Here is a 49,648-nt window from a genome sequence, read left to right on the forward strand (position 1 = left end):
CGACGCCGAGCGCGTCGACGTTCGTGAAATCGCGATGCATGCAGACCACCCCGGCGACCGGGGCGTGGAAGAACTCCCAGTTCCGCCGCTGGGCCGCCCAGCGGCCCTCGGCGTCGTCGCGGGCGATCCCCATGGCTCCGTAGACCAGTGCGCCGCTCTCCCTGCGCCGGTGCGCGAACTGAGGCGGCAGGCCCGCGGAGCCGATCGCCGGCGGAGCCGCATCGACCGCGGTGAGCAGCGCGTCGACCAATCGGACGCGCTGCTCACCGGTGGCGAAGAAGACGTGCCAGGGCTGCGTGTTGGAGTTCGACGGTGCCCGCATCGCCAGCGCGAGTGCCTCGTCGAGCAGTTCTCGCGGAACGGGCTTGTCCGGCAAGAACATCCGTGACGACCGCCGCGACCGGACGACGTCTCCGAACTCGGCCATCAGCGCACTCGCCGGTCCTTGCGGGCCTCGAGTTCGTCGTCCTCGACGATGACGAGCATCGGTTCGCCGGGCACACACAGCATGTTGACGAGGAACCGCAGTGGAACGTCGTCGCGATTGTTGGCATCCGAGTAGTGGATGACGTCACCGCCGGGCTCCCAGAAGGCCTCCCCCGCCTTGACCACGCGCGGTGCCTCACCCTCCAACTCGAACAGCATCTCGCCCTCGAGGACGTAGCCGAAGGCAGGTCCGGCTGGGTGCCGGTGCGGCGGTGCGCCGGGTGAACCCGCCGGCCACTCGATGATCGTCGTCATCACTTCGGCGTTCGGCGGGATGAACGGTGGTGTCACGCTGGCGATCACGGTCATCGCATCGTGCAGGGCCTTTTCCTGCTCCGCGGTCACAGGCATGTCAGTGAGCCCCGCTCCATGCGGCCCAACGGGTTTCACCGAGAATCCCGTCGTCACCGGTGACCAGGCTGTTGTCGTCGACCGCGGTACCGAAGTACTTTGCCTGCGGATCGACCACGACCGGCTTGTCGTCGCCCTGCTTGGCAAGCACCGCACGCGCCATGTCGGCGAACGAGAATTTGTCGGGCCCACCGATGTTGACGATCCCGTTGAGCGGAGCGCCCTGAGCGACTTTCGCGACCTCACCGGCGACGTCGTCGACCGAGATCAGCTGGATCCGCGCATCGGGGACCCGCACCTCGTCACCCACCACCAGCGATCCCGTGATGGCCTCGGCGAACTCCTGGAACTGCGTGGCCCGCACGATCGAGTACGGCAGTCCGGATTCGGTGATGTTCTTCTCCTGGGCCACCTTGGCCCGCATGTAGCCGCTGTCCGGGAGTCCGTCGGTCCCCACGATCGACAACGCCACGTAGTGCCCGACACCGGTCTCCTTCGCGGCGGTCACCAGGTTGCGCGAGGACGTCGTGAAGAAGTCCAGCACCGGGCCGTCCTCGAACGAGGGTGAGTTGACCACGTCGACGAGTGCGTCGGCGCCGCTGAGAGCCTCAGCGAGGCCCTCGCCGGTGAGGACATTGGCGCCCGACGAAAGGGAGGCCGCGACCACGTCGTGTCCGGCTTCGGTGAGCAACCGCACCACCCGCGAGCCGATCTGCCCGCTGGCACCTATGACTGTGATTTTCATTGTGCGAATCCTTTTCTCTGGCGTGCTGACAGAACCAACACTGGCACCGCATGCCGAGATCCAAACCCTGGAAAGTCCGTAGTCGGTCGCCTGGCCCACCGCCGCCTTGTCACGCGAGAGTGGCTCTCGGGCTCGAGCGCCACTCCAGCGTGACACTCGGCACGCGTTGTGGGCGCCGATTGCGCCACACCGTTTCGCCAGACCGTTTCGCCACATCATTGCCCCCACACAGCACAGAACCCCGGCGCACCAGGTGCACCGGGGTTCTGCGTTGACAGCTTGGGGGAACTAGCCCTTACGCGCCTTGACCGCCTCGGTCAGCTGCGGGCTGACCTTGAACAGGTCACCGACGATGCCGAGGTCGGCGATCTCGAAGATCGGAGCTTCCTCGTCCTTGTTCACCGCGATGATCGTCTTCGACGTCTGCATGCCGGCACGGTGCTGGATCGCACCGGAGATGCCCAGCGCGATGTACAGCTGCGGCGACACGGTCTTACCGGTCTGGCCGACCTGGAACTGACCCGGGTAGTAACCCGAGTCGACCGCGGCACGGGAGGCACCCACGGCACCGCCCAGCGAGTCGGCCAGCTCCTCGACGACCGAGAAGCTCTCGGCGCTGCCGACACCACGGCCACCGGCGACCACAACGCTGGCCTCGGTGAGCTCGGGGCGGTCGCCGGCGACGGCGGGCTCGCGCTTGGTGATCTTGGTCGCGTTCTCGGCCTGGGCCGGGACCTCGACGTTGACGACCTCGCCGGCACCGTCGGCCGGGGCGGCCTCGACGGCACCCGGGCGCACCGTGATCACCGGGGTGTCACTGGTGACCTGGGCCTCGACGGTGAAGGCACCACCGAAGATGCTGTGGACGCCCACTGCACCTTCGCGGACCTCGACGACGTCGACGAGCAGGCCCGAGCCGATACGCGCGGCCAGGCGGGCGGCAATTTCCTTGCCGTCTGCGGTGGCGGCGACGATCACGCCGGCAGGGGCGGCCGACTCGGCCAGCCCGGCGAGCACGTCGACGACGGGGGTGACCAGGTAGCTCTCCGCGTCGTCAGACTCGGCGACGTAGATCTTGGCCGCGCCGGCGGCCTTCAGGCCGTCGACCAGCGGAGCAGCGGTGCCGGGCTTGCCCACCACGACGGCGGCAGGCTCACCCAGCGCGCGGGCGGCGGTGATGAGCTCGGCGCTGACCTTCTTCAATGCACCTTCGGAGTGCTCAGCGAGCACAAGTACTTCAGCCATGAGTTCTCGTTATGTCTTTCTGCTAGATCAGCTTTTGCGCGACCAGGTACTCGGCGATCTTGGTGCCGCCTTCGCCTTCGTCGGTCACCTTTTCACCGGCGGTCTTCGGCGGCTTCGGGGTCGAAGACAGCACCTTGGAACCGGCATTGGCAACGCCGACCTCATCGGCTTCCACGCCGATCTCGGCGAGGGTGAGCACGGTGACTTCCTTCTTCTTCGCGGCCATGATGCCCTTGAAGGAGGGGAAGCGGGGCTCGTTGATCTTCTCGTTGACGCTGACCACGGCCGGCAGCGAGGCCTCGAGGCTGAAGACGCCCTCGTCGGTCTCACGCTCGGCGGTGACCTTGCCGCCCTCGACGGTCAGCTTGCGCACGTGGGTGAGCTGCGGCAGACCGAGGTACTCGGCGATCACGGCCGGAACCGCTCCGCCGACACCGTCGGTGGCCTCGTTACCGGCGATGACCAGCTCGGTGCCTTCGATGGTGCCCAGCGCGCGGGCCAGGGCCCAGCCCGTCTGGATCACGTCCGAGCCGTGCAGGCCGTCGTCCTTGAGGTGCACAGCCTTGTCGGCACCCATCGACAGCGCCTTGCGGATCGCCTCGGTGGCGCGCTCCGGACCGGCGGTCAGCACGGTGACGGTGCTGTCTCCACCCTCACGCTCCTTGATCAACAGCGCCTCTTCCACGGCGCGCTCGTTGATCTCGTCGAGCACGGCGTCGGCAGCCTCGCGGTCGAGGGTGAAATCGCCGTCGGACAGCTTGCGCTCCGACCAAGTGTCTGGGACCTGTTTGATCAGGACCACGATGTTCGTCATGACTCTGGTTCGTCCTCCTCGATGAGACCGGTGGCCCGGGCTCATATCACGTTCTGAGCAACTAGCACCATGTTACCGGTCGGTAACTTTTAGTGGTTCGCAGGAACACCATAGCTGGTCGGAGTTTGTATTCCGGCCTCCCCTACCACACCTCCGGGGTGAGGGAACCGTTGGTCGAATCGCTACCGACCCTTCAACCTGGGTAAGCCTGGGTTAGCCTGCCTTCCAATGAGCGCATTCGTTGGCGATCCGGATCACGCCCTACCCCTGACCGGCGAGCGGACCATCCCCGGCCTGGCCGAGGAGAACTACTGGTTTCGCCGACATGAGGTGGTGTATCAGCGATTGGCCGGGCGGTGCGTCGATCGCGAGGTCCTCGAGGCCGGCTGCGGCGAGGGCTACGGAGCCGATCTGATCGCCGATGTGGCCCGCCGAGTCGTGGCACTGGATTACGACGAGGCGACCGTGGCACACGTGCGGGCCCGCTACCCCCGGGTCGACATCCGGCACGGCAACCTCGCCGAGCTGCCGCTGGCCGACGAGTCGGTGGACGTCGTGGTGAACTTCCAGGTGATCGAGCACCTCTGGGACCAGGGTCAATTCGTCTCCGAATGCTTCCGAGTGCTGCGGCCCGGCGGCGTGTTCCTGGTCTCCACCCCCAACCGCATCACCTTCTCCCCCGGACGCGACACCCCGCTCAACCCGTTCCACACCCGCGAACTCAACGGCGCCGAGTTGACCGAGCTACTACAGGACGCCGGATTCACGGTCGAGTCGATGCTCGGGGTCTTTCACGGCGCCGGACTCGCCGAGCTCGACGCCCGGCACGGTGGCTCGATCATCGAGGCGCAGGTACAGCGCGCGGTGGCCGACGCGGAGTGGCCCGAGCAACTGCTCGCCGACGTCGCGGCGGTGAGCATCGACGATTTCGACCTGACCTCCGCCGACGAGCGCAACATTGACGACAGCCTCGATCTGGTGGCGATCGCGGTGCGGCCGTGACGTCGAATCCCGAATCCGAGCCGGTACCCCGGCCCAATGTCGCCGGCGACCCGGCTCCCCGATCCAATGTCGCCGGCGACCCGGCTCCCCGATCCAATGTCGCCGGCGACCCGGCTCCGGGCCTATTCACGCTCGTCCTCCACACCCACCTCCCCTGGCTGGCCCATCACGGACGGTGGCCGGTCGGCGAGGAGTGGCTCTACCAGTCCTGGGCGGCGGCATACCTGCCGTTGATGCGGGTGCTGCGCGGCCTGGCCGCCGAGGACCGCAGCCACCTGCTCACCCTCGGTATGACGCCGGTGGTCACCGCCCAGCTCGATGACCCTTACTGCCTCACCGGGATGCATCACTGGCTGTCCAACTGGCAGCTGCGCGCCCAGGAGGCGACGACGCTGCGCGAACCAGAGGGTTTGCGGCAGTTCGGGATTCGCGAGTACGCCGAGGCCGGCGCGGCCATCGAGGAATTCACCACCCATTGGCGGCACGGCGCCAGCGGACTGTTGCGCCAACTGATCGACGCCGAGACCATCGAACTGCTCGGCGGCCCGCTCTCGCACCCGTTCCAGCCGCTGCTCAACCCGCGGCTGCGCGAGTTCGCGCTACGCGAAGGCCTGGCCGACGCGCAGCAGCGCTTCGGGCACACCCCCGCCGGCATCTGGGCTCCGGAGTGTGCGTACGCGCCCGGCATGGAAACCGGTTACGCCGCAGCCGGTGTCGGCCATTTCATGGTGGACGGTCCGTCCCTGCACGGCGACACCGCGTTGGGCCGGCCCGTCGGCGAGTCCGACGTGGTGGCGTTCGGCCGCGACCTGCAGGTCAGCTACCGGGTGTGGTCGCCCAAGTCGGGGTATCCCGGTCACGCCGCCTACCGCGATTTCCACACCTACGACCACACCACGGGCCTCAAGCCCTCCCGGGTGACCGGTCGCAACGTCCCGTCCGAGGAGAAGGCGCCCTACGATCCGCAGCGCGCCGACCGGGCGATCGACGAGCACGTCGCCGACTTCGTCGGGGTGGTCCGCCGCCGCCTGATCAGCGAGAGCGAACGGCTCGGCCAGCCGACACACGTGGTGGCCGCGTTCGACACAGAGTTGTTCGGACACTGGTGGTACGAGGGTCCGGAGTGGCTGGGCCGGGTACTGCGGGCCCTGCCCGAGGCCGGCGTCCGGGTGGGCACCCTCGCCGACGCCAAGGCCCAGGGTTTCGTCGGCGCTCCGGTCGAATTGCCGCCCAGCTCTTGGGGTTCGGGCAAGAACTGGCAGGTCTGGAACGGCGAGAAGGTGGCCGATCTGGTGCGACTAAACAGCGAGGTGGTCGACGGCGCCCTGAGCACCGTCGACAAGGCGCTCACCCAGCACGCCGCGGTCGGTGCACCCACCGCGCGTGACCGGGTGGCCGATCAGATCCTGCGGGAGACCCTGTTGACGGTCTCCAGCGACTGGCCGTTCATGGTGAGCAAGGATTCAGCGGCCGAGTACGCGCGCTACCGCGCTCACCTGCACGCCCACGCGACCCGCGAGATCTCGGACGCTCTGGCCTCGGGTCGTCGCGACCATGCCGAGCGCCTCGCCGACGGCTGGAACAAGGCCGACGGCCTGTTCGGCGCCCTCGACGCCCGGCGTCTGCCAAAATGACCACCAGCTCGAGCGTGCGTGTCTGCCGCTCGACACCCCGCCAAACCTCAGCATTGTGCGCACGCTCGCACCGGCACGAAGGCACGCAGTCATGAAGATCCTGATGGTGTCATGGGAATACCCGCCCGTCGTCGTCGGCGGTCTGGGCCGGCATGTGCACCACCTGGCCACCGCGCTGGCCGAAGCCGGTCACGAGGTCGTGGTGCTCAGCCGCAGGCCCACCGACACCGACCCGAGCACCCACCCGTCGACCGACGAGCTCAGTGAGGGCGTGCGGGTGGTCGCCGCCGCACAGGACCCGCACGAGTTCGAGTTCGGTACGGACATGATGGCCTGGACCCTCGCCATGGGGCATGCGATGGTGCGCACCGGCCTTGCCGTCAAAGACTATTCGGGCGACCGCTGGGTACCCGACCTCGTGCACGCCCACGACTGGCTGGTCGCCCATCCCGCCATCGCTCTGGCCGAATATTTCGATGTACCACTGGTTTCCACGATCCACGCCACCGAGGCCGGCCGGCACTCCGGGTGGGTATCCGGGCCGATCAGCCGCCAGGTGCACGCGGTGGAATCCTGGCTCGTGCGCGAATCCGATTCGCTGATCACATGTTCGGCGTCGATGAGCGACGAGATCTCCGAGCTGTTCGGACCCGAGCTGTCCGAGATCCGGGTTATCCGCAACGGGATCGACGCCGACCTCTGGCCGTTTGCGCCCCGCCGCCCCCGTCAGGGTCCACCCGAGCTGCTCTACCTCGGCCGCCTGGAATACGAGAAGGGTGTGCACGACGCGATTGCCGCCCTCCCCCGCATCCGCCGCGCACATCCGGGCACCACACTGACCATCGCCGGTGACGGCACCCAGCAGCAGTGGCTCGTGGAGCAGGCCCGAAAGCACAAGGTGCTCAAGGCGACCCGCTTCGTCGGACGGCTCGGCCACGAGGAATTGCTGCAGGCCCTGCAGGCGGCCGACGCCGCCGTGCTGCCCAGCCACTACGAGCCGTTCGGCATCGTGGCGCTGGAGGCCGCGGCCACCGGCACCCCGCTGGTGACCTCCAACGTCGGCGGGCTGGGCGAAGCGGTGATCGACGGCCAGACCGGAATGTCCTTCGCGCCACGGGATGTGGTGGGGTTGGCCGCAGCGGTCCGCGCGGTACTCGACGATCCCGAGGCCGCGCAGCACCGGGCGATAGCCGCACGCGAGCGGCTCAGCGCCGACTTCGACTGGCACACCGTGGCCGCCGAGACCAGCCAGGTCTATCTGGCCGCCAAACGCGCCGAACGCGAACCGCATCCGCGTCGGCCGATCGTCGAGCACGCGCTCCCCGACCGCTGATTCGACCGGCATCGAATCAATCCGCACCTAGCGTGCGGATATGGCACCACAAAGATCTGCCGTCCCCACGCTGATCGCGGCGTATCTCGGGCTGTTCATCGGCCTGGTCGACGCCAACGCAGTCAACCTGGCGCTGCCCGCCATCGGCGGTGACCTGGGCGGCGGGATGACCGGCGCGCAATGGACCATCGACGCCTACAACGTGACATTCGCGGCGTTCCTGCTCACCGCGGGCTCCCTCGGTGACCGGTTCAGCCGGCGCCGCATGCTCCGCATCGGACTGATCACCTTCGCCACAGCCTCGGCGGCCTGCGCGCTGGCTCCGTCACTGACCTGGCTCGTGGTGGCGCGGGCGGCACAGGGAGCCGGTGCGGCCATGATGCTGCCGCAGGGCCTGGCCATCGCCGCCGCGGCGTTTCCGGACTCACGCGGCCGGGCCCGCGCCACCGCGGCGTGGGCGATGGCCGCGGCGAGCAGCACCGCGCTGGGTCCACTGCTGGGCGGAGCACTGGCCGAAACCGTAGGTTGGCGCTGGATCTTCTGGGTCAACGTGCCGGTCTGTGCGCTGGCGTTGGCCGCCAGTGTCACGCATCTGCCCGATTCCCATGATCCGAACGCCGCGCGCATCGATCTGTCGGGCCAGCTCCTGGCCGTGGTGGCGCTCGGGGCGGCAACTCTGGTCCTGGTCGAGGGGCATGACTGGCGCTGGCCGCAGACGGTCGCGGTCGCCGCGATCGCCCTGGCCGCGGTCGGCGGGTTCCTGGCCACCCAGCGGCGCAACCCACACCCGATGCTCCCGCTGGATCTGTTCGCCGGCCGCCGACTGGTGGGCGCCCTGCTGGCGACCTTCACCATGACGTTCGGCATCTACGGGCTGCTGCTGGTAAACAGCTTTGCCTTCCAACAACTCTGCGGCTTCAGTGCGTTGGAGACCGCAGCGTGGTTCCTGCCGATGGCGCTCGTCTACCTGGCGCTGATACCCGCGGTCAACGCACTGGTCCGCCGCACCGGCCCACGTCTTCCGATGGCGGCCGGACTGGTGTTGATGGCGACGGGTTCACTGCTGTACGCCGCAGCGGGGCCGCACGCCGCGATCGGATGGCTGGAACTGTCCTTCGTGCTGGCCGGTGCCGGGCTGGCCCTCAACACCGGCCCGGCGGTGACACTGGCCATGGCCGCGATCCCGGTGCGGCGGGCAGGTCTGGCCGCGGGCGTGGTGAATCTGTCCCGGCTGCTGGGTATCACTGTCGGTGTCGCGGTGTTGGGTAGTGCCATGACCGTCGTCGGCGGCGCCGCGGGTGTGCGCACCGCGCTGTTGCTCGGTGCGCTGTTCCAGTTGGTCGGTGCGGTGCTGGCCCTGCGGCTGACGCGGCACACACCGGCGCCCACGGTCGCCATCGGGAAGGAGTCCTGCCATGCGTGAGGCGCAGGAGTTGGCCGGAGCAACCGAGGTGGACATCGCCGCGGTGGCCGCGCTACTGGCCGACCCGGCCCGCTGCAAGGTGCTGCTCGCGCTCGACGACGGCCGTGCCCTTCCGGCCGGTGTGCTGGCCGAGGAAGCCGGCATCAGCCGTCCCACGGCCAGCAGTCATCTCGCGAAGTTGACCGACGCCGGCCTGCTTACCGTTCGCACCCAGGGGCGGCATCGGTATTACCGGTTGGCCGGTCCCGAGGTCGGCGCGCTCATCGAGCAGCTCGGCCGGCTGGCGCCGGCCCGTCCGGTCACCTCGCTGCGGGAAGGGACCCGCGCGGCCCGGCTACGCTCGGCCCGCACCTGTTACGACCACATCGCCGGCCGGCTCGGTGTGCAACTCATGGGCAGTCTGTTGGAGCGGGGCGTGCTCACCGGAGGGGACGGGTGGTTTCACCCCGGTGGCACCGACCGGTTGAGCAGTCCCGGCCACGACGTGGATTACCAGCTCACCGATGGCGGCCGTGACCTGTTGCGGCAGATGGGCGTCGAAATTCCTACCGGCCCAAGGCCATTGGTGCGTTATTGCGTCGATTGGACTGAACAACGTCACCATGTCGCCGGCGGGCTGGGCTGCGCGCTTCTGGATCATTTCCTGGCCGCGGACTGGCTGCGTCGCACACCGCGTCACCGCGCACTCACCGTGACCGGTCCCGGCCGCGCTGCCCTGAGCAAACAATTCGACATCGACTGGACGGGTTGACGCACGCGTTCGAGAATCGCGGAACCCCTGTCGGTCGCGGTGTCCACCAAGCACAATCGAGCCGTGACCCCCACCCGGAGACACCTACGCAAGGCTTGCGCTGCACTCGTCGGTGCAGCTCTCTCACTCGGTCTGGCGGCGCCGGCAGCCGGCGAACCCAGCGGCGCCACCCCCAGCCTGCCCGCCTTCGCGCCCCATCCCTCGGACTGGGCGCCGAACTACACGGTGTTCCCGTACAACCTGTGGCAGGTCCGCGTCACTCCCGAGCAGATCGACGCCCAGCGCGAGTCCTGCCAGTGGTTCAACGCCCAGTACGGCACTTTGATGACGCAGATCGTGGGTTTCCAGAATTTCCTGGGCGGGCAGCACGATTATTGGACCGCGCCCGGTGTGCAGGCTGCCGGCGACGCCGTGAGGGCCAACGTCGACCAGTCGGCGGCTTTCCTGGATCCCCGCGCCCACACCCTGTACATCACCAATTACCCAGACCAGAGCCAGTATTCACCGCTGTACAACGGTGACTCGATCTATCACCTGTGGTACCAGCTGACCCAGATCAGCGACAAGATCGCCAAGCAGCAGCCGTCCGGCGTCATCAACGCCAACGTCGCCACGGCCAATGTCTACGGGAACGTGATCCGCGACTCCGGGGTGTGCAACGGGGCGTGAGCCGCCTCAGTTGCTGTTGGCGGCCTTCTTACGCTCGATGTCGGCCAGTGCGGCGGCGAGTTCGGCACGCTCGGCGGCCGACGTCTCCCAGTCCAGCTTGCGGTTCTTGACCACCTTGGCCGGGGCACCCACCGCAATCGAGTAATCCGGGATCTCACCCTTGACCACCGCGTGGGCACCCAGCACGCATCCGCGACCCACCGAGGTGTTGCGCAGGATGGTGACCTTGGCGGCGATCCAGGTGTCCGGTCCGATGCGCACCGGGCCCTTGATGATGCCCTGGTCCTTGATCGGCATGTCGATGTTGTCCATCTTGTGGTCGAAGTCGCACACGTAGCACCAGTCGGCCATCAGCGCGGAGTCGCCGAGCTCGATGTCGAGGTAGGTGTTGATCACGTTGTCGCGGCCCAGCACGACTTTGTCGCCGATACGCAGCGAACCTTCGTGGCAGCGGATCGTGTTCTTGTCGCCGATGTGGACCCAGCGACCGATCTCCATCTGCGCGAGTTCGGGGGTGCACTGGATCTCCACACCCTTGCCGAGGAACACCATGCCGCGGGTGATGATGTGCGGGTTGGCCAGCTTGAACTTCAGCAGCCGCCAGTACCGCACCAGGTACCACGGCGTGTAAGCGCGGTTGTCGATGACCCATTTCAGCGACGCTTTCGTCAGGAAATCGGCCTGGCGCGGATCACGTAGCCGGGAGCCCCGCCAGCGTTTGTGAATTGGGGCGCCCCACATCGTCGTCATGGCCGGACAGCCTACTTGAGCACTTCCGACGGCTTCCGGGTCCTGCGCCGCTACGCAGTCGCGTTACCCTCACCTGGGTCACAATTACGAGCGCCCTGCGTGTTCGGCGACGAAAGGACATCGTGTTCCGGCGATACCTTGCACTGGCGGTCGCGGTGCTGCTCACGGGCCTGCTCGCCGGTTGCGAGAACACCGATTCATGGGTGGACGCAAAGGCCGCACAGGGGTGGTCAGCGCAGTACGGAGACGCCGCCAACAGCAGCTACATCCGATCTCGTGGTCCCGAAGCGCTCCGGCTCGAGTGGAGCCGGTCCGTCAAGGGTGAGCTGGCGGCCCAGGTGGCGCTGAGTTCGGATGGCCGCCTGGCCGTGAACGCGCAGACCGCCGGTGGTTGTTCGTTGATGGTGTGGGAGGCCGACAACAACGCCCGCCAGCGCTGGTGTACGCGACTGGTCCTCGGCGGTGGCTGGTCCAGTCCCCTGTTCGACGGGTTCGACAACGTCTACGTCGGCCAGCCCGGCACCATCTTGTCCTTCCCTCCTACCCAGTGGATCCGCTGGCGCCAGCCGGTGATCGGCATGCCGACCACGCCCAGGCTTCTCGATGACGGCCAGCTGCTGGTGGTCACCCATCTGGGTCAGGTGCTGGTGTTCGACGGGCATCGCGGCACGGTCGAGGGCACGCCGCTGGACCTGGTCTCCGGGGTGGACCCGACTGATTCGCAGCGCGGTCTCGGCGATTGCCAACCGGCCCGGTCCCGCTGCCCGGTGGCGGCCGCACCGGCGTTCTCGCATGAGGCCGGCCTCGTGGTGCTCAGTGTGTGGCAGCCCGGCGCCGAGGCGCCCGTACTGATGGGTTTGCGCTACCACCCCGGCGAGAAGACATTGCTGACGCAGGAATGGACGAGCACCGCCGTGGACCGCGGGCCGCTGGCCAGCCCGGTGCTGTCGGCCGACGGCTCGACGGTGTACGTCAACGGCCGTGACCAGAAGCTGTGGGCGCTCAACTCCGCCGACGGCTCCGCCAAATGGTCGGTGCCGCTGAGCTATCTGGCGCAGACCCCGCCTTCGGTGTCACCGGACGGACTGATCGTTGCCGGCGGCGGGCCGGAGGCCAAGCTGACCGCGGTGCGCGACGCCGGCGATCACGGCGAGGTGGCCTGGATCCGTGACGACGTCGTTCCGCTGACCACGTCGAGCCGCGCGGACGGGGTGGGTTACACGGTCGCCCGGGAGGGCGGACACGGCCAGACGCTGTTGGTCTTCGATACCGGCGACGGGCACACCCTCAACAGTTATCCCGTGCCCGAGGCCACGGGCTGGCCGGTCGGCGTGTCGATCGGGCATGACCACCGGATCGTCACCGCCACCAGTGATGGTCAGGTGTACGGGTTCGCGCCGGCCTGATCGGCGCTCAGGCCAGCAGCGCCGCCACCGCTGAGCGCGGGACGTTGGCCTGGCTGGCGCCGGCGGCCTCGGGCAGCAGTTCGCCCTGGCCGAAGAAGAAGATCACCGAGTCATCGGTGATCGCGAAGTTCTGATAGTGCGCGGGGTCCAGGCCGACGGCCGGCGTGATGGCCTGTTCGACGCCGGACTGCTTCTGCAGTTCGCGCTGCACGATCGGGAAGATGACGTCCAGCGGTTTGGATCCCGGCTTGAACAAGGTGTCGAAGGTGATCGGCGCCCGAGTGGCCACGTTGTAGTTGAACGTCTTGTACCAGGTCTGTGGGTGGGCGCCGCCGACATTCTGATAGACCTCGAACACCAGGCTCTGGGTGTGCGGTGGGGTCCCCGAGCTGTACGCGGTGCCCTTGGCGTCCAGGACGTAGGGCTGATCGCGTGAGCCGGGCATGCCCGAGACGTTGACGAAACCGTCACGGGTCTGGATCAGGTATCCGGCGACGGCCTGTTGATCGGGATAGTCGACCGGGAACGTGTAATCCAGTGTGTAGGTGGCGTTGGCGGTGTGCACCTGACAGGTCTGGTCACCGTCGACGGTGCCGCCGAGGTCGGCACAGGCCGACTGCGCAGCCGCCACGGGCATGCCGAGCCAGCCGAGCAGCGCACCGGCCGCCAGCAGCGCTGTCACATGGGAAATTCGCATCGTCAGTCGTCCTCGCAGGCGATCAACTCACACCGGTGGATCCACCGGCGTGTTTCGTTCAGGGTACGTGCCAGTTATCGAGACGGGCGACAAATGAATGCCGTTGCCCGACTGGCCGCTCCGGAGCCGAGGCGGGCGATCACCACCGCCAGGCGCTCGGTGCCACGCAACCGCATCCGCTTCCGGAGCACGTCGGGGTCGATGTCCACCCCGCGGATCAGGATTTCCAGCGCTCCTACCGACCGTGCCGCCAGTGCGGACCGGAGCCGACGTTCCTGGAATTGCAGCTGTTCCAGGACCTCGAAACCTCGTACCCCGGCGGGCAACTCGTCACCGGACAGGTAGGCGATGTCGGGGTCGAGCTGCCACAGGCCGTGCCGGGCCGCGTAGTGGCGCACCAACCCCGCGCGCACGACCGCACCGTCGGGGTCGACGATCCAGCGGCCCGCCTCGGCGACGGGACAGTCGTCCGGTTGGGCGTCGGTGAGTTCCTCACCGGTCTCGAGCATGCTGGCCCGCCTCCGCACCCCGGGCGCGGTCAGCCCGGGTGACCACAGGCAGGCCTCCCGTACGCTGCCGCCCACCGAGGTCACCTCGATCTCCCCGGTGAAGCCCATCTTGGTGAGCTCGTCGAAATCAATTCCCGGAGCGCACTTCACCACCAGGTCCCGGCCGGCGTAAACGTCCAGGACCGCATCGAGCGCCGGGGTGTAGGCCCGCGGGTCGAAACGGCGCCGTCCGCCGGCGCGGCGGGCCGGGTCGATGATCACCACCGTGTCGTGGGTGACGGGCACCAGCGCGTCGGCGCGGCAGAGGTCGACGCCTTCGGCGTTGTGCGCGGCCATCGCCAACCGCACCGGATCGAGGTCGCTTCCGAGCAGCTGCGCTGCGCAATCACGCAGTGCCACAAGCTCACTGCCGATCGAACAGGTGGCGTCATGAACCCGGGCACCGGTCAGCCTTCGGGCCCGGTGGACGGCCACGGGTGCGGCCGTGGCCTGTTGCAGTGCTTCGTCGGTGAACAACCACCGGTCCGGGTCGGTGAACTTGACCTGCGCACGCCTGCGCAGCTGCACGGTTTCCACGAGCACCGCCGCGTGGTCACCGAACTGCGCTCGGACAGAGGCGATGTCACTGACCAGGCTGGCTCCGGTGAGGCGGCGCTCGGCCACCTCACCCAGGGCCTGCTCCCCCGCCTCCGAGCGCAGATATGCGACGGCTCCGATATCAAACAGCGGGCGGCCTCAATCTACTGTCGGCTTAACCCCGGTGACCATCACGTTGTAGAACCAGCCCTTGGGCACCACGCGGCGCCAGATGTTGGAGTCGACCCAGCTCAGCGTGGTCCAGCTGTTGAACGCGAACTTGGCCCAGCCCCAGCCCAGACGCCCCGGCGGCACCGCGGCCTCGAAGGTGCGGACCGGCCAGCCGAGCATCGCCGCGGTGAATTCCTCGCTGGCGGTACGAACTTCGACAGCGCCGGCGTTCGAGGCCATCCGCTCCAGATCGGCCGGGTCGAACGTGTGCAGGTCGACGACTGCTTCCAACGCCGCGGCGCGGGAGGAGTCGTCAAGTTCGGCCTGCGGGCGCCGCCATTCGCTCAGCCACGGCAGCTTGGTCAGGTTGGTGGTGGCGTGCCAGGTCAAGGTCGACAGCTCACGCGCGTACTTGTTGCCGACCGTGGTGGGCTCACCGGCGAACACGAAACGGCCGCCGGGCTTGAGCACCCGGACCACCTCGCGCAGCGAGAGTTCGACATCAGGGATGTGATGCAGCACGGCGTGCCCGACCACCAGGTCGAAGGTGTTGTCCTCGTACGGGATGCCCTCGGCGTCGGCGACGCGCCCGTCGATGTCCAGGCCGAGTGACTGACCGTTGCGGGTCGCGACCTTGACCATGCCCGGGGACAGGTCGGTGACCGAACCGCGGCGCGCCACCCCGGACTGGACCAGGTTGAGCAGGAAGAACCCGGTACCGCAGCCGAGCTCGAGGGCCCGGTCATACGGCAGCTCACGCTGCTCGGCCTCGGGCACGATGGCATCGAAACGGCCGCGGGCATAGTCGATACACCGCTGGTCGTAGGAGATCGACCACTTCTCGTCGTAGGTTTCGGCTTCCCAGTCGTGGTAGAGCACCTGCGCGAGCTTGCTGTCGTGCATCGCGGCTTCGACCTGCTCGGCCGTGGCGTGCGGGTTAGGAGTCGGCATGCCGGCAATATCGGCGTCGGTGCCGGAATCCTTGATGTCAGTCATGCAGGGCAGCCTAACTGCCCGGGTCGAGTCGGCGTCAGGGCCGGTCCACCACTTTGTCGACGGCGGCCTTGGCCGCAGCCAACACGTCCACGGGATGGTCCACGAATCGCCGCGCCCAGGCCAACGCCTCGTCATAGACGTGGTCGGGTGCCACCATCTGGTCGATCAACCCGAGCTCCAGCGCCTCCTCGGCACCGACGAAACGTCCGCTGAAAACCAGCTCTTTGGCCTTGCTGGCGCCGATCGTCTGGGCCAGCCGTGCCCCGCCCCCGGCGCGGGGCGCCAGTCCGGCCAGGATCTCGGTCGCTCCGAACTTGACGTTGTCGCCGCTCACGCGCCAGTCCGCAGCCATCGCCAGGGTCATCCCGCTGCCCAATGCATAACCGGTGATCGCTGCCACGGTGGGTTTGGGGATGGCGGCCACAGCCTCGACGCACTGGCGCAGCGCCGTGTCCGCGGCAGCCGCCTCGGCCGCGTTCAGCGTGCGCAGCTCGGGTACGTCGTCGCCGGCGCAGAAGATCTCGTGACCGCCGAACAGGATCACCACGGAGATGTCGGTGCGCTCACCCAGCTCGTGGGCGGCCGCAACGATCTCGCGGTACATCTGCCGGGTCAGGGCGTTGGTCGGGGGCCGCGACAACATCAGGGTTCCGACGCCGTCCTGCTCCGGCGTCACCCCGGCGATCACGCTGACGAACTCGTTCACCGACTTGCGTCTCCGGCAGTCGCCCCGCCCCGGCCGAGCGGCGCCCGGTGGTTCCTGGCGGCGTTGTAGCGACCGCTGTCGAAGAACTCGATCTGCCAGCTGCCCTCACCGAGGGACAGGTTGGGTTCGATGGGGGCGATCTTGCGCTCACTGGCCAGCACGTCGGCGACGGACCGGCCGGCCAGCGAATTCAGCTGGGTCCAGGTCGGTGGCAGCAGGAACGAGTTGCCCTGCTCGAAGTCGTCGAGGCCGGCCTGCGGAGTGCTCCAGAAGGCCCGGTCGGTTTCGGTGTTCTCCCCGTCGGCCCGCTGCCCCTCGGGCAGTGCACCGACGAAGAAGAAGGTGTCGTAGCGGCGGGTGCGCTCCTCTTTCGGGGTGACCCAGTTGTCCCACGGCCGCAGCAGGTCGGCTCGCAGCACGAGCTTCTCGTCGCGCAGGAAGTCGGCGAAGGACAGCGAGTGGTTGGCCAGGGCGGCGCGTGCATCGCCGTAGACGGAGGCATCGCTGACGATCCCGTCCGGGTCGTTGGAGGGCCCGGCGAACAGGACCCCGGACTCCTCGAAGGTCTCGCGGGCCGCGGCGCACACCAGTGCCTCGGCCAGCCCGGTGTCAACCCCGAGCCGTTGTGCCCACCAGTCCGGTTCGGGTCCGAACCAGGCGATGTCGGCATTGCGGTCGCGGTCGTCGACTCCCCCGCCGGGGAACACCATCACGCCGGCCACGAACTCCATCGCCGCGTGCCTGCGCATCATGAAGACTTCGATCGATTCGGCGGCGTCGCGGACCAGCATCACCGTGGCCGCCGGACGCGGCACCAGTGGGTCGGTCGTTGTGCTCATTCTCGCCTCCTATGAGCCGCCCGGCTCCTGGTTCGCCGGGCGAAGTAACGCCCGTCGATCACGTCCAGTGCGATCGACTGGCCGAACGCCTTGGACAGGTTCTCAGCAGTCAACACCTCGGTCAGCAGACCCGAGGCAACCGCCTTGCCTTCCGAGAGGATCAGCGCGTGGCTGAAACCGACCGGAATCTCCTCGACATGATGGGTGACCAGCACCATGGCCGGCGCATCGGGGTCGGCGGCCAGGTCGGTCAACCGGGCTACCAGCTCTTCACGGCCGCCGAGATCGAGGCCGGCCGCGGGCTCGTCGAGGAGCAGTAGTTCGGGGTCGGTCATCAGCGACCGGGCGATCAGGACCCGTTTGCGTTCGCCTTCGGACAGCGTTCCGTAGGTCCGCTCGGCGAGGTGTTCGGCACCGACGCTTTCCAGCATGTCGACGGCCTGGGCATAGTCGATGTCCTCGTAGTTCTCGCGCCAGCGGCCCAGCACGGCGTAGCCGGCCGACACCACCAGGTCACGCACGACCTCGTCGTCGGGGATCCGCTGGGACAACGCCGAGCTGCTGAGTCCGACGCGAGCGCGCAGATCGGACATGTCGGTTCGGCCAAGGCGTTCCCCGAGCACGTACGCGGTGCCCGACGAGGGGTATTCGGTGGCTGCCGCGATTCGCAGCAGCGAGGTCTTGCCTGCACCGTTGGGGCCGATCACCACCCAGCGTTCGTCGAGTTCGACGGTCCACGTGATCGGCCCGACGAGCGTGTTGCCGCCTCGCCGCAGGCTCACCCTGGCGAAGTCGATCAACAGGTCGGGGTCGGTTCCGTCTCCGTCATCGGTGATTGTCGAGTCGGTGCGTTCCCCTGCGGCCACTCGCTCATCGTAGTGACCGGCTCCCGATCCGCTCGGGCACGTCCGCCGCTGAAATCGTGGAACAACAGTGACCGTGGTGTCAGCCGCAGGAACAGCTGTACGAGCGGCCCGATCCCGAAGGCATAGACGAGGGTGCCGATCCCGACGGTGCCGCCCATCAGCGCGCCCACGGCCAGTACGGTCGCCTCAATCCCGGTGCGCACCAGCCGCACCGACAATCCGGTGCGGGCGACCAGCCCGGTCATCAGACCGTCTCGGGGTCCGGGGCCGAGGCCGGCGCCGATATAGAGCACGGTGCTGATGGCGTTGAGCACCACGGCACCGATCATCATGGCGATGCGCACCGGCAACGCCGACGGTGCCGGAAGTACCGCGAGGGCGGCATCGACGGTGAGCGCGATGACGATGACGTTGGCGACGGTCCCGATTCCGGGCCGGTTGCGCAGCGGGATCCAGGCCAGCAGGACCACCACACCGACGACGGCGGAGGCCATGCCGAGCGACAGTGGCGTGTGCCGGGTGATTCCCTGGTGGAAGACGTCCCACGGATCGAGTCCGAGCCCGGCGCGCACCATCACGGCCATCGACACGCCGTAGCCGCACAGTCCGATCAGGAGCAGCGCACCGCGGGTGAACGCCGTCCTCATGCGTGGTCAGGGAATCGGACGCGGATCGCGTCGAGCTCACTACGCACCCGGCGGGCGTCCACATCGCGGTCCCCGGCGTAGTTGTCGGGATCGTGCAGACGGCGCAGATTCTCTGCCAATCGGGAAATCCAGTTCCGTGCCATGCAGCCATGATCTCGGCGATGTGGCTTGTCCATCAATAGCCAGTTAGACCATACTGGCCTCATTATGTCAGCAGATATGGCAACCAGAGCCCTTGATGTGGACCTCTTGGCCCGCGAACTAGGCAACTGGCGTACCTCCAGCCAAAGTGGACCCGCCTACCTCGGCCTGGCCGATGCGATCCGGCTGCTGATCGTGGACGGCCGCGTTCCGGTCGGGTCACGCATTCCCTCCGAGCGGGCACTCGCCGAGACCCTGCGGGTGTCACGCACCACGGTCACCGCGGCCTTCGCCCAGCTGCGTGACGACGGTTATCTGCACGCCCGCCGCGGAGCCCGCAGCGTCACCGCGCTGCCCACCGCAGGTCACATCCAGACCGAGGCCACCACGCCGACGGTCAGCCTGGCCGCCGCCGCGCTCTCCGCGCCGGGCACCGCCGTGTTGGAAGCCTTCGCCGACGCCGCCCGCGACATCGCGCCGTATCTGCGCGAGCCCGGTCACGAACTTATGGGCGTCGGCCCCCTGCGTGCGGCCATCGCCGAAAGGTATTGCAGCAGAGGGCTACCCACCGAACCGAACCAGATCATGGTGACCAGCGGCGCCCAGCACGCCATCGGTCTGATCCTGGCCAGCCACACTCAGCCCGGGGACCGGGTACTCGTCGAGCAGCCGACGTATCACGGTGCGCTGTCGGCGATCTCGACTGCCGGGGCGCGGGCGGTTCCGGTCGCGCTCACCGAGGACGGCTGGGAACTCGACGCCGTACAGGCCGCGTTGCGTCAGCTTGCGCCCAGCCTGGCCTACCTGGTTCCCGACAGCCACAACCCCACCGGGTTCACCATGCCCGCCGCTGAGCGAAAGCGGTTGGGACAGATCATTTCCGATACGCGCACCCGCACCATCGTCGATGAATCGATCGCCGACATGTGGATCGACGAGGCGCCGCCCGAGCCGCTGGCCGCCTCGGTGCCCCGTAATGATCTGGTGCTGACCATCGGCTCGATGTCGAAATCGTTCTGGGGTGGCCTGCGGGTCGGCTGGATCCGCGCCGAGCGAGGAACTCTGGCCACCATCGCGGCGATCCGGCCTTCGGTGGACCTGGGTACCCCGATCCTCGAACAACTCGCCGCGGCCAAACTACTCGCGATGCGTGCCGAGGTACTTCCGGAACGCCGCGAGATCATCCGCGCTCGTCGGGAATTCCTGGTGGCCCTGTTGGCCCGAGAGCTGCCGGACTGGCAGCCGGGGCACGGCCGTGGGGGGATGTCGCTGTGGGTGAAGCTGCCCGCGCCGATGAGCACCGCGTTGTCGGCCGCCGCGATGCGGCTGGGTCTGGATGTGCCCGCAGGCCCGCGGTTCGGCGTGGACGGCACGTTGGAGCGGTTCGTCCGGCTGCCCTATGCGCTGCCGGAACCTGAACTCGAAGAGGCCGTGCACCTGCTGGTGCGCGCCTGGCACAGCATCACCGGCACGCTCGGCGCGCAACCTCAGACGTTGGTGGTCTAGTCAGGCGATTCAGGGCTGCTGCGACATTGCGTAGCAGGTGCTGTAGTGCTCGATGGTGCAGGGAATCCCGTTCACCGTCGGCAGCTCGCCGGGCCGGTTCGTGATGTTGGTTCCCCCGGCGCTGGGCGCCATCACCGGCGGTGCCACCGCGCCCATCCCGCCGCCGGACGAACCGGCCACGCACACGCCCTCGAACTTTGTCTGCACCGTTCCCGACGGGCATCGCTTGGCCTCGGCCGGGGCCGCAACCGCCAACTGACCCAGGACCGCCGCAACGGCGAACACGCCAACCACAACCGTGTGCTTCAAGTTCGCCATGCCCCACACCCTACTTCAGGGGTGAGCCGGCGGTCAGTCCTCGGGGATCTCGACGCGACGCAACACGCCGTCCTGGGCATCGGCAGCTTCGATCTCGCCGCGGGTGACGCCGAGGATGAACAGCACGGTGTCCAGATAGGGATGGCTCAGCGACGCGTCGGCAACCTCACGCAGTGCCGGTTTGGCGTTGAAGGCGACACCGAGGCCGGCAGCCGCCAGCATGTCGATGTCGTTGGCCCCGTCGCCCACAGCCACGGTCTGCTCCATGGGGACGCCGACCTGCTGCGCGAAATCGCGCAGCGCCTTGGCTTTTCCTGGCCGGTCGATGACCTGACCGATGACCCGCCCGGTCAGCTTGCCGTCGACGACCTCCAGTTCATTGGCGGCCACGTAGTCGAGCATGAGTTCATGCGCGAGCGGTTCGATGACCTGGCGGAAGCCGCCCGACACGACGCCGCAGTGGAAACCGAGTCGCCGCAGGGTCCGGATGGTGGTCCGGGCGCCGGGCGTCAGCTCGACCTGCTCGGCGACATCGTCGAGGACCGACGCGGGCAGGCCCGCCAACGTCGCCACCCGGCGATGCAGTGATTCGGCGAAATCGAGCTCGCCGCGCATCGCAGCTTCGGTGACGGCGGCCACCTGGGCTTCCATCCCGGCCCGGGCGGCCAGCATCTCGATGACCTCACCCTGGATCAAGGTGGAGTCCACGTCGAAGACGATGAGCCGCTTGGCCCGACGGGCCAGGCTGTAATCCTCCAGCGCGATGTCGACGCCTTCGTCGACGGCCACCTGGGCCAGTGCGGTTTGCAGCTGGCTGTACGCCGCCCCCGCCGGCACCGAGACGCGAAGCTCCAGACCGGTCACCGGGTAGTCGGACACCCCACGGATCGTGTCGATGTTGACGCCCAGACCCGCCACGGCGCGGGCCACCACGCTGAACGCCTCAGCTGTGATCGGACGCCCCAGCACCACGATCGTGTGTGTGGACGGTTCGCGCATGACGGGCATGTCGTCGCTGCGCTCGATCGTCACGTCCAGACCGAGGCCGTGGATGGCCGTCTCGACATCGTCGCGCAGCGACTCCCCGGCAACCGTCTCGATCGGCGCCGCGACCAGCACACCGAGGGTGAGCCGGCCGCGGACCACGACCTGTTCGACGTTGCGCAGTTCCACCTGATGGCGGGCGAGCACCTCGAACAGTGCCGAGGTGACGCCGGGCTGATCGACTCCCGTGACGGTGATCAATACCGACGAGCGCTCGCGTGGAGCACCGTTCATCGAGTCACCTTCGACGTGCTCTCCCCCGGATGCCGCCACCCGTCAGCTGGAGCGGTCCGCAGACTCGAGCTCTGGGTGATGCGCACGGCCCACGTGAGCCTCGGCGCGCATCCGCTCGACCATGTGCGGGTAGTGCAGCTCGAACGCCGGGCGCTCCGAACGGATCCGGGGCAGCTCGGTGAAGTTGTGCCGCGGCGGCGGGCACGAGGTAGCCCACTCCAGCGAGTTGCCGTAACCCCACGGGTCGTCGACCGTCACCGGCTCGCCGTAGCGCCAGCTCTTGAACACGTTCCACACGAACGGCAACGTCGAGATGCCCAGGATGAAGGCACCGATCGTGGAGATCACGTTGAGCGTGGTGAAACCGTCGGACGGCAGGTAGTCGGCGTAGCGACGCGGCATGCCCTCGTCACCGACCCAGTGCTGCACCAGGAAGGTGGTGTGGAAGCCGATGAAGGTCAGCCAGAAGTGCAGCTTGCCCAGGCGTTCGTCGAGCAGCCGGCCGGTCATCTTCGGGAACCAGAAGTAAATGCCCGCGTAGGTGGCGAACACGATGGTGCCGAACAGCACGTAGTGGAAGTGCGCGATGACGAAGTAGCTGTCGGTGACGTGGAAGTCGATCGGCGGGCTGGCCAGCAGCACGCCGGACAGGCCACCGAGCAGGAAGGTGATCAGGAAGCCGACCGAGAACAGCATCGGCGTCTCGAACGTCAGCTGGCCCTTCCACATCGTGCCGATCCAGTTGAAGAACTTGATGCCGGTCGGGACGGCGATCAGGAACGTCATGAAGGAGAAGAACGGCAGCAGGACGGCGCCGGTGGCGTACATGTGGTGTGCCCACACGGCCACGGACAGGGCGGCGATGCTGATGGTGGCGTAGATCAGCGTGGTGTAACCGAAGATCGGCTTGCGGCTGAACACCGGGAAGATCTCGGACACGATGCCGAAGAACGGCAGCGCGATGATGTACACCTCGGGGTGGCCGAAGAACCAGAACAGGTGCTGCCACAACAGGACGCCGCCGTTGGCCGGGTCGTAGATGTGGGCGCCCAGGTGGCGGTCGGCGGCCAGGCCGAACAGCGCGGCGGTCAGGATCGGGAAGGCGATCAGGACCAGGATCGAGGTCACCAGGATGTTCCAGGTGAACACCGGCATCCGGAACATCGTCATACCGGGCGCACGCATGCAGACCACGGTCGTGACCATGTTGACGCCACCGAGGATGGTGCCAAGACCACCGACGGCGAGACCCAGGATCCAGAGGTCACCACCGGCACCCGGCGAGTGAATGGCATCGGTCAGCGGCGAGTAGGCCGTCCAACCGAAGTCCGCGGCACCGCCGGGGGTGATGAAGCCGCCCATGGCGATCAGCGCACCGAACAGGAACAGCCAGAACGACAGGGCGTTCAGCCGCGGGAACGCCACGTCGGGCGCACCGATCTGCAGCGGGAGCACCAGGTTGGCGAACCCGAACACGATCGGGGTGGCGTAGAACAGCAGCATCACCGTGCCGTGCATGGTGAACAGCTGGTTGAACTGCTCATTGCTCAGGAACTGCAACCCGGGCATCGCCAGCTCCGTACGCATGAACAGAGCCATCAGACCGCCGATGAAGAAGAAGGCGAAGCAGACGACGCAGTACATGATGCCGATCAGCTTGTGATCGGTCGTCGTGATGAGCTTGTAGATCAGGTTGCCCTTGGGGCCCATCCGTTCCGGAAAAGGACGACGTGCCTCGAGTTCTCCGATTGGGGGCGCTTCGGCTACCAAGAGATCCTCCAAAGATTCGTCGGGAAATCCCGCATATCGACCTGAATCCTAACGCTCCCGAAGGCTTGAGCGCCCCTGGGTCCTACAAACTGTCGTACTGAGTCGCCCCGCTGAGTCACGACTTTCGACGGCGAGGCCCTGACCAGCGGCAAAGCTGTGAATGTTACGGTCGGCCGGTGCTGATGAACCGACCCCGCGCCGCAGTCGCGGTGATCGCTGCGGCCGCGACACTCGCCAGTGGATGCGGTTCGGCGGAGCAGACGTCGCAGTCGCAGACGTCGATCTCTACCAGCGTCACCAAGATCGCCGATTCCGGCGTGCTGGGGAATCAGCGCAAGCCCGACGAGTCCTGCGCAGCCGAGCCCGCCGCCGCCGATCAACCGGCGCGGGAGGTCCGCAACGCGCGCGCCGAGGGCGGTGACATCCCGGAGTCCACCGAGGTACGCGGCGACCCCCAGCGCATCGTCGCGCTGTCCGGCGACCAACTGGACGCGTTGTGCGCACTGGGCCTGCAGTCCCGGATCGTCGCCGCTGCCCTCCCGGAGGGTTCGTCCGAGCAACCCTCTTACCTGGGTGGCGTGGTCCACGGGGTGGCGCCGGCCGGTTCCCGGAACGCGCCGGACCTGGATGCCGTCAAGGCGGCCGACCCGGATCTGATCCTGGGCTCGGCGGCGCTCACGCCGGCGTCCTTCGGCGCGCTGTCGGCCATCGCCCCGACGGTGTTCACGGGTGCCCCGGGCGCCGCCTGGCGGGACACGTTGCGCGCGGTGGGTGCGGCAACGGGTCGCGCTGACGCCGCTGCTGACCTGATCGGGAAGTTCGACGACGCCGCCCGCGACACCGGCGCGAAGAACGACGCCGCACACTTCCAAGCTTCGGTGGTGCAGCTGACCGAGAACAGCGTCCGGGTGTACGGGGCCGACACCTTCCCCGGCAGCGTGCTCGCCGCGGTGGGATTGGATCGCCCTGCCGCGCAACGATTCACCGACAAGCCCTACGAGGAGCTCGGTACCACCGACCCCGATTACCGCAGCGCCGACGCCGACATCGTCTACGTCTCGTTCACCTCCGCGGCCGCTCGGGAGAACGCGCCCAAGATTCTCCAGAGCACGGCGTGGCGCGACTTGTCTGCGGCCAAGGACAACCGGGTGTTCGTGGTGAACAACGAGGTCTGGCAGACCGGGCAGAACATCGTTGCCGCCCGCGGCATCCTCGACGACCTGCGCTGGGTCAACGCACCGATCAACTAATCTCACCAACGTGTTCCACGTCCTCACCACCACGTACACCCAACCCGCCGACGGCGTCGACCAGACCCGTCCCGCCCACCTCGCGTGGCTCGAGGAGGAGGTCGCCGCAGGTCGCGTCGTGCTGGCGGGGCGTCTGGAATCGGCGACCGGCGCCGTGCTGATCACCGGAGACCTCAGCGAAGAAGAGGTCGAGGACGTGATCGCGCGCGATCCGTACACCCTGGCCGGCCTGATCCGCTGCGAGCGGGTCTCCTTCAACGGGTCCTTCCGCGCACCCGGGCTGTGATCCCTTCCGGTGGTGAGCCGGGAGATATGTCACAGGCGATAGCGGGATTACCGCTGCCGCCCGCGTCGTTGCATGCTGCGGACTGCCGTCACAGGCAGTGATCAGTTAACCGGACTAATCTTTCCGGGATACGTACAGACGACGAGCAAAGAGGGCTTTGATGAGCACTGTTTACGCCTATGCCGCCAACTCGGCGACCGAACCGCTGGCCAAGACCACCATCACCCGCCGCGAGGTAGGGCCGCACGACGTGGCCTTCGACATCCACTTCGCCGGCATCTGTCACTCCGACATCCACACGGTGAAGGGCGAATGGGGCACTCCGAATTACCCCGTGGTCGCCGGGCACGAGATCGCCGGTGTGGTCACCGAGGTTGGTTCCGACGTCACCAAGTACAAGGTCGGCGACCATGTCGGCGTCGGCTGTTTCGTCGACTCCTGCCGGGAGTGCGACAACTGCAAGGCCGGTCTTGAGCAGTACTGCACCGGCAGCGGCATGATCGGCACCTACAACGCGACCGGGCGCGACGGCACCCCCACCTACGGCGGGTACAGCGGCGCGATCGTGGTCGACGAGAACTACGTCCTGCGTATCCCCGACAGCATCCCGCTGGACAAGGCCGCTCCCCTGCTGTGCGCGGGCGTCACCTTGTTCTCGCCCCTGCGCCACTGGAACGCCGGGCCGGGCAAGAAGATCGCCGTGATCGGCCTCGGCGGACTGGGCCACATGGGCGTCAAGCTCGCGCACGCGATGGGCGCGCACGTCACCGTGCTGTCGCAGTCGCTGAAGAAGATGGAAGACGGCCTCCGACTGGGCGCCGACGAGTACTACGCGACCAGTGACCCGGACACCTTCCGCAAGCTGGCCGGTCAGTTCGATCTGATCCTCAACACCGTGTCGGCGAATCTGGACCTCGGCGCCTACCTGGGCCTGCTCAAGACCGACGGGACCCTGGTCGAACTGGGCGCGCCGGAAAAGCCGCTGGTGGTGCCGTTCTTCCCGCTGGGCGCCTACCGCCGCAGCCTGTCCGGATCGATGATCGGCGGAATCCCGGAGACCCAGGAGATGCTCGACTTCTGCGCCGAGCACAACGTGACCCCCGAGATCGAGATCATCCAGCCCGATTACATCAACGAGGCCTACGAGCGCGTGCTCGCCAGTGACGTGCGGTACCGCTTCGTGATCGATACCGCCTCGCTGCGCGGCTGAGTCGGCATTTCGTCAACGCCGCGGGTTGCGGTCACCTGGTGACCGCAACCCGCGGCGTTGTGCGTTATCGGGCCTCTGGGTCCTGATCGGTGCCGGACTGCAGTTCGACACCGGCCAGCGGCCAGCCCGCGGCGGCCAATTTTGCCGCCACCCGCGCGATGTTCTCCGGGCCGGCGTCGTGGTCGGTGACTTCGGCGATGAACTCCGCGATGTCGTCGCGGTCGATGGGATGGTCGATGTCGGCAGGCGCTGCGGCCTCGGCGAGGTTGCGTACCACCTCGGCCACCTGCTCCTCGGTGAGCGGGGTGGCCCGCAGCAGTGCGAGCAACGGCACCCGGTCGGTGCCCGGGACCCCTTCCGGGTAGCCGGCACGCAGCCAGTTCAGAACCGAGATCAGCAACGACTTGGTTGACACCCGGTAAGTTTCGCGGCTCCCCGGCCAACCCACCACTGGACGCGCCGACAGTTGGCAGGGCATTCATTCGTGATTCACCACCAAAAACAATCCCGCTGAGCGCAACCGGTGACCCTCCCCCAGCGCCCGGGCATCCTCGGCACAGTGACTCGTGTGATCCGCTTCAACGCCTTCGACATGAACTGCGTCGCCCATCAGTCCCCCGGACTGTGGCGCCATCCGAAGGATCAGTCCTGGCGCTACAAGGACATCACCTACTGGACCGAACTCGCGAAGTTGTTGGAACGCGGGCGTTTTGACGGCCTGTTCATCGCCGACGTGCTGGGCACCTACGACGTGTACGGGGCCAGTGATGAAGCGGCGATCCGCCAGGCCGCGCAGATCCCGGTGGGCGACCCGATGCTGCTGGTGTCGGCGATGGCACTCGTGACCGAGAACCTGGGCTTCGGCATCACCACGGGAACGGGATTCGAGCATCCGTATCCCTTCGCGCGGCGGATGTCGACACTGGATCACCTGACCAATGGTCGGGTCGGGTGGAACGTCGTCACCGGGTATCTCCCTGCTGCGGCGCGCAATATGGGCCAGACCGATCAGCCGGCGCACGATGCGCGCTACGACCACGCGGACGAGTACCTCGAAGTTCTCTACAAGTTGTGGGAGGGCTCCTGGGAGGACGGTGCGGTGGTGCGCGACGCCGAACGCGGCGTCTTCACCGACCCGGCCAAGGTGCACCACATCGGTCACTCCGGAACGCATTTCAGCGTCCCCGGGGTGCATCTGGCCGAACCGTCGCTGCAGCGAACCCCGGTCATCTACCAGGCCGGCTCTTCGCCGCGTGGGGTCCGCTTCGCTGCCGAGAACGCCGAAGCCATCTTCACCGCAGCTCCCACCAAAGCGATTCTGCGCGAGACGGTTTCCACAATCCGTGCCGAGCTCGAGTTGGCCGGCCGCGACCCGTACTCTGCGAAGATCTTCAACCTGACCACCATCATCACCGGCGAGACCGACGAGGAGGCCCACGCCAGGCACGCGGAGTATCTCGCCTACGGCGATCCCGAGGGCGCGCTGGTGTTCATGTCCGGGTGGATGGGTGTGGACCTGGCCCGCTACGGTCTCGACGAGCCGATCGGCAATGTCGATTCCAACGCAATTCTGTCCGCGGTCAAGGCATTTCAGTCCGCATCTGACAAGGGTGGCGAGTGGAACGTACGCGATATCGCCGAATGGGGTGAGATCGGCGGCATGGGACCGCGCATCGTCGGGTCGGGCGTGCACGTCGCCGACACCCTGCAGGAGTGGGTCGATGAGACCGACGTCGACGGCTTCAACCTGGCGTATGCGATCACGCCGGGGTCGTTCGTCGAGTTCATCGACCACGTCGTACCCGAGCTCACCGCGCGCGGCGCCTATCAGACGGACTATGCCCCGGGTACCCTGCGAAACAAGCTACTGGGCAACGGTGACCGCCTGGCCGAGGAACACCGCGGCGCCAGTTACCGTGTGGGCGGTCGGAATTCGACGATCACCGAGCGCCCTTCTACCCTGCCGTCCTCGTCGGCGTCGACGGCTGCCCAGCCCGCCCGGGGCCGGTAGATCTGCTCACCCGGAGATTCTCAACGCGGGGCGGCCTGGACGTTCGTGGGTTGCGGCCCGAGCGTCGACGCCGGCAGCTGAGTCTCTTCCACGCCCGGGGTGTTCAGCTGACCGGCCAGCCACGGCAGTGAGGCGCCGAGAGCGTTGGCGGCGAACGCCCAGTCATGGCGACCCGGCGCGGTCTGCACCGAGCACGTGATCGCTTGGGCGCGGGCCGCATTGCACAGTGTGCTCGCGGCGACGTCCTGGGCCTCGGGATTGGCTGTGGGATCGCGAGTGGTCCCACGCTGCGAGATCGGCACCTCGAACCACGCCGTCACATCGGAGTACGGACCGTGTTTCTGCATGATGGTGACCGGATCGTAAGCCGCCCAGGCGTCGGCATCGCCGCCGAACAGCCTGCTGATGGTCTGCGCCTTGTCGCCCGCGTTCGGGCGCAGGTCACCGGCGATGTCGATGAACGACCGGAACATGTCGGGGTGCATCAGGGTGAGATCCACCGCGCAGGTGCCACCCATCGACCAGCCTGCGATCCCCCACCCGTCACGATCGGCACGCACGCCGAAGTTGGAGATCAGGTACGGGACCACATCCTTGGTCAGGTGGTCGGCGGCGTTGCCCCGGGTTCCGTTGACGCATTCGGTGTCGTTGGCGAATGAGCCGGTGGCGTCGACGAACACGAACACCGGAGCGTTGCCGCCGTGGGCTGCCGCGAATCCGTCGAGGATGCCCAGCACGTTGCCTGCGCGCAACCAATCGGCGGGGGTGTTCAGTTGTGAGCCGATCATCATGACTGTCGGAAGCTGCGGCGGCGGGGTGCTGGCGAACCACGCCGGGGGGAGGTAGACGAGTTCAGTGCGGTGGCTGAACCCCGAAGTCTGCGAATCGATGGTCACCGGCACCAGAACACCGCTGGGCGGCCGGAAGTGCGCCAGTTGCATCTTCGTCACGGTCAGGCGGTCTGTCTGTCCCGGCAGTGGACTCGAGGTGAGTTGCTTCCACATGCCGTCCACCGTCGGGAAGTATCCGACCCACATGTTGAGTGTCAGCCCGCATGCCAGCGCGCACACGCCGATCGCGGCTACCGATGCGGTACGGCGCCACCATCGCGCACTCATCCAACCCACCACCGCGACACCGAATGCCAGGGCGGTCAATGCGATCCAGAGCCACAGTTCAGGTGGTCCGGCGTTGCCTGCCACTCCGATCGAGTCGATGTACCAATACGTCAGACCCGCCAGCACTGCCGCCGCGAGCACCAGTGCGGGCAGTAGCCGGTTGCGCCATCGTGGCGTGCGCCAGCCCACCGCGGCTCCCATCAGCAGCGCAGCGATCAGCTGAACGACAACCGGGAACCAGCCGTGGATCAGCGAGATCTGCGCAATGAGCTGGTGCATCAGCTCTCTTGATATCAGCGCCAGCTGTCAGCTCACTGGAGGGATGCTGAGTGGGCGTCAGGTGGGACCACCACCACCTGCCGAAAAAGCGGGCGGACGCCACGGACTCGCGCGGCGCGTCTAACGTCCGACTAGGAGCTCCATACAGCCACTCCGAGCACCATTCCGGCGATCATGCAGCCGGCGGACGCGGCGATGGCGATCGGCGCAAAGCGTTCCTTCTTCGTCAGGCCGACGGCTCCGAGGATAAGGCCGGCAGGTCCGAACAAGATCGGGCAGAAAAGTACTGAAACACCCGCGCACACAAAGGCAATGATCGAGAAGAGGTTGGACGGTGATGCCGCATTCCCATATTGGTCCGGTGGCGGTGGCGGATAATGTTGCGGATACTGTGGCTGCCCGACAGGTTGCGCATACTGCGGCTGCTGCTGCGGCAGAGGCGGATACGACATCTGGGCGGGTGGCGGCGCATACGGCGGAACATTGGTGGTCTTCCTTCGGCGCTCGGACGTCCAGCTCTGGCCGTCCCACCGACGTTCTGAGCCAGGCGAACCATCCGGATCGTCGTACCAGCCAGGTGGCATTGCCGCAGTCATCTCAGCACCATATCCGGTTGCAGCCCCACGTCATCGAAGGTTTCGTGGGTTATCTCAGCGACCAACTGCATGCCAGGACGCGACGACTTAAGGTGACCTGATGAGCATGAGAATGCTGGTGGCCCTGGTAAGCGCTGCAATCGGCGCCGGCCTTGGTGCCCCCGGGTTGGCTGCAGCAGACCCACCGCCGCCTCCTCCCCCGCCGCCACTCAATCTCAACGCGCTGACGCCGGTGAAGCCGTCAGACTTCGCGATGCACAACGGCGAGTACTACGCCTTCGCGGTACCCGGCGACATCGCGTGCGCGATCGGCCGCGGATCCGGCAAATATGGCTGCAGCGGTCCCCTGCCCGCAGCACCGGACGGGGCCAACGCGGTGACCGGCGCACAACAGGGACCACCGACGTTCATGAACGACAACCGGCCGCTGTTCGTGTTCGACGGGTTGCCCAACCGGTTGCTGCCCGGATCGCGCATCAGCTTCCGCAACGTGACCTGCGGGACCGACGGCACGGTGACGGTGTGCAGCAACTCCTTTGACGGGGCCGGGTTCGTTCTCAGCCCCGCCGGCAGCTATGTCCTCGACGTGAACAACCCACTGCTGCTCAACACCGGCGAGGGCCGCAACCCGTACGCCAACTAGTTAGAAGTCCCAGTCCTCGTCTTCGGTGTTGACGGCCTTGCCGATCACGTACGACGAACCGGAGCCCGAGAAGAAGTCATGGTTCTCGTCGGCGTTCGGTGACAGCGCGGACAGGATCGCCGGATTCACGTCGGTCTCGTCCTTGGGGAACAGCGCCTCGTAGCCGAGGTTCATCAGCGCCTTGTTGGCGTTGTAACGCAGGAACTTCTTGACGTCCTCGGTCAGCCCGACCTCGTCGTAGAGATCCTGGGTGTACTCGACCTCGTTGTCGTAGAGCTCGAAGAGCAGCTCATAGGTGTAATCCTTGAGCTCCGTACGCTTTTCCTCGTCCAGCAGGGCCAGCCCGCGCTGGTACTTGTAGCCGATGTAGTAGCCGTGTACGGCCTCGTCGCGGATGATCAGCCGGATCATGTCGGCGGTGTTGGTCAGCTTGGCCCGGCTCGACCAGTACATCGGCAGGTAAAAGCCCGAGTAGAACAGGAAGCTCTCCAGCAGTGTGGACGCCACCTTGCGCTTGAGCGGTTCGTCACCCTTGTAGTACTGCATGACGATCTCGGCCTTGCGCTGCAGGTTCGGGTTCTCCTCCGACCAGCGGAACGCGTCGTCGATCTCGGCCGTCGAGCACAGCGTGGAGAAGATGTTGCTGTAGCTGCGGGCGTGCACCGACTCCATGAATGCGATGTTGGTGTAGACGGCTTCCTCGTGCGGGGTGAGCGCATCGGGGATCAGGCTGACCGCGCCGACGGTGCCCTGGATGGTGTCAAGCAGGGTCAGACCGGTGAACACCCGCATGGTGAGCTGCTTCTCGTGCGCGGTGAGGGTGCCCCACGACGGGATGTCGTTGGATACCGGCACCTTCTCCGGCAACCAGAAATTACCGGTGAGCCGATCCCAGACCTCGGCGTCCTTCTCATCCTGGAGACGGTTCCAGTTGATCGCTGAGACACGGTCGATCAGCTTCATGCCTTCGCTCACCAGAACCCCATTTCACCAGGTTGTTTTGTTTGCCGGATGGCACCCACGACACTACCCCTGGGGTTACTGACCCGCGGGGACCGCAACACCTTGTGTTTTCGTGTCGCTCGCCTCATGGATGAAGTCGAACTCCGCAGGATCCAGCTTGCGCGTTGCCAGCCAGTACTGCCAGGTCATGCCGCTCCACAGGGTCCGATTGACTCCGTGAGCGTCCATGTACCAGCTCCGGCAACCTCCGGTATTGAACACGGTGTCGGCCAGATCGTGCTGCAGCTCGGCATTGAACGCGGCCTGGGCAGCGGGATTGGGCGAGAGTGCCTGGGCGCCGGCGTGGTCGACGGCGGCGATCGCCTGGCCGACGTAGCGGATCTGCGATTCGATCATGAACACCACCGAGTTGTGACCCAGTGCGGTGTTCGGCCCGAGCAGGAAGAACAAGTTCGGCATACCGGACACCGCGATGCCGCGGTGGGCTGACATCCCCTCGCGGTTCCAACGGTCCACCAGGTCCTCACCGCCGGCGCCCTTGATGTCGACGTAGGTGTAGGAGTCGGTGACGTGGAAGCCGGTCGCCCACACGACCACGTCCGCCGGATGCTCGACACCGTCGGCGGTGACGATGCCGGTCGGCGTCATCCGCGTGATCGACTCGGTGATCACCTGGGTCTTGGGATTGGCGATCCCTCGGTAGTACTTGTCGGAGTTGAGGATTCGCTTACACCCGGCGCGGTAGCTCGGAGTGAGTTTGCGGCGCAGTTCAGGATCCTTGATGCTGCGGTTGATGTTGTAGCGGCCCATCGCCTCGCCGATCTTGAGCAGCCGCGGTTGCTGCGTCATGGCGAAGCCGACGCCCTCGTGGATCCAGTAGATGGCGGCACGCATGGCCGCGCGGGTGCCGGGCACATAGCTGAACACGCGCCGAATCCATTGCGGGAACTTGTTGTTCACCCGCGGCATCACCCAGGCCGGGGTGCGCTGGTAGAGGTGCAGCTCGGCGACGTCCTTGACGATCTCGGGCACGATCTGAATGGCGCTGGCGCCGGTGCCGATCACTGCGACCCGCTTGCCGGTGAGGTCGACGCTGTGGTCCCACTCCGCGGAATGGAAAGCCGCACCGGCAAAATCCTCGCGTCCCTCGATGTCGGGGATCTGCGGGATGTGCAGGCCACCGGCTCCGGACACCAGGAACTGTGCGATGAACTCCTGGCCGGTGTCGCTGAACACGTGCCAGCGCAGTTCCTGCTCATCCCAGTGCGCGCGGTCCACATGGGTGTTGAACCGGGTGTACCGGCGCAGCCCGTACTTGTTGGCCACGCCCAGCAGGTACTCCTGAATCTCGGGCTGGAACGACCACATGTGGCTCCAGTCCGCCTTCGGCTCGAAGGAGAACGAGTACATGTGCGAGGGGATGTCGCAGGCACACCCCGGGTAGGTGTTGTCGCGCCAGGTCCCACCGAACTCGTCGGCTTTCTCCAGGACGAGGAAGTCGACGCCTCGGCGTTGCAGTTCGATCGCCATCCCCATCCCCGAGAACCCACTGCCGATGATCAGGGCGCGGGTGTGGATGGGTTGCTGACCCTGTGAGGGTTGGGCAGCCGTCATAGCTCAGGTCCTTTTCTGGGAACGGCGGTACCGGATAGTTCCCAGTTTCCGGCCCCGCGACCCCGCTGTCAAAGAAATGATCAGCTGGCGTGCTGGCGGCGCTGGACACCTTCATGCAGCGGCAGGTCCGGGTCGATCCAGATGCCGAGCAGTTCACAGGTGCCATTGATGGAACCGACCATGATGGTGGTCAGGTGGTTGACGAACTCCTCGGCCGGCATCCGGCGCGGGCTGTCCTCATCGGTGCCCAGCCACCAGTCCGTGGCCGACGCGCACGCACCGAACGTGGCGAATGCCGCCAGTTCGATCGCGGCCCCGTCCAGTTCCATCTCGCGCAGTTCGTTGGAGAACATGTCGGCCATCGCCAGGGTGATGCCGCGGCCCTCGTTGAGTGCGCGCATCGTCGATTCGCTCTGTTCGGCGAACCGGCCCTGGATCAGGAACCGCAACACGTTGGGGTGCTTATCGACCAACAGCACGTACTGCTCGACGCTGCGCCGGATGACCTCCCGGGCCGGGTCGGCGCCGAGGTTGATCGCCGGGAAGATCGCCGACCACAACATGTCGCGCAGTCGCTCGCCGATGGCCTGGAACAGATCGGACTTGTCGGCGAAATGACGGTAGATCTTGGGCTTGGCAGTACCGGCCTCTTCGGCGATCTCCCGCAGGCTGACCTCGGGTCCCAACCGGTCGATCGCCCGGAACGAGGCGTCGACGATCTCCGACCGCACCTTCTTACGGTGCTCACGCCAGCGCTCGCTACGGGCGTCAACCTTGACGCCCGGGCCATCGCTGGAATGTGATCTCGACGTTCGCCGCACGCGATCACTGTACCCGCCCCGATAGCGCTGACCTGCCCAGACCGCCCTCCAACACGCGGTTTTACCGTTTGACCCGGGCGTTCGCCCGTCACGCCTCCGACAGCCGGCTTGGGTACTATCGCAGCCACAGTCAACCGATGAGACGAGGCTCATGACGCAGCGATACGACCTGGTCATAGCAGGTGGCGGCCCATCAGGGTCCGCCGCGGCGTGGCAGGCCGCTCAGACCGGCGCGAAGGTGCTGGTCCTCGACAAAGCGGAGTTCCCCCGCGACAAGCCGTGTGGCGATGGACTCACCGCGCGTGCGGTGAGTTATCTGCAGAAGATGGGCCTGGCCGACGAGGTGGCCAAGTTCCATCGGGTCAACAAGGTGACCGTATTCAGCCCCAGCGAGTGGGAACTGTCCTTTCCGCGCCGTCCCGGCATGCCCGACCACGGCCACACTGTGAGCCGCACCGAACTCGACACGCTGCTACTGAAGCACGCCGAGTCGACGGGCGCCGAGGTCCGCCAGGGCGCCGAGGTGTCCGGGCCTGAATTCGACGGCAAGGGCCGCGTGGTCGGCGTGGTGCTCAAGAGCGGTGAGAAGGTCTACGGCGACGCGGTCATCGCGGCCGACGGCGCCTACTCCCCCATCAAGCGTGCCCTGAAGATCGACTCGGAGTACAACGGCTACTCGGCCATCGCGATCCGATCCGAGATGCACGCCAACCGTCCCGACTCCGACGCGTTCGAGATCTACCTCAAGCTGTTGTTCCAGGGTGATCAGCTGCCCGGCTACGGCTGGGTCTTCCCAATGGGCGGAGGCCGGTTCAACATCGGCCTGGGTTACGTGAACAGCTACAAGAATTGGCAGTCGATCAACGCCACCCAGTTCCTCGGCGACTTCCTGCGGACCCTGCCCGCCGAATGGGAACTGCCGCCGATCGAGGAACTCAAGAAAAACAAGAGTGTGCGGGCCTGGCGATTGCCAATGGGCTTCACCGCGTGGCCGCCGTGGCGTCCGGGCGTGCTGTTCGTCGGGGACTCGCTGGGCGCCGGCAAGCCGGTGTCCGGTGCGGGCATCTCCAAGGCCCTCGAGTCCGGTCTGACCGCAGGCGAGTGCGCGATCGCCGCGCTCACCAACGGCGGGCCCGACGACTTCACGAACTACGAGCAGCGGATGCGCGCGGCGTGGGGTCGTGAGTACCGACGCGGCCGCTTCTTCAACAAGCTGGCCGGGATGCCTGCGGTCGCGGGTGCGGGTCTGAAGGCGTTGGACAACCACACCTTCCGTGACCTCCTGCTCAAGTCGCTGTACAAGAAGGCGCAGAGCCCGCAGCACACCTGACCGTTAGACCGAGAGTGAAGTCCCTGCGAAGAATCTGCCGATCTTCGCAGGGACTTTCTTTCTTTGGGGCTGATGGGTTTCGGTCAGCGCGGACTCAGATCGCCGACGGTGAATCGCGAAACCGCCTGCTTGATGGCGGCGACCATCGCTCGACTGCCGGTGTGCCCGGAGTCCTCGATGACCACCAGCTCGGCCGCCGGCCAGGCCTGGGCGAGTTCCCACGCGGTGCGGAGCGGCGCGGACAGATCGAGGCGACCGTGAATCAACACAGCGGGAATCCCGGTCAGTCGGTGGGCATTTCGCAGTAGCTGTCCGTCCTCGAGCCATGCGTGACGGGCGAAATAGTGGGTGCAGATGCGCACGAAGGCGAGCTTGGCCGCATCCGGCCGCGCACCGTATTGTCCGGGCGATCCCTGTGTCTCATGCGCAATCGCGGCGTCCTCCCATTCGCACCAATCACGCGCAGCCTGGTCGCGCACCGCCGCGTCTGGGTGCTCCATCAGCACCCGATAGGCCTCGACCAGATCGCCGTCGCGCAGGTGTTCGGGAGCCCCGGCGCGGAACCTTTCCCACTCCATCGGCAGCAACAGACGCAAACCGCCGTAGAGCCAGTCGATTTCACCGGGACGAGTCATGGTCACCCCGACCAGAACAATGCCCTCCACCCGTTCGGGATGGCGCTCGGCGTAGGCCAAGATGAGCGTGGACGCCCACGAACCGCCATACAGCAGCCAACGCTGTACTCCCAGATAGGTGCGAAGCGCTTCCATATCGGCGATGAGATGTTCGGTGGTGTTGTGCGCCATATCGGTCGCCGGGTCGGCGGCACTCGGCAGGCTGTCACCGCAGCCACGCTGATCAAACGACACGATCTGGAAAACCGTGTCGTCGAACGTCCGGTGCGCGGTGCGCGACCGGCCACTACCGGGTCCGCCGTGCACGATCAACACCGTGCGGCCGGCAGGATTTCCCCGTGTCTCCCAATACATGCGATTGCCGTCGCCGACATCGAGCAGTCCGGAACGTCGCGGCTCGGGAGCCGCCGATTGCCTCTCCCCCATAGACCATCACGCTAATGGACGGGATCAGCGACTCGACCCCACCGCGCTGCACCCGCACAGTGGCTAGCGTGCCATCGTGCATCGGCGGGGTCGTCTCGGCAGGAACTCCGCGTCGGCCGTGCCGCTCGGCGCGCTCGCGTTTGCCACCGCCTGCTCGCACGGTCCCCGACTGGCCATGCTCGCCTATTGAAGCGACTTCGTCCCGAAAGCCGTTGGGTCCGGCGATGGCTCGGGATCTCCTTCGTCATCCCAGTCGCGACAGTATGGGCACCAAGGCCGGAGCCGGTGATGCACCAATTCCGCATAGGCAAGCATGAATACCCACAACGACTGGGGAACGTACGGCAACTGGGACTCGGTGGGGAGCAGACGAGCGATGAACATCGGGGCGAAGGTCAGCACCAGCAGAACCAGAATTGCGAGTGGAGTCATGGTGAAGTGCGAGAAACGCAGAATCATCTTCTGGCGCTGGGCCCGTACCGGCGCGTCGGCGGGAACATCTCTCATGCAGCGAATGCACATGCGCCCCGAAGCGTGATGAAGCAGCGTGATCATCGAACCGACCACAAACACCACCATGACGGCGTAGCCGACGTTGACGAGTAAGCCGAACCAAACCGCCACCCTGGCCACCACCGCGGCAATGAGCAGATAGGGCAGCCGGTGAGCCACTGCCTCAAACCACCTGCGCGGTGAGCCTTCGGGCACGGCAGCCGAGGTCATTCGATGCTCGATTCCACGAGGTTGACAGCGCTCAACCACCGATTGCGCCGACTCTGAAGGAACATGAGGGCAACGCTAGGGCCGGGGTCTGACACGCGAGTTCGGCCCGCGTCGTCGAGCAGGTAGAAATTTGCCGTCATTCCGACGCGGGATGAATTCACTTCGAGTAAATTGACGCTGCCTTTAATACTTGACACCAGAGAAGGACCCCGATGACCGCTGGCGCCATTGGCCGCAAGCTCCTCTTACTCGGATTGGCAACGGCCTTCGGCGCAACGATGTACGCGCCCGTCGCCAATGCCGAGATTCCGCCGAACTGCGAGAAGCGCCCATGGGGCTTCCTGGGTTCGCAAACACGTCAAATTTGCGACGAACCTCTCCGTCCGGACGGGTCCTGGACACGGCACCGACTCATCGGAGTCCCCCGCCACTATCAGAATCCGACCAGCAGCTGCTCGAACTCCTATTTCGGCACCAACTGCACCTACTACCCCGGCGGCTGGGTCGAAGACCAAGTCGCGAACAACGACACCTACGAAGTGCGTGCCGACACCATTCCTCCCGACGAACCCGGGCACATGCCCGACCCCGTGCCCGCGCCACCGGCACCCCCAGAACCGCCTGCGCCACCGGCACAGGCGGAAATGCCCTAGCGCTGGACCCACGCGTCGAATCAATCCGACTGTGGCCATACGCTTTTCGGCCGGGCCGGCAACTTGCGCGCCCGGCAGCATCTACCCTTCTGGATAGAACAGGAACAGCACACAACCCACGGCGGACTGCGGTACGTGCCACGACCCGGCCGGGGCGTGCAGGAATGTGCCCGCGACGTAGTCGTTGACGCCATCGTTGAACACTCCGGAGACCACGTAGACCTCTTCGGGACCGGGGTCATGCAGATCTTCGCCCGCCCAGACCGCTCCCGGCGCGATGGTGGTGACGGCTGCTTTGGCACCGTTGGCGCCCTGCCAGAGCGGTTGGACAGTGATTCCGGGAAAGACTTCGATCGGTTCGACGTCTGCAGCCGACTTCCAGACATATCCAGGCGCGTTGGGACCGAACGACGAAACATCACCGTTAATGGTCATGTGTGCGGCAACCTTGCGCACCGCCTCACAATTCCCGGTACGTCAGCGTCGACCGCGTTTGGCCGGACCTGACTTACGGGCCACCTTGCCCGCAGCGGCGCGAGCGGCCTGCTTGGCGAAGGTCTTCTCTCGGGCGGTGCGTTTTGGCGCCGGCTGGGATTGCCCCCGCGACGAGCCGGGTTTGCGGCCGCGCACGATCCCGATGAACTCCTCGACCAATTCCGGTTGCGGACCTTCCCGGAAACCCAGCGCCACAGGGCAACTGGGGGCGTCGGCGATCGGCCGGTACGTGAGGTCCTTGCGGTGATACAGGCGCGCCAGGGACTGCGGAACGACGAGCGCCCCCATCCCGGCGGCGACGAGCTCTATCGCATCCTTGGTGGTCTCGGGTCGGTGATCGACGACAACGCCGGGAGCATTCGCCCAGTCGACGACGTGATCGAGCGGCACCAGGACAGGTTCGTCGTCGAGGTCGGCCGCGGTGATCTCGTCGGCGGCGGTGAGAAGGTGATCGATCGGCACCACCGCCACCGTCGTCTCTTCGTAGAGAGGAATGATGGCCAGCCCGGATGTGTCAGCCGACGGCCGGAGCAACACCACGTCGACGGTGCCTTCCCGCACTGCGGCGGCGGCGTCTGCCGCGGTGACGGCGCACAACTGCAGCGGCACCCCCGGGTGGCGCTCCGCCCAGATCCGCGCCCACTTCGCGGGCGTCCCACCGGGGACATACCCGAGGGTCAGGGACTGCGGGGTCACCGCCTCAGGTTACCGATACGCTCATTGCATGAGCAGGCCGAACGCGCAGTCCATGAAACCCGCCACCGCGGCGAAGAAACTGGACGTCTACTTGCCCGCGACACCTGCCGAGTTCCAGGAGAACGCGATCACCCGCGCCGAGCTCGCCGCTCTGCAGGACGACCCGCCCCAGTGGCTCAAGGATCTCCGCAAGAACGGTCCACACCCGAAGAATCTCGTGGCAGCCAAGCTGGGCATCTCGATCGCCGGTCTCGCGCGCGGCGCGGTCGGGGATGCGCTGACCACCGAGCAGATCAATCAGCTGCTCGAGGAGAACCCGGAGTGGCTGGTCGCCGAACGGGAGAGCTACCAGAGCGTGCTGCGCGAGCAGCGCCGTATCAAGGCCCTGCACACGGATCAGGCCCGCGAAGGCTGACGGCGCTGCCACGTGCCGCCACCGCCGCAAAGAGCGCGCCACGCGGAACTGAGCTGAAATCGCAGCGGTTTTCGGAATGTCACATCGACAAGCCTGGCGGCGACGAAACGCTGCACCCTGGATCGGACGAACTGTCTGGACCGCGTGGGCCGAAGACGATGACGCACGTGATGCACTCCGAACGGAAGCACCAGCACCAGATGCCTGACACTCCAAACCCTCCGCTGGGCATTGCCACGTTCAACGTCAACGGAATCCGGGCGGCACGCCGTCGCGGCTTCGACGCCTGGCTCGCCGGGCGGGGGCTCGACGTGGTGGCCCTGCAGGAGTTGCGCTGCCCACGCGAGGAGGTCGGCACGTTCGACGGTTATCGCGCGGCAATCGACTGCGGCTCGATCCCGGGCCGCAACGGTGTCGCGATCCTGACGCGCGAGGCACCGTCGGATGTGCGGACCTGGGTCTCGCATCCGCCGCGCAGCCGGGGCCTCGGGGCCCATGCGGGCGAGGGCCGGTACCTCGAGGTAGACCTCGCGGACGTTCCCCTCACCGTGGCGTGCCTCTACCTGCCGAAGGGCGGCCTACCCGCGCACTTGCAGCGGCCCGGCACCATGCGCGATACGCCTGACGGCGGCGCCAAGTACGACCGGAAGATGCGCTTCCTCGGAGCGTTCGCGCGCGAGCTGAGCCGGAACCGCCGGGCGGCGCTCGATGCGGGTCGCGAGTTCCTGCTGCTCGGAGACCTGAACCTCGCTCATCTTCCGCACGACGTGACCAATTGGCGGCCCGCACAGAAGATGGAGGGCTTTCTCCCCGAGGAACGCGCCTGGCTGGACAGACAGATCGGGCCGCGCACGCTTGTCGACGTGGTGCGGACGCTGCACGGCGACCGCCCCGGGCCGCTGTCCTGGTGGAGTTGGGCCGGCGAGTCGTTCGTCAAGGACGTGGGCTGGCGCATCGATCACCACCTGGCCACGCCGCGGCTGGCGCGGACCGCCGTGTCGGTGACCGTCGACAAGGAACCCGAACCCGGCGCGCGGCTGTCTGACCACGCGCCCGTCGTCGTGCGGTACGCCTTCGCCTGAGCCGCCGGTTACCGAGCCCCGCGCACACTGAGCAGCGTGAGGGCCGCAGCCACCTCGATCGGGTTGCCGAGCACGCCCGCGAGAGCTGACTCGGGCAAACTTCGGACATGGACGAGACGCCACGGGCCACGTACGCAGTCGACAGCGGCGACCCGCAATACGCCGGCACGATCTACACCCTGCACGAGCTCGATGACGGCTCGGTACTGGTGTCTCTCGAATACGCCGACGGCAGCGCCCTCGAAGCCGGCTACCTCTACGCGGAGGAGATCGACGGCCTCAGCGAGAGCGAGTTGCTCGCGGAGATCGACCAGGCGATCCGGGCCGCCGGCCTACCTGCGCGCGGCGATACCGTGACACCCAGCTGACAGAACCTCATGGGGACGAGGCGTCACCGCTGCATCTCCGCAGCGATCTCGTCGGCCGGCGCCGGCTGCCGATCCCACGCCTCCAGCGACACGCAGATCGATCGCTTTCCCGACCGTGACTCATCGGAGTGGGTGTGTCCGTGGATCAACCACATCCCGAGGTTCGGCAACTGATATTGATCGAAGCTTCTGCGCGAGAGCCTGTCCGGAACGTCGACGTACGGGAAGTGGCTGAGCATCACGCCCTCTCCACCCACCTTCGTCCGCGCCACCTGCTGCACGCTCGCGAACACCGCGGCGTAGGCGGCGAAATGCTTCTGAGCGCCCCGGTACATCGGATGCACCGGATCGTGATTGCCGGTCACGAGGTGCATCGGTACGTGCAATGTGCTCAGCTGCGCCAGAGCTGATTCCATCGACGCCACCCCACCGGCGCAGATGTCACCGAGCACCCACAACGTGTCCTGTTTCGGATCGAGCCGGTACAGCGACGCCATCACCGCGGCGTCGTGCGCTGCCACCGTGTCGAACCCGCGCAAGACCGCCAGCTTCGGGTGCGCGAGGTGCAGGTCGGCGGTGAAAAAATCCACACGCGGACGGTAGCGGGCAGACCCGACACGTCGCGACCGAGTTTTGCCCCTCTGCTAGCGGTCGAACATGTCGCTGACGCGATCGAAGAAGCGATCCATGCGCTGTTCCAGTCGAGTCCCTTTCCCCCACTTCTCCCATGCGTAGATCAGACCGAATATGGCGGCGACGATCGCGAGCACCAGAGCGGTGACAAGGACGGCCTCGACGGTTGTCGACATCGGAACATGATCTCCGACACCGTCGCTGAACACCATCCGCCGACCTGGTATCTGCGTCAGGCTCCCTTGCTGCCGGGACCGGCACCCCCACCCGAATTGCCTTACTGACGCATCCGTCGGTGGGGCATGATGGCGCGATGAACTCGCGGTGGCGGAGGCTGTTCGATCGGACGCTGTACCAGCTGCGCTGGATCGGTCCGCCCACATATCTGGGGCTTGCCCTCTACATGGGCTGGATCGGGATTGAGTTCATTTCGGACGCCACCCTATCCACCCAGCTACTCGGGTGGGGGTTTCTAGCGGTTGGTCTCTGGTCCTTGCGACAGTCCTACAAGGAGTTTCGGGAGGCCCGGGATGCCGAGCCGCCGGCGTGGCTACCCGACCTACCCGACCCGGACCAGGCCGATAGGCCCGCGTGGCGGCACCCGCTCACACCGGAGTTGCGGGAACAACTTCTGACGACGTTCGCCTTGCTGGTAGCTGCCGGGATCCTCGACCCTGACGAGGTGCCCGATGACGAGATCGTCGAGTGCGCCGAACACATGGACGTGTTCGAGGACATGGACATTTGCTCCGTGATGAGGGTTCTGGAAATGCTGGGGGACGAACGGGACCCACCGCTTCGCCACCTGGCATTCTTCACCACCCATGCGGAGTAGTTCTACGAGGACGATGCGTTCGGGATCGTGCGCGAGTTTGCCCGCATCAGCGGATATGACGGTCCGTTGCGCCAGATCCGGTGCGATATGACCGGCGATTGGCAGAGTCCCATCTTGAACCCCGTCCCTAACGCCGTCATCGAATTCGAGATGGGCAAGGCCCGATACTCGCTGCCCTTCACCACGTACGCCAAGTACCTGCCCGACGGGCTGATCGAACAATTGGCACCGATCTTCGCCCCCTCCGAAAGTATGGGACGTTTCTATGTCTCGTGGGTCGTCGACGATATGGACATCACATTCACAACCCCGGGGCAGATCGAGGAGTTCAACGCCGCCCTTGGACCGGAACCGTCCTGGGTGCCGATCTGATCGAGCGTGTCAGCCGGGCAACGAACTGCTAGCGCCGAATGGCCAGTTATCACACGCATTTTCGAGAATGGCGCGCGACAACTGGCCATTCGAAGGCGCTACGCCTCGGGCAACGGGAACGTCGCGTGCAACGACATTCCGCCGACGCCGCTGCGCCTGCAGCTCGTCGCCGAGTCGCATCCAGGCCTCCGCCAAACACGGCCCCAGGACGGGGTTGTCCTCGGACGTAGATGGTCAACGATACCGGCGACGGTCCGCTCCTGGACCTAGCTGGTACGGCGGACCCTACCTGCTGAATTGCAGCTAGCCGGAATACCGAATAGGCGTCAGCGGTGAGGACATCAGCGCGCTCAAGAGCGACTGTTGATTCAGTCCAAAACGGGCGAACACCAAAGGAGAAGACCATGAAATCTGCAGCCAAATACGTCGCACCGTGGTTGGCCATCGCCGCAATCGGTGGCGCGATCGTTCTCGCGCCCATCGCCAGCGCCAACACCGATCCACTCGTGCCGTACGGCACCAACCCGCAGGTGCACTCCTCCCTCGGATACCACGTCTCGAACCACGACGAGGCGAACACCACGAACGGGCAGGTCGACCTCCCGTTCTGAGCGGCGTGACGGTCGGCGTCCCGACCACGTTCTCGAGCATCTCCCTATCCAGCTGACCAGGGCGCGCAGACCGTTGCGCAGTCGTCGCCCTGGTCAGCTGAAAGGTGCTTGAACACACCGAGATTGACGACCGTAGAGGAAAGGCACATCATGACGCTCACACAAACTCCGACGCACGCCGCGAGCTGCGAGCCTGGCGGCCAAACACACACTGATGGCAGCCATCTCGTCGTCGATGCGCTCAAGTTGAACAACGTCGACACCATCTACGGATTGGTCGGCATTCCGATCACCGACCTGGCACGCACTGCACAGTCCTCAGGAATCCGCTACATCGGATTCCGCCACGAAAGCGATGCCGCCCATGCGGCGTCCGCCGCGGGGTTCCTCACGAGGAAACCCGGTGTGTGTCTGACCGTCTCCGGACCGGGGTTTCTCAACGGCCTGGTCGCACTGGCGAACGCAACGACGAACTGTTTCCCCGTCGTGCAGATTTCGGGCTCCAGCGAGCGCCACATCGTCGACCTCAAACGTGGTGACTACGAAGAACTCGACCAGATCGCCGCGGCGGAACGGTTCGCGAAAGCGGCCTATCGCGTCGACCGCGCCGAAGACATCGGCCGAGGGATTGCCCGCGCGATCCGCACCGCGATCTCGGGCCGGCCGGGAGGTGTGTATCTGGACATCCCGGCTGCCGTGCTGGGCGAGATCATCGATGCCGATCGGGGCGCTTCATCGCTGTGGCGCCTGGTCGACCCCGCTCCACGGCAGATTCCGGCACCGGACGCGGCGGTGCGCGCTGTCGGGCTGCTTGCCGACGCACAGCGACCGTTGGTAGTGCTGGGCAAGGGTGCGGCATACGCACAGGCGGACAACGAGATTCGACAGTTCCTCGAAGGCACCCACCTACCGTTCCTCCCGATGTCGATGGCCAAGGGCATACTCCCCGACGACCATCCTCAATGTGTTGCGACGGCGCGTTCGCTGGCGCTCCGCGAAGCGGATGTCATCCTTCTTGCCGGCGCCCGGCTCAACTGGCTACTCGGTCACGGTGAAGCGCCGCAGTGGAACCCTGATGCCAAGTTCATCCAGATCGACATCGAGGCCACCGAGTTCGACAGCAACCAGCCGATCGCCGCGCCGCTCGCGGGCGACATCGGCTCGGTGATGCAAGCGCTGACCGAACACAACCGCGGCAAGATCCGGGCACCCGAATCATGGCGACGGGAATTGGCGGCCAGATCAGCCCAGAACCGGGCCAGGATGGCGCAGCGACTCGACACCGATCTGCTGCCGATGGAGTTTTACGGCGCACTTCACACGATCCGCGACGTACTGCATTCATACCCCCAGGCCTACGTGGTGAACGAAGGGGCGAACACACTCGACATCGCACGCAACGTCATCGATATGCGGCGCCCACGCCATCGCCTGGACAGCGGCACCTGGGGAGTCATGGGCATCGGCATGGGTTACGCGATCGCCGCGGCTGTCGAGACGGGCGATCCTGTGGTGGCGATCGAGGGCGACAGTGCCTTCGGATTCTCCGCCATGGAGTTGGAAACGATCTGCCGCTACGGACTTCCGATCGTCGTCGTGGTGTTCAACAACGGCGGGATCTACAAGGGCGACGAAGTCAACAGCGTCTCGGCCGATCCCGCACCAACCGCACTGACGGTCGGAACTCACCACGAAAAGCTCATCGAGGCGTTCGGCGGCGATGGCTACCGCGCCACCACCCCGGCCGAACTCAAGACGGCTCTCGACACGGCCCTGACCGCCAGGCGTCCGGCACTGATCGACTGCGTGATCGACCCGACCGCAGGTACCGAGAGCGGCCATCTGACAAACCTCAATCCCAGGGGCGTCGGACAAGCATGAGTTCGTCGCCGCCGTACGGACATTCGCGAGAAGCACAGACAGGACATCCTCATGAATCAACGACCTCTGGGTGGCATAAGAGTCATCGATTTCACCGGAGTGCAGGCAGGCCCGGCGTGTACCCAGATGATGGCGTGGTTGGGCGCCGAAGTGCTCAAGGTCGAGCGGCCTGACGGTGGCGATATCACCCGCCGGCAGCTGCGTGACCGCCCCGAGGTCGACTCGTTGTACTTCACACAGCTCAACAGCAACAAGCGCTCCTTGACCGTCAACACCAAAACGTCGGAAGGCAGAGCGGTGATGGAGCAGCTGATCCGTGGCGCCGACGTGCTTGTCGAGAACTTCGCCCCGGGGGCAATGGACCGAATGGGCCTGGGCTGGGAGCATATCCACGAGCTCAACCCCAGGCTGATCTTCGGTTCCATCAAAGGATTCAACGACGAATCCCCTTGGGCCGATCTGAAGACGTACGAGAGCGTCGCGCAGTGCGCCGGAGGCGCCGCCTCGACCACCGGATTCTGGGACGGCCCGCCGACGGTGAGCGGAGCCGCCGTCGGGGACAGCAATACTGGCATGCACTTGTTGATCGGCATATTCGCCGCACTGATGAGTCGGGACAAAACCGGTGTGGGTCAGAAGGTTTCAGTGTCGATGCAAGATTCGGTGCTCAACCTGTGCCGGGTTAAGCTGCGTGACCAGATGCGGCTGGAGGAGCTGGGCTACCTCGAGGAATACCCGCAGTACCCACGCGGAACCTTCGGCGACACCGTGCCTCGCGGCGGGAACGCCAGCGGCGGAGGGCAGGCCGGCTGGATGCTGAAGTGCAAGGGTTGGGAGACAGACCCCAACGCATACTTGTATTTCACGATTCAGGAACAGAATTGGGCGCGCACATGCGCGGCAGTCGAGCACCCCGAGTGGGTCGACGACCCGGCATACTCCAGCGCGGCGGCCCGTCAACTGCACATCTTCGAGATCTTCGATGAGATCGAGACGTGGCTGTCCGACAAGACCAAATACGAAGCCCTCGAGATTCTCCATCGCTACGGGGTGCCGTGTGCGCCGGTGTTGAGCATGAAAGAAATCGCTCACGATCCCGCGCTCAGGAGCAGCGGCAGCATCGTAGAGGTGGCGCACAAGGAACGCGGTAGCTACTTGACCGTGGGCAGCCCGGTCAAGTTCTCCGGGTTTACCCCTGAGATCACCGCCTCGCCGTTGCTCGGCGAGCACACCGATGACATCTTGACTGATCTCGGATACGACTCGGACGCCATCGCCACCATGCACGCCAACGGCGTCGTGTGAACGCTCGCGCCGACCACGCCGGCGGCGCGGCCCCGGTCAGCGACGAATCGTCACAACATGCAGCTGACGCAACCCTCCACCTCAGTGCCCTCCAAGGCCATCTGGCGAAGCCGGATGTAGTACAACGTCTTGATTCCCTTGCGCCAGGCGTAGATCTGCGCCTTGTTGACCTCGCGGGTGGTGGCGGTGTCCTTGAAGAACAACGTCAGGCTCAGCCCTTGGTCCACGTGCTGGGTGGCCGCGGCATAGGTGTCGATGATCTTTTCGTAGCCGATCTCGTACGCGTCCTGGTAGTACTCCAGGTTGTCGTTGGTCAGATACGGCGCCGGGTAGTAAACCCGACCGATCTTGCCTTCCTTGCGGATCTCGATCTTGCTCGCCACCGGGTGGATCGAGGATGTCGAGTGGTTGATGTACGAGATCGACCCGGTCGGCGGGACGGCCTGCAGGTTCTGGTTGTAGATGCCGTGCTTCTGCACCGACTCCTTCAACTGCTTCCAGTCGTCCTGCGTCGGGATGTGGATCTCCGCATCGGCGAAGATCTGCCGGACCTTGTCGGTGGCCGGCTCCCACACCTGATCGGTGTACTTGTCGAAGAACTCCCCCGACGCGTATTTCGAGTCCTCGAACCCACCGAAGCTCGTACCGCGTTCGATCGCAATCAGATTCGATGCCCGCAATGCGTGGAACAGCACGGTGTAGAAGTAGATGTTGGTGAAGTCGATGCCTTCTTCGGAGCCGTAGTGGATCCGCTCACGGGCCAGATACCCGTGCAGGTTCATCTGCCCCAGGCCGATCGCGTGCGAGCTGTTGTTGCCCTGCTCGATCGACGGCACCGACCAGATGTGGGTCTGATCGCTCACCGCGGTCAGGGCCCGGATCGCCACCTCGATGGACTGCGCGAAGTCCGGTGAATCCATGGTCTTGGCGATGTTCATCGACCCGAGGTTGCACGAGATGTCCTTGCCCACCTTGGAGTAGGACAGATCGTCGTTGAATTCCGAGGCGGTCGAGACCTGCAGGATCTCCGAGCACAGGTTGGAGTGGGTGATCTTGCCGGCGATCGGGTTCGCCCGGTTCACCGTGTCCTCGTACATGATGTACGGGTAGCCCGACTCGAACTGCAGCTCGGCCAGCGTCTGGAAGAACTCGCGCGCCTTGATCTTCGTCTTGCGGATGCGCGCGTCGTCGACCATCTCGTAGTACTTCTCGGTCACCGAGATGTCGGCGAACGGGACGCCGTAGACCTTCTCCACGTCGTACGGCGAGAAGAGGTACATGTCCTCATTCTTCTTGGCCAACTCGAAGGTGATGTCCGGGATCACGACACCGAGCGAGAGCGTCTTGATCCGGATCTTCTCGTCGGCGTTCTCACGCTTGGTGTCAAGGAACCGGTAGATGTCGGGGTGGTGCGCGTGCAGGTACACCGCACCGGCACCCTGGCGGGCGCCGAGCTGGTTGGCGTAGGAGAACGAGTCCTCCAGCAGCTTCATGATCGGGATTACGCCCGAGCTCTGGTTCTCGATGTTCTTGATCGGGGCGCCGTGCTCACGAATGTTGGTCAGCAGCAAGGCGACTCCGCCGCCGCGCTTGGACAGCTGCAGGGCCGAGTTGATCGAGCGCCCGATGGACTCCATGTTGTCCTCGATGCGCAGCAGGAAGCAGGACACCGGCTCGCCGCGCTGCTTCTTTCCCGAGTTGAGGAACGTCGGGGTGGCCGGCTGGAAGCGGCCGTCGATGATCTCGTCGACGAGCTTCTCTGCCAGCACCGTGTCACCGGCAGCCAGGGTCAGCGCCACCATGACGACGCGATCTTCGAAACGCTCGAGGTAGCGCTTCCCGTCGAAGGTCTTGAGCGTGTAGGAGGTGTAGTACTTGAACGCACCGAGGAAGGTCGGGAACCGGAACTTCTTGGCGTAGGCCCGATCGAGCAGGCTCTTGACGAAGTTGCGGCTGTACTGATCGAGCACCTCGCGCTCGTAGTACTCCTTCTCGATCAGGTAATCGAGCTTCTCGTCCTGACTATGGAAGAACACCGTGTTCTGGTTGACGTGCTGCAGGAAGTACTCCCGCGCAGCCCGCACATCCTTGTCGAACTGAATCTTGCCGTCGGCGTCGTACAGATTCAGCATCGCGTTGAGCGCGTGGTAATCAGTCTCTCCGGGCAGGGTGTGCCCAGGAGCGGTTACAGGCTCTGCAGCTGTGACGGTTGGTGGCACGTCTGGTCCTTCCAAAAGTCTTTCAACCCCGCACGGACAGCCTCGACATCGTCCGGGGTTCCCATGAGTTCGAAGCGATACAGGTACGGCACGCCGCATTTGCGCGAGACAACATTGCCCGCGTACGCGAACTCCGCACCGAAGTTGTTGTTGCCCGCGGCGATGACGCCGCGGATCAACGACCGGTTGTGTTCATTGTTCAGAAAGGCGATGACCTGCTTGGGGACGTAGCCACCGTTGTCGATGTCGGGAGTGGCACGGCCGCCGCCGTAGGTGGGCAGGACCAGAACGTAGGGCTCGTCCACCTCGATGCGGCCATGCAGCGGGATCCGGGTGACGCGATCTTCGGGCCATCCCAGCTTCTGGACGAAGCGGTGGGTGTTCTCCGAGACGCTGGAGAAGTAGACGAGATGGCTCATCGTGTCCTCCGTCCTTCCCCCGTGGTGGTGATGCCTTCCGTTACGCGGTCGCCGCGACCGTGACTGGTGGACGGTTGATATTGAGTGATGCGGTATTCATTGATCTCATCTCTCCTTTGGTTGTGGACAT

The 49,648-nt window shown here is 66.0% G+C and carries 54 protein-coding genes (1 of these 54 only partly in view); 23 read left to right on the forward strand and 31 right to left on the reverse strand.

Annotated features, from left to right (window positions below; translation table 11 throughout):
• The 5 genes from AC4ELH_RS01405 to AC4ELH_RS01425 all read right to left on the reverse strand — a co-directional run.
• Positions 1 to 427: the 5' portion of a nitroreductase gene (locus tag AC4ELH_RS01405; protein ID WP_064881952.1), read on the reverse strand. The gene continues 233 nt to the left of window position 1, outside the view; the window shows 427 of its 660 coding nt (coding positions 1-427); it begins with the start codon at positions 425 to 427; the stop codon falls past the left edge of the window.
• Complete coding sequence (locus AC4ELH_RS01410; RefSeq protein ID WP_064881955.1) at positions 427 to 837, reverse strand: cupin domain-containing protein; 411 nt, start codon at positions 835 to 837, stop codon at positions 427 to 429. The genes AC4ELH_RS01405 and AC4ELH_RS01410 overlap by 1 nt, the downstream gene beginning before the upstream one ends.
• 1 nt (position 838) lies before the next feature.
• The gene (locus AC4ELH_RS01415; protein ID WP_064881957.1) at positions 839 to 1,582 is read right to left on the reverse strand and encodes an SDR family oxidoreductase; all 744 of its coding nucleotides are present in this window, start codon (positions 1,580 to 1,582) and stop codon (positions 839 to 841) included.
• Between the two features lie 288 nt (positions 1,583 to 1,870).
• Positions 1,871 to 2,827, reverse strand: a complete 957-nt coding sequence (locus AC4ELH_RS01420; RefSeq protein WP_064881960.1) for an electron transfer flavoprotein subunit alpha/FixB family protein — start codon at positions 2,825 to 2,827, stop codon at positions 1,871 to 1,873.
• 22 nt (positions 2,828 to 2,849) lie between these two features.
• Positions 2,850 to 3,641, reverse strand: coding sequence for an electron transfer flavoprotein subunit beta/FixA family protein (locus AC4ELH_RS01425; RefSeq protein WP_055112679.1), 792 nt, complete (start codon positions 3,639 to 3,641; stop codon positions 2,850 to 2,852).
• A gap of 228 nt (positions 3,642 to 3,869) precedes the next feature.
• On the opposite strand from AC4ELH_RS01425, the gene AC4ELH_RS01430 reads away from it, so the two are divergent.
• The 6 genes from AC4ELH_RS01430 (at position 3,870) to AC4ELH_RS01455 (ending at position 10,453) form a co-directional block, all read left to right on the forward strand.
• Positions 3,870 to 4,643, forward strand: a complete 774-nt coding sequence (locus AC4ELH_RS01430) for a class I SAM-dependent methyltransferase (RefSeq protein ID WP_448446940.1) — start codon at positions 3,870 to 3,872, stop codon at positions 4,641 to 4,643.
• Complete coding sequence (locus AC4ELH_RS01435; protein ID WP_498883026.1) at positions 4,640 to 6,277, forward strand: 1,4-alpha-glucan branching protein domain-containing protein; 1,638 nt, start codon at positions 4,640 to 4,642, stop codon at positions 6,275 to 6,277. Before AC4ELH_RS01430 ends, AC4ELH_RS01435 begins: the two co-directional genes overlap by 4 nt.
• A gap of 91 nt (positions 6,278 to 6,368) precedes the next feature.
• On the forward strand, positions 6,369 to 7,610 hold the full coding sequence (locus AC4ELH_RS01440; RefSeq protein ID WP_064881965.1) for a glycosyltransferase family 4 protein: 1,242 nt from the start codon (positions 6,369 to 6,371) through the stop codon (positions 7,608 to 7,610).
• 40 nt (positions 7,611 to 7,650) lie between these two features.
• On the forward strand, positions 7,651 to 9,033 hold the full coding sequence (locus tag AC4ELH_RS01445; protein WP_498883027.1) for an MFS transporter: 1,383 nt from the start codon (positions 7,651 to 7,653) through the stop codon (positions 9,031 to 9,033).
• Positions 9,026 to 9,784, forward strand: a complete 759-nt coding sequence (locus tag AC4ELH_RS01450; RefSeq protein WP_498883028.1) for an ArsR/SmtB family transcription factor — start codon at positions 9,026 to 9,028, stop codon at positions 9,782 to 9,784. The genes AC4ELH_RS01445 and AC4ELH_RS01450 overlap by 8 nt, the downstream gene beginning before the upstream one ends.
• Positions 9,785 to 9,847: 63 nt before the next feature.
• Positions 9,848 to 10,453, forward strand: coding sequence for a hypothetical protein (locus tag AC4ELH_RS01455; RefSeq protein ID WP_064881995.1), 606 nt, complete (start codon positions 9,848 to 9,850; stop codon positions 10,451 to 10,453).
• A gap of 6 nt (positions 10,454 to 10,459) precedes the next feature.
• On the opposite strand, the gene AC4ELH_RS01460 is transcribed toward AC4ELH_RS01455, so the two are convergent.
• Positions 10,460 to 11,203, reverse strand: a complete 744-nt coding sequence (locus AC4ELH_RS01460; RefSeq protein WP_029111445.1) for an acyltransferase — start codon at positions 11,201 to 11,203, stop codon at positions 10,460 to 10,462.
• Positions 11,204 to 11,325: 122 nt separating this feature from the next.
• On the opposite strand from AC4ELH_RS01460, the gene AC4ELH_RS01465 reads away from it, so the two are divergent.
• Positions 11,326 to 12,609, forward strand: coding sequence for an outer membrane protein assembly factor BamB family protein (locus AC4ELH_RS01465; RefSeq protein WP_498883029.1), 1,284 nt, complete (start codon positions 11,326 to 11,328; stop codon positions 12,607 to 12,609).
• Between the two features lie 7 nt (positions 12,610 to 12,616).
• On the opposite strand, the gene AC4ELH_RS01470 is transcribed toward AC4ELH_RS01465, so the two are convergent.
• The 8 genes from AC4ELH_RS01470 to AC4ELH_RS01505 all read right to left on the reverse strand — a co-directional run bounded on the left by AC4ELH_RS01470 (position 12,617) and on the right by AC4ELH_RS01505 (position 18,759).
• Complete coding sequence (locus AC4ELH_RS01470) at positions 12,617 to 13,306, reverse strand: esterase (protein ID WP_498883030.1); 690 nt, start codon at positions 13,304 to 13,306, stop codon at positions 12,617 to 12,619.
• Positions 13,307 to 13,380: 74 nt separating this feature from the next.
• Positions 13,381 to 14,541 carry a THUMP-like domain-containing protein gene (locus AC4ELH_RS01475; protein ID WP_498883066.1) on the reverse strand — a complete coding sequence of 387 codons (1,161 nt, stop codon included), beginning with the start codon at positions 14,539 to 14,541 and terminating at the stop codon, positions 13,381 to 13,383.
• 9 nt (positions 14,542 to 14,550) lie between these two features.
• On the reverse strand, positions 14,551 to 15,513 hold the full coding sequence (locus AC4ELH_RS01480) for a class I SAM-dependent methyltransferase (RefSeq protein ID WP_498883067.1): 963 nt from the start codon (positions 15,511 to 15,513) through the stop codon (positions 14,551 to 14,553).
• Positions 15,514 to 15,592: 79 nt separating this feature from the next.
• Complete coding sequence (locus tag AC4ELH_RS01485) at positions 15,593 to 16,264, reverse strand: enoyl-CoA hydratase (RefSeq protein WP_055112667.1); 672 nt, start codon at positions 16,262 to 16,264, stop codon at positions 15,593 to 15,595.
• Positions 16,261 to 17,103 carry an NUDIX hydrolase gene (locus tag AC4ELH_RS01490; RefSeq protein WP_448446953.1) on the reverse strand — a complete coding sequence of 281 codons (843 nt, stop codon included), beginning with the start codon at positions 17,101 to 17,103 and terminating at the stop codon, positions 16,261 to 16,263. The genes AC4ELH_RS01485 and AC4ELH_RS01490 overlap by 4 nt, the downstream gene beginning before the upstream one ends.
• Positions 17,100 to 17,969, reverse strand: coding sequence for an ABC transporter ATP-binding protein (locus AC4ELH_RS01495; RefSeq protein WP_174554321.1), 870 nt, complete (start codon positions 17,967 to 17,969; stop codon positions 17,100 to 17,102). Before AC4ELH_RS01495 ends, AC4ELH_RS01490 begins: the two co-directional genes overlap by 4 nt.
• A complete protein-coding gene (gene yczE / locus AC4ELH_RS01500) occupies positions 17,900 to 18,616 on the reverse strand; it encodes a membrane protein YczE (RefSeq protein ID WP_448446955.1) in 717 nt (238 codons plus the stop codon). The genes AC4ELH_RS01495 and yczE overlap by 70 nt, the downstream gene beginning before the upstream one ends.
• A complete protein-coding gene (locus AC4ELH_RS01505; protein WP_165609220.1) occupies positions 18,613 to 18,759 on the reverse strand; it encodes a hypothetical protein in 147 nt (48 codons plus the stop codon). The genes yczE and AC4ELH_RS01505 overlap by 4 nt, the downstream gene beginning before the upstream one ends.
• Positions 18,760 to 18,835: 76 nt before the next feature.
• On the opposite strand from AC4ELH_RS01505, the gene yczR reads away from it, so the two are divergent.
• Positions 18,836 to 20,263 carry a MocR-like transcription factor YczR gene (gene yczR, locus AC4ELH_RS01510; RefSeq protein ID WP_448446957.1) on the forward strand — a complete coding sequence of 476 codons (1,428 nt, stop codon included), beginning with the start codon at positions 18,836 to 18,838 and terminating at the stop codon, positions 20,261 to 20,263.
• A 9-nt stretch (positions 20,264 to 20,272) separates the two neighbouring features.
• Here yczR and AC4ELH_RS01515 read toward each other — a convergent pair whose 3' ends face one another.
• The 3 genes from AC4ELH_RS01515 to ctaD are packed head-to-tail and all read right to left on the reverse strand — an operon-like array spanning position 20,273 to position 23,629.
• Entirely contained in the window at positions 20,273 to 20,581 is a 309-nt protein-coding gene (locus tag AC4ELH_RS01515) for a hypothetical protein (protein WP_055112661.1), read from the reverse strand.
• Positions 20,582 to 20,614: 33 nt separating this feature from the next.
• Positions 20,615 to 21,859, reverse strand: a complete 1,245-nt coding sequence (gene serB / locus AC4ELH_RS01520) for a phosphoserine phosphatase SerB (protein WP_064960723.1) — start codon at positions 21,857 to 21,859, stop codon at positions 20,615 to 20,617.
• Positions 21,860 to 21,901: 42 nt separating this feature from the next.
• A complete protein-coding gene (gene ctaD / locus AC4ELH_RS01525; protein ID WP_055119923.1) occupies positions 21,902 to 23,629 on the reverse strand; it encodes an aa3-type cytochrome oxidase subunit I in 1,728 nt (575 codons plus the stop codon).
• 176 nt (positions 23,630 to 23,805) lie between these two features.
• Here ctaD and AC4ELH_RS01530 point away from each other — a divergent pair, with 176 nt between their 5' ends.
• The 3 genes from AC4ELH_RS01530 (at position 23,806) to AC4ELH_RS01540 (ending at position 26,375) form a co-directional block, all read left to right on the forward strand.
• Positions 23,806 to 24,879: an iron-siderophore ABC transporter substrate-binding protein gene (locus tag AC4ELH_RS01530; protein ID WP_498883031.1), complete on the forward strand. Its 1,074-nt coding sequence runs from the start codon at positions 23,806 to 23,808 to the stop codon at positions 24,877 to 24,879.
• A 10-nt stretch (positions 24,880 to 24,889) separates the two neighbouring features.
• On the forward strand, positions 24,890 to 25,165 hold the full coding sequence (locus AC4ELH_RS01535) for a YciI family protein (protein WP_498883032.1): 276 nt from the start codon (positions 24,890 to 24,892) through the stop codon (positions 25,163 to 25,165).
• Positions 25,166 to 25,325: 160 nt separating this feature from the next.
• Entirely contained in the window at positions 25,326 to 26,375 is a 1,050-nt protein-coding gene (locus tag AC4ELH_RS01540) for an NAD(P)-dependent alcohol dehydrogenase (protein WP_064879827.1), read from the forward strand.
• A 64-nt stretch (positions 26,376 to 26,439) separates the two neighbouring features.
• On the opposite strand, the gene AC4ELH_RS01545 is transcribed toward AC4ELH_RS01540, so the two are convergent.
• Positions 26,440 to 26,790 carry a DUF3349 domain-containing protein gene (locus AC4ELH_RS01545; RefSeq protein WP_064959181.1) on the reverse strand — a complete coding sequence of 117 codons (351 nt, stop codon included), beginning with the start codon at positions 26,788 to 26,790 and terminating at the stop codon, positions 26,440 to 26,442.
• 144 nt (positions 26,791 to 26,934) lie between these two features.
• Between AC4ELH_RS01545 and AC4ELH_RS01550 the strand changes: the two genes are divergently transcribed.
• A complete protein-coding gene (locus tag AC4ELH_RS01550) occupies positions 26,935 to 28,386 on the forward strand; it encodes an LLM class flavin-dependent oxidoreductase (RefSeq protein WP_498883033.1) in 1,452 nt (483 codons plus the stop codon).
• Between the two features lie 20 nt (positions 28,387 to 28,406).
• Here AC4ELH_RS01550 and AC4ELH_RS01555 read toward each other — a convergent pair whose 3' ends face one another.
• Together AC4ELH_RS01555 and AC4ELH_RS01560 are read right to left on the reverse strand one after the other, a co-directional pair.
• Complete coding sequence (locus AC4ELH_RS01555; protein ID WP_498883034.1) at positions 28,407 to 29,783, reverse strand: alpha/beta hydrolase; 1,377 nt, start codon at positions 29,781 to 29,783, stop codon at positions 28,407 to 28,409.
• A gap of 131 nt (positions 29,784 to 29,914) precedes the next feature.
• The gene (locus tag AC4ELH_RS01560; protein ID WP_491838551.1) at positions 29,915 to 30,379 is read right to left on the reverse strand and encodes a DUF2510 domain-containing protein; all 465 of its coding nucleotides are present in this window, start codon (positions 30,377 to 30,379) and stop codon (positions 29,915 to 29,917) included.
• Positions 30,380 to 30,479: 100 nt separating this feature from the next.
• On the opposite strand from AC4ELH_RS01560, the gene AC4ELH_RS01565 reads away from it, so the two are divergent.
• Positions 30,480 to 31,022 (forward strand): hypothetical protein, encoded by a 543-nt coding sequence (locus AC4ELH_RS01565; protein ID WP_491838550.1) that lies wholly within the window; start codon positions 30,480 to 30,482, stop codon positions 31,020 to 31,022.
• On the opposite strand, the gene nrdF is transcribed toward AC4ELH_RS01565, so the two are convergent.
• The 3 genes from nrdF to AC4ELH_RS01580 form a co-directional block, all read right to left on the reverse strand.
• Positions 31,023 to 31,985 carry a class 1b ribonucleoside-diphosphate reductase subunit beta gene (gene nrdF / locus AC4ELH_RS01570; RefSeq protein ID WP_055119916.1) on the reverse strand — a complete coding sequence of 321 codons (963 nt, stop codon included), beginning with the start codon at positions 31,983 to 31,985 and terminating at the stop codon, positions 31,023 to 31,025.
• 75 nt (positions 31,986 to 32,060) lie between these two features.
• Positions 32,061 to 33,599: a flavin-containing monooxygenase gene (locus tag AC4ELH_RS01575; protein ID WP_064880729.1), complete on the reverse strand. Its 1,539-nt coding sequence runs from the start codon at positions 33,597 to 33,599 to the stop codon at positions 32,061 to 32,063.
• A gap of 80 nt (positions 33,600 to 33,679) precedes the next feature.
• The gene (locus AC4ELH_RS01580) at positions 33,680 to 34,420 is read right to left on the reverse strand and encodes a TetR/AcrR family transcriptional regulator (protein WP_448448677.1); all 741 of its coding nucleotides are present in this window, start codon (positions 34,418 to 34,420) and stop codon (positions 33,680 to 33,682) included.
• 151 nt (positions 34,421 to 34,571) lie between these two features.
• Between AC4ELH_RS01580 and AC4ELH_RS01585 the strand changes: the two genes are divergently transcribed.
• Positions 34,572 to 35,750 (forward strand): NAD(P)/FAD-dependent oxidoreductase, encoded by a 1,179-nt coding sequence (locus AC4ELH_RS01585; RefSeq protein WP_498883035.1) that lies wholly within the window; start codon positions 34,572 to 34,574, stop codon positions 35,748 to 35,750.
• An 83-nt stretch (positions 35,751 to 35,833) separates the two neighbouring features.
• Here AC4ELH_RS01585 and pip read toward each other — a convergent pair whose 3' ends face one another.
• The gene (gene pip, locus AC4ELH_RS01590) at positions 35,834 to 36,811 is read right to left on the reverse strand and encodes a prolyl aminopeptidase (RefSeq protein WP_498883036.1); all 978 of its coding nucleotides are present in this window, start codon (positions 36,809 to 36,811) and stop codon (positions 35,834 to 35,836) included.
• Positions 36,812 to 36,994: 183 nt separating this feature from the next.
• Complete coding sequence (locus AC4ELH_RS01595) at positions 36,995 to 37,534, reverse strand: hypothetical protein (protein ID WP_498883037.1); 540 nt, start codon at positions 37,532 to 37,534, stop codon at positions 36,995 to 36,997.
• 212 nt (positions 37,535 to 37,746) lie between these two features.
• On the opposite strand from AC4ELH_RS01595, the gene AC4ELH_RS01600 reads away from it, so the two are divergent.
• Positions 37,747 to 38,187, forward strand: a complete 441-nt coding sequence (locus AC4ELH_RS01600; RefSeq protein ID WP_498883038.1) for a CDGP domain-containing protein — start codon at positions 37,747 to 37,749, stop codon at positions 38,185 to 38,187.
• 81 nt (positions 38,188 to 38,268) lie between these two features.
• On the opposite strand, the gene AC4ELH_RS01605 is transcribed toward AC4ELH_RS01600, so the two are convergent.
• A complete protein-coding gene (locus AC4ELH_RS01605; RefSeq protein WP_498883039.1) occupies positions 38,269 to 38,622 on the reverse strand; it encodes a cupin domain-containing protein in 354 nt (117 codons plus the stop codon).
• A gap of 42 nt (positions 38,623 to 38,664) precedes the next feature.
• Positions 38,665 to 39,378: a LysR family substrate-binding domain-containing protein gene (locus AC4ELH_RS01610; RefSeq protein WP_498883040.1), complete on the reverse strand. Its 714-nt coding sequence runs from the start codon at positions 39,376 to 39,378 to the stop codon at positions 38,665 to 38,667.
• A 28-nt stretch (positions 39,379 to 39,406) separates the two neighbouring features.
• Between AC4ELH_RS01610 and AC4ELH_RS01615 the strand changes: the two genes are divergently transcribed.
• The 3 genes from AC4ELH_RS01615 to AC4ELH_RS01625 all read left to right on the forward strand — a co-directional run bounded on the left by AC4ELH_RS01615 (position 39,407) and on the right by AC4ELH_RS01625 (position 41,243).
• Positions 39,407 to 39,793 carry a DUF5997 family protein gene (locus tag AC4ELH_RS01615; protein WP_064880759.1) on the forward strand — a complete coding sequence of 129 codons (387 nt, stop codon included), beginning with the start codon at positions 39,407 to 39,409 and terminating at the stop codon, positions 39,791 to 39,793.
• A gap of 200 nt (positions 39,794 to 39,993) precedes the next feature.
• Positions 39,994 to 40,875 carry an exodeoxyribonuclease III gene (locus AC4ELH_RS01620; protein WP_498883042.1) on the forward strand — a complete coding sequence of 294 codons (882 nt, stop codon included), beginning with the start codon at positions 39,994 to 39,996 and terminating at the stop codon, positions 40,873 to 40,875.
• A 107-nt stretch (positions 40,876 to 40,982) separates the two neighbouring features.
• Complete coding sequence (locus AC4ELH_RS01625) at positions 40,983 to 41,243, forward strand: hypothetical protein (protein WP_498883043.1); 261 nt, start codon at positions 40,983 to 40,985, stop codon at positions 41,241 to 41,243.
• Between the two features lie 23 nt (positions 41,244 to 41,266).
• On the opposite strand, the gene AC4ELH_RS01630 is transcribed toward AC4ELH_RS01625, so the two are convergent.
• Entirely contained in the window at positions 41,267 to 41,833 is a 567-nt protein-coding gene (locus tag AC4ELH_RS01630; RefSeq protein ID WP_498883045.1) for a metallophosphoesterase family protein, read from the reverse strand.
• A 54-nt stretch (positions 41,834 to 41,887) separates the two neighbouring features.
• Complete coding sequence (locus tag AC4ELH_RS01635; RefSeq protein WP_165609179.1) at positions 41,888 to 42,052, reverse strand: hypothetical protein; 165 nt, start codon at positions 42,050 to 42,052, stop codon at positions 41,888 to 41,890.
• A 137-nt stretch (positions 42,053 to 42,189) separates the two neighbouring features.
• On the opposite strand from AC4ELH_RS01635, the gene AC4ELH_RS01640 reads away from it, so the two are divergent.
• From AC4ELH_RS01640 to frc, 5 genes are all read left to right on the forward strand, one after another.
• Positions 42,190 to 42,711: a hypothetical protein gene (locus AC4ELH_RS01640; protein ID WP_498883046.1), complete on the forward strand. Its 522-nt coding sequence runs from the start codon at positions 42,190 to 42,192 to the stop codon at positions 42,709 to 42,711.
• Between the two features lie 114 nt (positions 42,712 to 42,825).
• Positions 42,826 to 43,083, forward strand: a complete 258-nt coding sequence (locus AC4ELH_RS01645; protein ID WP_498883047.1) for a hypothetical protein — start codon at positions 42,826 to 42,828, stop codon at positions 43,081 to 43,083.
• 404 nt (positions 43,084 to 43,487) lie between these two features.
• A complete protein-coding gene (locus tag AC4ELH_RS01650) occupies positions 43,488 to 43,694 on the forward strand; it encodes a hypothetical protein (RefSeq protein ID WP_064959191.1) in 207 nt (68 codons plus the stop codon).
• Between the two features lie 150 nt (positions 43,695 to 43,844).
• Positions 43,845 to 45,575 (forward strand): oxalyl-CoA decarboxylase, encoded by a 1,731-nt coding sequence (oxc, locus tag AC4ELH_RS01655; protein ID WP_498883048.1) that lies wholly within the window; start codon positions 43,845 to 43,847, stop codon positions 45,573 to 45,575.
• 51 nt (positions 45,576 to 45,626) lie between these two features.
• Positions 45,627 to 46,880: a formyl-CoA transferase gene (frc, locus tag AC4ELH_RS01660; protein ID WP_498883050.1), complete on the forward strand. Its 1,254-nt coding sequence runs from the start codon at positions 45,627 to 45,629 to the stop codon at positions 46,878 to 46,880.
• 50 nt (positions 46,881 to 46,930) lie between these two features.
• On the opposite strand, the gene nrdE is transcribed toward frc, so the two are convergent.
• Positions 46,931 to 49,099, reverse strand: coding sequence for a class 1b ribonucleoside-diphosphate reductase subunit alpha (gene nrdE, locus AC4ELH_RS01665; protein ID WP_448448650.1), 2,169 nt, complete (start codon positions 49,097 to 49,099; stop codon positions 46,931 to 46,933).
• Positions 49,066 to 49,518 carry a class Ib ribonucleoside-diphosphate reductase assembly flavoprotein NrdI gene (gene nrdI, locus AC4ELH_RS01670; protein WP_055112586.1) on the reverse strand — a complete coding sequence of 151 codons (453 nt, stop codon included), beginning with the start codon at positions 49,516 to 49,518 and terminating at the stop codon, positions 49,066 to 49,068. The genes nrdE and nrdI overlap by 34 nt, the downstream gene beginning before the upstream one ends.
• Positions 49,519 to 49,648: the final 130 nt, after the last annotated feature.

Source organism: Mycobacterium shunyiense (genome assembly GCF_058270075.1).

Bases quoted from the DNA above. Each gene is read 5' to 3' on its own strand.
- AC4ELH_RS01410 (WP_064881955.1), bottom strand. From the start codon at position 837: ATGCCTGTGACCGCGGAGCAGGAAAAGGCCCTGCACGATGCGATGACC.
- AC4ELH_RS01415 (WP_064881957.1), bottom strand. From the start codon at position 1,582: ATGAAAATCACAGTCATAGGTGCCAGCGGGCAGATCGGCTCGCGGGTG.
- AC4ELH_RS01420 (WP_064881960.1), bottom strand. From the start codon at position 2,827: ATGGCTGAAGTACTTGTGCTCGCTGAGCACTCCGAAGGTGCATTGAAG.
- AC4ELH_RS01425 (WP_055112679.1), bottom strand. From the start codon at position 3,641: ATGACGAACATCGTGGTCCTGATCAAACAGGTCCCAGACACTTGGTCG.
- AC4ELH_RS01430 (WP_448446940.1), top strand. From the start codon at position 3,870: ATGAGCGCATTCGTTGGCGATCCGGATCACGCCCTACCCCTGACCGGC.
- AC4ELH_RS01440 (WP_064881965.1), top strand. From the start codon at position 6,369: ATGAAGATCCTGATGGTGTCATGGGAATACCCGCCCGTCGTCGTCGGC.
- AC4ELH_RS01445 (WP_498883027.1), top strand. From the start codon at position 7,651: ATGGCACCACAAAGATCTGCCGTCCCCACGCTGATCGCGGCGTATCTC.
- AC4ELH_RS01450 (WP_498883028.1), top strand. From the start codon at position 9,026: ATGCGTGAGGCGCAGGAGTTGGCCGGAGCAACCGAGGTGGACATCGCC.
- AC4ELH_RS01460 (WP_029111445.1), bottom strand. From the start codon at position 11,203: ATGACGACGATGTGGGGCGCCCCAATTCACAAACGCTGGCGGGGCTCC.
- AC4ELH_RS01470 (WP_498883030.1), bottom strand. From the start codon at position 13,306: ATGCGAATTTCCCATGTGACAGCGCTGCTGGCGGCCGGTGCGCTGCTC.
- AC4ELH_RS01480 (WP_498883067.1), bottom strand. From the start codon at position 15,513: ATGCCGACTCCTAACCCGCACGCCACGGCCGAGCAGGTCGAAGCCGCG.
- AC4ELH_RS01490 (WP_448446953.1), bottom strand. From the start codon at position 17,103: ATGAGCACAACGACCGACCCACTGGTGCCGCGTCCGGCGGCCACGGTG.
- yczE (WP_448446955.1), bottom strand. From the start codon at position 18,616: ATGAGGACGGCGTTCACCCGCGGTGCGCTGCTCCTGATCGGACTGTGC.
- AC4ELH_RS01505 (WP_165609220.1), bottom strand. From the start codon at position 18,759: ATGGCACGGAACTGGATTTCCCGATTGGCAGAGAATCTGCGCCGTCTG.
- yczR (WP_448446957.1), top strand. From the start codon at position 18,836: ATGGCAACCAGAGCCCTTGATGTGGACCTCTTGGCCCGCGAACTAGGC.
- AC4ELH_RS01515 (WP_055112661.1), bottom strand. From the start codon at position 20,581: ATGGCGAACTTGAAGCACACGGTTGTGGTTGGCGTGTTCGCCGTTGCG.
- serB (WP_064960723.1), bottom strand. From the start codon at position 21,859: ATGAACGGTGCTCCACGCGAGCGCTCGTCGGTATTGATCACCGTCACG.
- AC4ELH_RS01540 (WP_064879827.1), top strand. From the start codon at position 25,326: ATGAGCACTGTTTACGCCTATGCCGCCAACTCGGCGACCGAACCGCTG.
- AC4ELH_RS01555 (WP_498883034.1), bottom strand. From the start codon at position 29,783: ATGCACCAGCTCATTGCGCAGATCTCGCTGATCCACGGCTGGTTCCCG.
- AC4ELH_RS01560 (WP_491838551.1), bottom strand. From the start codon at position 30,379: ATGACTGCGGCAATGCCACCTGGCTGGTACGACGATCCGGATGGTTCG.
- AC4ELH_RS01565 (WP_491838550.1), top strand. From the start codon at position 30,480: ATGAGCATGAGAATGCTGGTGGCCCTGGTAAGCGCTGCAATCGGCGCC.
- nrdF (WP_055119916.1), bottom strand. From the start codon at position 31,985: ATGAAGCTGATCGACCGTGTCTCAGCGATCAACTGGAACCGTCTCCAG.
- AC4ELH_RS01575 (WP_064880729.1), bottom strand. From the start codon at position 33,599: ATGACGGCTGCCCAACCCTCACAGGGTCAGCAACCCATCCACACCCGC.
- AC4ELH_RS01585 (WP_498883035.1), top strand. From the start codon at position 34,572: ATGACGCAGCGATACGACCTGGTCATAGCAGGTGGCGGCCCATCAGGG.
- pip (WP_498883036.1), bottom strand. From the start codon at position 36,811: ATGGGGGAGAGGCAATCGGCGGCTCCCGAGCCGCGACGTTCCGGACTG.
- AC4ELH_RS01595 (WP_498883037.1), bottom strand. From the start codon at position 37,534: ATGACCTCGGCTGCCGTGCCCGAAGGCTCACCGCGCAGGTGGTTTGAG.
- AC4ELH_RS01600 (WP_498883038.1), top strand. From the start codon at position 37,747: ATGACCGCTGGCGCCATTGGCCGCAAGCTCCTCTTACTCGGATTGGCA.
- AC4ELH_RS01605 (WP_498883039.1), bottom strand. From the start codon at position 38,622: ATGACCATTAACGGTGATGTTTCGTCGTTCGGTCCCAACGCGCCTGGA.
- AC4ELH_RS01615 (WP_064880759.1), top strand. From the start codon at position 39,407: ATGAGCAGGCCGAACGCGCAGTCCATGAAACCCGCCACCGCGGCGAAG.
- AC4ELH_RS01620 (WP_498883042.1), top strand. From the start codon at position 39,994: ATGCCTGACACTCCAAACCCTCCGCTGGGCATTGCCACGTTCAACGTC.
- AC4ELH_RS01625 (WP_498883043.1), top strand. From the start codon at position 40,983: ATGGACGAGACGCCACGGGCCACGTACGCAGTCGACAGCGGCGACCCG.
- AC4ELH_RS01635 (WP_165609179.1), bottom strand. From the start codon at position 42,052: ATGTCGACAACCGTCGAGGCCGTCCTTGTCACCGCTCTGGTGCTCGCG.
- AC4ELH_RS01640 (WP_498883046.1), top strand. From the start codon at position 42,190: ATGAACTCGCGGTGGCGGAGGCTGTTCGATCGGACGCTGTACCAGCTG.
- AC4ELH_RS01650 (WP_064959191.1), top strand. From the start codon at position 43,488: ATGAAATCTGCAGCCAAATACGTCGCACCGTGGTTGGCCATCGCCGCA.
- oxc (WP_498883048.1), top strand. From the start codon at position 43,845: ATGACGCTCACACAAACTCCGACGCACGCCGCGAGCTGCGAGCCTGGC.
- frc (WP_498883050.1), top strand. From the start codon at position 45,627: ATGAATCAACGACCTCTGGGTGGCATAAGAGTCATCGATTTCACCGGA.
- nrdI (WP_055112586.1), bottom strand. From the start codon at position 49,518: ATGAGCCATCTCGTCTACTTCTCCAGCGTCTCGGAGAACACCCACCGC.